General features: G+C 58.3%; 56 protein-coding genes (2 of these 56 cut by a window edge). 36 read left to right on the top strand and 20 right to left on the bottom strand.

The window, feature by feature from the left end; genetic code table 11:
- The 6 genes from ubiT to IEX44_RS06660 form a co-directional block, all read right to left on the bottom strand.
- Positions 1–392 carry the 5' portion of a ubiquinone anaerobic biosynthesis accessory factor UbiT gene (ubiT, locus tag IEX44_RS06685; protein ID WP_188690779.1) on the bottom strand. Its footprint begins 49 nt before the window's first position, so only the first 392 of its 441 coding nucleotides appear in the window; the start codon lies at positions 390–392; the stop codon falls past the left edge of the window.
- On the bottom strand, positions 389–1,276 hold the full coding sequence (locus tag IEX44_RS06680) for a U32 family peptidase (protein ID WP_188690777.1): 888 nt from the start codon (positions 1,274–1,276) through the stop codon (positions 389–391). The genes ubiT and IEX44_RS06680 overlap by 4 nt, the downstream gene beginning before the upstream one ends.
- A 21-nt stretch (positions 1,277–1,297) precedes the next feature.
- Complete coding sequence (ubiU, locus tag IEX44_RS06675; protein ID WP_444544659.1) at positions 1,298–2,299, bottom strand: ubiquinone anaerobic biosynthesis protein UbiU; 1,002 nt, start codon at positions 2,297–2,299, stop codon at positions 1,298–1,300.
- A 149-nt stretch (positions 2,300–2,448) separates the two neighbouring features.
- Positions 2,449–3,390: a carbohydrate kinase family protein gene (locus IEX44_RS06670; protein WP_188690774.1), complete on the bottom strand. Its 942-nt coding sequence runs from the start codon at positions 3,388–3,390 to the stop codon at positions 2,449–2,451.
- Positions 3,391–3,510: 120 nt separating this feature from the next.
- Positions 3,511–4,572 (bottom strand): patatin-like phospholipase family protein, encoded by a 1,062-nt coding sequence (locus IEX44_RS06665; RefSeq protein WP_188690772.1) that lies wholly within the window; start codon positions 4,570–4,572, stop codon positions 3,511–3,513.
- Between the two features lie 3 nt (positions 4,573–4,575).
- Entirely contained in the window at positions 4,576–5,307 is a 732-nt protein-coding gene (locus IEX44_RS06660; RefSeq protein ID WP_188690770.1) for a pseudouridine synthase, read from the bottom strand.
- 81 nt (positions 5,308–5,388) lie between these two features.
- Between IEX44_RS06660 and IEX44_RS06655 the strand changes: the two genes are divergently transcribed.
- The 7 genes from IEX44_RS06655 to IEX44_RS06625 all read left to right on the top strand — a co-directional run bounded on the left by IEX44_RS06655 (position 5,389) and on the right by IEX44_RS06625 (position 12,342).
- Positions 5,389–6,006 (top strand): uracil-DNA glycosylase family protein, encoded by a 618-nt coding sequence (locus IEX44_RS06655; RefSeq protein ID WP_188690767.1) that lies wholly within the window; start codon positions 5,389–5,391, stop codon positions 6,004–6,006.
- A 22-nt stretch (positions 6,007–6,028) separates the two neighbouring features.
- Positions 6,029–6,544 carry a MarR family transcriptional regulator gene (locus tag IEX44_RS06650; protein ID WP_188690764.1) on the top strand — a complete coding sequence of 172 codons (516 nt, stop codon included), beginning with the start codon at positions 6,029–6,031 and terminating at the stop codon, positions 6,542–6,544.
- 91 nt (positions 6,545–6,635) lie between these two features.
- Positions 6,636–8,066 carry an efflux transporter outer membrane subunit gene (locus IEX44_RS06645; RefSeq protein WP_188690762.1) on the top strand — a complete coding sequence of 477 codons (1,431 nt, stop codon included), beginning with the start codon at positions 6,636–6,638 and terminating at the stop codon, positions 8,064–8,066.
- Positions 8,067–8,132: 66 nt separating this feature from the next.
- On the top strand, positions 8,133–9,299 hold the full coding sequence (locus IEX44_RS06640) for an HlyD family secretion protein (protein WP_188690759.1): 1,167 nt from the start codon (positions 8,133–8,135) through the stop codon (positions 9,297–9,299).
- 234 nt (positions 9,300–9,533) lie between these two features.
- The gene (locus tag IEX44_RS06635) at positions 9,534–11,096 is read left to right on the top strand and encodes a DHA2 family efflux MFS transporter permease subunit (protein WP_188690756.1); all 1,563 of its coding nucleotides are present in this window, start codon (positions 9,534–9,536) and stop codon (positions 11,094–11,096) included.
- Between the two features lie 195 nt (positions 11,097–11,291).
- A complete protein-coding gene (locus IEX44_RS06630; protein WP_188690753.1) occupies positions 11,292–11,669 on the top strand; it encodes an antitoxin Xre/MbcA/ParS toxin-binding domain-containing protein in 378 nt (125 codons plus the stop codon).
- Positions 11,644–12,342, top strand: coding sequence for an RES family NAD+ phosphorylase (locus tag IEX44_RS06625; RefSeq protein WP_188690750.1), 699 nt, complete (start codon positions 11,644–11,646; stop codon positions 12,340–12,342). The genes IEX44_RS06630 and IEX44_RS06625 overlap by 26 nt, the downstream gene beginning before the upstream one ends.
- A gap of 7 nt (positions 12,343–12,349) precedes the next feature.
- Here IEX44_RS06625 and IEX44_RS06620 read toward each other — a convergent pair whose 3' ends face one another.
- On the bottom strand, positions 12,350–13,255 hold the full coding sequence (locus IEX44_RS06620) for a LysR substrate-binding domain-containing protein (protein ID WP_188690748.1): 906 nt from the start codon (positions 13,253–13,255) through the stop codon (positions 12,350–12,352).
- A gap of 129 nt (positions 13,256–13,384) precedes the next feature.
- On the opposite strand from IEX44_RS06620, the gene IEX44_RS06615 reads away from it, so the two are divergent.
- The 11 genes from IEX44_RS06615 to IEX44_RS06565 all read left to right on the top strand — a co-directional run bounded on the left by IEX44_RS06615 (position 13,385) and on the right by IEX44_RS06565 (position 26,238).
- A complete protein-coding gene (locus IEX44_RS06615; RefSeq protein ID WP_188690745.1) occupies positions 13,385–13,963 on the top strand; it encodes a nuclear transport factor 2 family protein in 579 nt (192 codons plus the stop codon).
- Positions 13,964–14,151: 188 nt separating this feature from the next.
- Positions 14,152–15,165: a substrate-binding domain-containing protein gene (locus tag IEX44_RS06610; RefSeq protein ID WP_188690743.1), complete on the top strand. Its 1,014-nt coding sequence runs from the start codon at positions 14,152–14,154 to the stop codon at positions 15,163–15,165.
- Positions 15,166–15,542: 377 nt separating this feature from the next.
- Complete coding sequence (locus tag IEX44_RS06605) at positions 15,543–17,180, top strand: alpha-glucosidase family protein (RefSeq protein WP_188690741.1); 1,638 nt, start codon at positions 15,543–15,545, stop codon at positions 17,178–17,180.
- 82 nt (positions 17,181–17,262) lie between these two features.
- Positions 17,263–18,366 carry an ABC transporter ATP-binding protein gene (locus tag IEX44_RS06600; RefSeq protein ID WP_188690739.1) on the top strand — a complete coding sequence of 368 codons (1,104 nt, stop codon included), beginning with the start codon at positions 17,263–17,265 and terminating at the stop codon, positions 18,364–18,366.
- Positions 18,367–18,477: 111 nt separating this feature from the next.
- Positions 18,478–19,683: a maltose/maltodextrin ABC transporter substrate-binding protein MalE gene (malE, locus tag IEX44_RS06595; protein ID WP_188690737.1), complete on the top strand. Its 1,206-nt coding sequence runs from the start codon at positions 18,478–18,480 to the stop codon at positions 19,681–19,683.
- A gap of 246 nt (positions 19,684–19,929) precedes the next feature.
- Entirely contained in the window at positions 19,930–21,459 is a 1,530-nt protein-coding gene (gene malF, locus IEX44_RS06590) for a maltose ABC transporter permease MalF (RefSeq protein ID WP_188690735.1), read from the top strand.
- 28 nt (positions 21,460–21,487) lie between these two features.
- Positions 21,488–22,378, top strand: a complete 891-nt coding sequence (gene malG, locus IEX44_RS06585) for a maltose ABC transporter permease MalG (protein WP_188690732.1) — start codon at positions 21,488–21,490, stop codon at positions 22,376–22,378.
- Between the two features lie 542 nt (positions 22,379–22,920).
- Positions 22,921–23,385 carry a CreA family protein gene (locus tag IEX44_RS06580; RefSeq protein ID WP_188690729.1) on the top strand — a complete coding sequence of 155 codons (465 nt, stop codon included), beginning with the start codon at positions 22,921–22,923 and terminating at the stop codon, positions 23,383–23,385.
- A 22-nt stretch (positions 23,386–23,407) separates the two neighbouring features.
- On the top strand, positions 23,408–23,614 hold the full coding sequence (locus IEX44_RS06575) for a SlyX family protein (RefSeq protein ID WP_188690727.1): 207 nt from the start codon (positions 23,408–23,410) through the stop codon (positions 23,612–23,614).
- 165 nt (positions 23,615–23,779) lie between these two features.
- Positions 23,780–24,469 (top strand): 2,3-diphosphoglycerate-dependent phosphoglycerate mutase, encoded by a 690-nt coding sequence (gpmA, locus tag IEX44_RS06570; protein WP_188690724.1) that lies wholly within the window; start codon positions 23,780–23,782, stop codon positions 24,467–24,469.
- Between the two features lie 65 nt (positions 24,470–24,534).
- Complete coding sequence (locus IEX44_RS06565) at positions 24,535–26,238, top strand: bifunctional metallophosphatase/5'-nucleotidase (protein ID WP_188690721.1); 1,704 nt, start codon at positions 24,535–24,537, stop codon at positions 26,236–26,238.
- A 34-nt stretch (positions 26,239–26,272) separates the two neighbouring features.
- Here the strand turns inward: IEX44_RS06565 and IEX44_RS06560 are convergent, their stop codons facing one another.
- The 4 genes from IEX44_RS06560 to IEX44_RS06545 all read right to left on the bottom strand — a co-directional run bounded on the left by IEX44_RS06560 (position 26,273) and on the right by IEX44_RS06545 (position 31,142).
- Positions 26,273–27,220 (bottom strand): DegV family protein, encoded by a 948-nt coding sequence (locus IEX44_RS06560; RefSeq protein ID WP_188690717.1) that lies wholly within the window; start codon positions 27,218–27,220, stop codon positions 26,273–26,275.
- 400 nt (positions 27,221–27,620) lie between these two features.
- The gene (locus tag IEX44_RS06555) at positions 27,621–28,115 is read right to left on the bottom strand and encodes a gluconokinase (RefSeq protein ID WP_188690714.1); all 495 of its coding nucleotides are present in this window, start codon (positions 28,113–28,115) and stop codon (positions 27,621–27,623) included.
- Positions 28,116–28,185: 70 nt separating this feature from the next.
- Positions 28,186–29,526 (bottom strand): GntT/GntP/DsdX family permease, encoded by a 1,341-nt coding sequence (locus tag IEX44_RS06550; protein WP_188690709.1) that lies wholly within the window; start codon positions 29,524–29,526, stop codon positions 28,186–28,188.
- 344 nt (positions 29,527–29,870) lie between these two features.
- Positions 29,871–31,142, bottom strand: coding sequence for an amino acid deaminase (locus IEX44_RS06545; protein ID WP_188690691.1), 1,272 nt, complete (start codon positions 31,140–31,142; stop codon positions 29,871–29,873).
- Positions 31,143–31,264: 122 nt separating this feature from the next.
- On the opposite strand from IEX44_RS06545, the gene IEX44_RS06540 reads away from it, so the two are divergent.
- The 10 genes from IEX44_RS06540 to IEX44_RS06495 all read left to right on the top strand — a co-directional run bounded on the left by IEX44_RS06540 (position 31,265) and on the right by IEX44_RS06495 (position 40,586).
- Positions 31,265–32,134: a MurR/RpiR family transcriptional regulator gene (locus IEX44_RS06540; protein WP_188690687.1), complete on the top strand. Its 870-nt coding sequence runs from the start codon at positions 31,265–31,267 to the stop codon at positions 32,132–32,134.
- Positions 32,135–32,172: 38 nt separating this feature from the next.
- Positions 32,173–33,648: an N-acyl-D-amino-acid deacylase family protein gene (locus IEX44_RS06535; RefSeq protein ID WP_188690684.1), complete on the top strand. Its 1,476-nt coding sequence runs from the start codon at positions 32,173–32,175 to the stop codon at positions 33,646–33,648.
- A gap of 30 nt (positions 33,649–33,678) precedes the next feature.
- Positions 33,679–34,074, top strand: coding sequence for a RidA family protein (locus tag IEX44_RS06530; RefSeq protein WP_229678802.1), 396 nt, complete (start codon positions 33,679–33,681; stop codon positions 34,072–34,074).
- Positions 34,075–34,102: 28 nt separating this feature from the next.
- Positions 34,103–34,441, top strand: coding sequence for a 2Fe-2S iron-sulfur cluster-binding protein (locus tag IEX44_RS06525; RefSeq protein ID WP_188690681.1), 339 nt, complete (start codon positions 34,103–34,105; stop codon positions 34,439–34,441).
- A gap of 99 nt (positions 34,442–34,540) precedes the next feature.
- Positions 34,541–35,539, top strand: a complete 999-nt coding sequence (locus tag IEX44_RS06520; protein WP_188690678.1) for a sulfate ABC transporter substrate-binding protein — start codon at positions 34,541–34,543, stop codon at positions 35,537–35,539.
- A 126-nt stretch (positions 35,540–35,665) separates the two neighbouring features.
- Positions 35,666–36,304, top strand: a complete 639-nt coding sequence (locus IEX44_RS06515; protein ID WP_188690675.1) for a peroxiredoxin — start codon at positions 35,666–35,668, stop codon at positions 36,302–36,304.
- 120 nt (positions 36,305–36,424) lie between these two features.
- Positions 36,425–37,225: an EAL domain-containing protein gene (locus IEX44_RS06510; protein ID WP_188690672.1), complete on the top strand. Its 801-nt coding sequence runs from the start codon at positions 36,425–36,427 to the stop codon at positions 37,223–37,225.
- 5 nt (positions 37,226–37,230) lie between these two features.
- Positions 37,231–37,818 carry an RBBP9/YdeN family alpha/beta hydrolase gene (locus tag IEX44_RS06505; protein ID WP_188690669.1) on the top strand — a complete coding sequence of 196 codons (588 nt, stop codon included), beginning with the start codon at positions 37,231–37,233 and terminating at the stop codon, positions 37,816–37,818.
- A gap of 321 nt (positions 37,819–38,139) precedes the next feature.
- Entirely contained in the window at positions 38,140–39,189 is a 1,050-nt protein-coding gene (locus tag IEX44_RS06500) for an NADP(H)-dependent aldo-keto reductase (protein WP_188690664.1), read from the top strand.
- Between the two features lie 179 nt (positions 39,190–39,368).
- Positions 39,369–40,586 carry an MFS transporter gene (locus IEX44_RS06495; RefSeq protein WP_188690661.1) on the top strand — a complete coding sequence of 406 codons (1,218 nt, stop codon included), beginning with the start codon at positions 39,369–39,371 and terminating at the stop codon, positions 40,584–40,586.
- Positions 40,587–40,604: 18 nt separating this feature from the next.
- On the opposite strand, the gene IEX44_RS06490 is transcribed toward IEX44_RS06495, so the two are convergent.
- The 3 genes from IEX44_RS06490 to IEX44_RS06480 all read right to left on the bottom strand — a co-directional run bounded on the left by IEX44_RS06490 (position 40,605) and on the right by IEX44_RS06480 (position 44,622).
- Positions 40,605–41,924, bottom strand: a complete 1,320-nt coding sequence (locus tag IEX44_RS06490; protein WP_188690658.1) for a hemolysin family protein — start codon at positions 41,922–41,924, stop codon at positions 40,605–40,607.
- A 338-nt stretch (positions 41,925–42,262) separates the two neighbouring features.
- A complete protein-coding gene (hemB, locus tag IEX44_RS06485; protein ID WP_188690656.1) occupies positions 42,263–43,270 on the bottom strand; it encodes a porphobilinogen synthase in 1,008 nt (335 codons plus the stop codon).
- Between the two features lie 32 nt (positions 43,271–43,302).
- Complete coding sequence (locus IEX44_RS06480) at positions 43,303–44,622, bottom strand: D-amino acid dehydrogenase (protein WP_188690653.1); 1,320 nt, start codon at positions 44,620–44,622, stop codon at positions 43,303–43,305.
- Between the two features lie 125 nt (positions 44,623–44,747).
- Here IEX44_RS06480 and IEX44_RS06475 point away from each other — a divergent pair, with 125 nt between their 5' ends.
- Positions 44,748–45,236, top strand: a complete 489-nt coding sequence (locus tag IEX44_RS06475; protein ID WP_188690650.1) for an Lrp/AsnC ligand binding domain-containing protein — start codon at positions 44,748–44,750, stop codon at positions 45,234–45,236.
- A gap of 18 nt (positions 45,237–45,254) precedes the next feature.
- Here the strand turns inward: IEX44_RS06475 and IEX44_RS06470 are convergent, their stop codons facing one another.
- From IEX44_RS06470 to IEX44_RS06455, 4 genes are all read right to left on the bottom strand, one after another.
- Entirely contained in the window at positions 45,255–45,815 is a 561-nt protein-coding gene (locus tag IEX44_RS06470; RefSeq protein WP_188690647.1) for a hypothetical protein, read from the bottom strand.
- A 289-nt stretch (positions 45,816–46,104) separates the two neighbouring features.
- Complete coding sequence (locus IEX44_RS06465) at positions 46,105–46,773, bottom strand: NAD(P)H-dependent oxidoreductase (protein WP_229678801.1); 669 nt, start codon at positions 46,771–46,773, stop codon at positions 46,105–46,107.
- Positions 46,774–46,913: 140 nt separating this feature from the next.
- Entirely contained in the window at positions 46,914–48,116 is a 1,203-nt protein-coding gene (locus IEX44_RS06460; protein WP_229678800.1) for an ammonium transporter, read from the bottom strand.
- 216 nt (positions 48,117–48,332) lie between these two features.
- On the bottom strand, positions 48,333–49,298 hold the full coding sequence (locus tag IEX44_RS06455) for a 5'-nucleotidase (protein ID WP_188690644.1): 966 nt from the start codon (positions 49,296–49,298) through the stop codon (positions 48,333–48,335).
- A gap of 261 nt (positions 49,299–49,559) precedes the next feature.
- Between IEX44_RS06455 and IEX44_RS06450 the strand changes: the two genes are divergently transcribed.
- Entirely contained in the window at positions 49,560–50,240 is a 681-nt protein-coding gene (locus IEX44_RS06450) for a glycine zipper 2TM domain-containing protein (protein WP_188690641.1), read from the top strand.
- Between the two features lie 70 nt (positions 50,241–50,310).
- Here IEX44_RS06450 and grxD read toward each other — a convergent pair whose 3' ends face one another.
- Both grxD and prmC read right to left on the bottom strand, forming a co-directional pair.
- Complete coding sequence (gene grxD / locus IEX44_RS06445; RefSeq protein ID WP_188690638.1) at positions 50,311–50,619, bottom strand: Grx4 family monothiol glutaredoxin; 309 nt, start codon at positions 50,617–50,619, stop codon at positions 50,311–50,313.
- Between the two features lie 85 nt (positions 50,620–50,704).
- The gene (gene prmC / locus IEX44_RS06440) at positions 50,705–51,514 is read right to left on the bottom strand and encodes a peptide chain release factor N(5)-glutamine methyltransferase (RefSeq protein ID WP_188692427.1); all 810 of its coding nucleotides are present in this window, start codon (positions 51,512–51,514) and stop codon (positions 50,705–50,707) included.
- Positions 51,515–51,606: 92 nt separating this feature from the next.
- On the opposite strand from prmC, the gene corA reads away from it, so the two are divergent.
- The 6 genes from corA to IEX44_RS06410 form a co-directional block, all read left to right on the top strand.
- A complete protein-coding gene (corA, locus tag IEX44_RS06435) occupies positions 51,607–52,566 on the top strand; it encodes a magnesium/cobalt transporter CorA (protein ID WP_188690635.1) in 960 nt (319 codons plus the stop codon).
- Between the two features lie 116 nt (positions 52,567–52,682).
- Positions 52,683–53,981, top strand: a complete 1,299-nt coding sequence (gshA, locus tag IEX44_RS06430; RefSeq protein ID WP_188690632.1) for a glutamate--cysteine ligase — start codon at positions 52,683–52,685, stop codon at positions 53,979–53,981.
- Positions 53,982–54,075: 94 nt separating this feature from the next.
- Complete coding sequence (gene gshB / locus IEX44_RS06425) at positions 54,076–55,029, top strand: glutathione synthase (RefSeq protein WP_188690630.1); 954 nt, start codon at positions 54,076–54,078, stop codon at positions 55,027–55,029.
- Positions 55,029–56,075 carry an FAD:protein FMN transferase gene (locus IEX44_RS06420; RefSeq protein ID WP_188690628.1) on the top strand — a complete coding sequence of 349 codons (1,047 nt, stop codon included), beginning with the start codon at positions 55,029–55,031 and terminating at the stop codon, positions 56,073–56,075. Before gshB ends, IEX44_RS06420 begins: the two co-directional genes overlap by 1 nt.
- A 200-nt stretch (positions 56,076–56,275) precedes the next feature.
- Positions 56,276–56,677 (top strand): PTS sugar transporter subunit IIA, encoded by a 402-nt coding sequence (locus IEX44_RS06415; RefSeq protein WP_188690625.1) that lies wholly within the window; start codon positions 56,276–56,278, stop codon positions 56,675–56,677.
- A gap of 19 nt (positions 56,678–56,696) precedes the next feature.
- A protein-coding gene (locus IEX44_RS06410) for an HPr family phosphocarrier protein (protein ID WP_188690622.1) crosses the window boundary here: on the top strand, positions 56,697–56,900 show its 5' portion. Its footprint extends 66 nt past the window's final position; the window shows 204 of its 270 coding nt (coding positions 1–204); it begins with the start codon at positions 56,697–56,699; its stop codon lies beyond the right edge, outside the window.

The following is a 56,900-nucleotide window of genomic DNA, read 5'->3' as shown; positions in this document are numbered from 1 at the left end:
AACTGATCCCAGTCTGTCGCATCCAGCCGGTTTTTCAGATGTAAACCCAGTTCGGTGTCGCCATCAATCTGCAGGCGGCGCTGAAAGAACAAGGTGTCGGGGTCCGACTCTTGCCGCATCATGGCCAGGAAGTCCTGCCAGCCAGCGCGCAGCGTGACATCGCCTTCCCGGCGTAACGCCACAAAGCCCCGGCCATTGTGACCCAGCGTGATGCCGATGGCGGGCTCGGTCAGTGCAATGCGTATGGCGCGGCCAGAGAGCCAGGCAAAGTCCTCTTCTTGCCACAGGCGCGGCGCTAGCCGGTTAAGTACAAAGGCAGCGACCATTGCGGGTGGCGCTTCGGGCAAGTGTGGAAGCGCCTGGGCGGGGAGTGTGCTGAAAAAGCGGATCATGTCGTGCTTCCGGTGATGTGCGCCAGGCCGGCCTGGCCGTGCCAGTAACCATTGGAAACGCCTTCGGGTTGCCAGGTGGCAAAGTCTGGCGTTGTGGTGGTGCCGGCCAGCGCAGCGGACCAGGCGGCAATCCACTCTGCGGTGTATTGCGCTTGCGGGCTGATGCGTACCGCATCCACGCCACTGCTATTGAGATCTGGCAGATCGTGCCACAGACTTTGGCAGGTGGCAGACTGGGTCTGAATCCCGTTGATGCGCAAAAAAGGCTGGCCATCCCGCGTATGTACTGGCAGCCCGTCCGGGTGCTCGATACAACGGAACTCACAGGCGTCTTTGTTCAGATCAAAGTGTCTGGCTGTAAAGCAGCGTGCGCTAAACGCCAGTGGTGCGTGGCCGTGGGCAAATACTTCGGTCTGAATGGTGCAAGTCCGATCAGCCAGCAACTGGCGCAATGCAGGGCCGGACATTTCTAGCGCCGGCACCCAACCTGCCGCACCCATACTGGCGTACCAGTCCAGTGTCGCGCCGTTGTAGATGTTCAGGTGCGGGCCAGCAATGATGGGGGCGCCGGCTTCGCGGGCGATGCGCACTGCACCCATGTCGTTGGCTTCCAGTGCAAAACCGGCTTCGGCCAGTTTGCGCAGGCTGATCAGATCGCCCGCGGACTCCAGGAGCGCTTGCGAGGACAGCACCACATTTTTGCCGGCCGCCTTCAAGTCTTGCGCCAGCGCGATCCAGTCTGCGGTGCGCAGTTCGTGGCGCCGGGCGCAGACCACTTCTCCAAGGTAAATGGTATCAACCGGCCAATGGGCGGCTGCGGCATAGAAGTCCAGTACTTGCTGGCGTGGCCAGTAGTAGAGCAGCGGGCCAAGAGTGAGTTTCATGGTTGCCTCCTTGTATGCGGCTCAGCGCCACGGACGGTGATAGGCGCCCAGCGTCTGCTGATGGCCTTCGGAAATCGCGGTCAGTTCTCTTTGCCACTCCGGGCGCACGCTATAGCGCTCCTGGGTTGCGGCATCCAGGGCAGCGCGCAACACGCGGGTGACCTGGGCTGTGTAGGTGGGGCTGCGCTGGCGGCCCTCGACCTTGATCGCTGCGATGCCCATGCGGATCAGTTCAGGCAGGATCGAGAGTGTGTTGAGGCTGGTCGGTTCTTCCAGCGCGTAATACGTGTCGCCCGCGACATCGAAGCGCCCTTTGCACAGCGTCGGGTAACCGGCGGGTTCATCTTTGTCGAAACGGTCGATCAACATGCCGTTCAGCCGCGCGTGCAAGGTGTCGCCGTGCTGATCCCAGCGCACATGTGCGGCGGGCGAACACACACCGTGGGTGTTGGGCGATTCACCGGTGACCCAGGAAGACAACGCGCAGCGGCCTTCGGCCATGACGCACAAACTGCCAAAGCCAAACACTTCGATCTCAACGGGGGTATGCGCTGCGACGTATTCCACTTGCGGCAAGGTCAATACGCGGGGCAACACCACGCGGGAGATACCAAAGCATTCGTACGCGAGGTTGATGGCATCGGCATTGGTGGCCGAGCCCTGCACTGACAAATGACGCCGCAGCGCAGGCCAGGTACGGGCGGCGTAATCCAGCAAGCCGGGGTCGGCCATGATCACGGCATCTGCGCCTAGTTCTGCAGCGCGGTCCACCGCGCGATGCCAGTGCGCTGTTTTGCCGGCCAGGGGGTAGGTATTGATGGCGACCAACACCTCGCGCCCATGGCGATGGGCATAGGCCACGCCTTCGGCCAGTTGGGTGTCGGTGAAATTCAGCCCGGCAAAATTGCGGGCATTGGTGGGGTCTTTGAAACCGACATAAACCGCGTCGGCGCCGTGATCGACGGCTTTTTTCAGCGCCGGCAAACTGCCAGCCGGGCAAACGAGATGAGGAACACGCATGATGCGCTCCGCCGAAGGTGGCAAAGCGCAGGAGCTTAGGCGCGTTAGCGCTGGGGGCTTTTAATCCAGGTCAAACCGTATTCTTGTAATTCAGCGTTGGTTTGATGAGAAACAGCCCGACGATCCGCGCCGGGCTGTATTTACGCGTGTACTCAAGCAGGCCAGGACTGACCGAATTCACGCTCGAAACGCGCTTTGACATCAGCCAGAACCACGTCGTGGTTTTGTGCGCCGCGTCGGGCAATTTTCAGTGCACCCAGCAGTGACGCCAGACGGCCTGTGCTGGGCCAGTCCCAACCATGGCTGATGCCATACAACAGGCCGGCGCGGAATGCATCACCGCAACCGGTCGGATCAACCACCGCTTCAGCCTGAACCACCGGAATACGATGGACTTCGCCGTCTGCGTAGATTTCCGAACCTTCGCTGCCGTAGGTCACGATCAGCGCTTTCACTTTTTTGGCCAGATCCGGAATCGACACACCGCAACGGCGGGACATAACCTCGGCTTCATAGTCGTTCAGCGTCAGGTAGTCGGCCTGTTCAGTCATTTCCAGCAGTTCTTCACCTGAGAACAGCGGCATGCCCTGGCCCGGATCGAAGATGAACGGCACGCCACCGGCGGCCAACTGACGGCAGCGGGCTTGCATGCCCAGTTTGCCGTCCGGGCCCACAATACCCAGTTCGACCGGGACACCGATGTCTTTGCTGTCGATAAAATGCGAAAAATTCATCGCGCCTGGGTGAAAGGCCGCGATCTGGTTGTCATCGAGGTCCGTTGTCACAAAGCACTGCGCGGTGAAGTGTTCCGGCAATTCTTTGATCCCGGCGCGAGAGATACCTTGTTGGTCCAGACGTGCCGCATACGGGCCGAAGTCACTACCGACGGTGCCGACCATCAGCGGGTCGCCACCCAGGCCTTTGAGCGAGTAGGCGATATTGCCCGCGCAGCCGCCCAGTTCGCGGCGCATTTCCGGCACCAGGAAAGAAATGGAAATGATATGCAGCTGGTCAGGCAGCAGGTGGTTCTTGAACTGGTCCTGGAACACCATGATGGTGTCGTAGGCAATGGAACCGCTGATCAGAATGGCCATGGCGCGCTCAAATAGAAAATAGATGTAAACGATGGCGGCATTATGCCACCGCCGTATCTGCAACAGGCTGAGCGTTACTGCAGGTGTGTATGAAAATCGCGAATCTGGCTGCAGGCGGCGTCAGGCCGTCATGGGTCGTACAAACTGCAGTGGCTCGTTGCTGTGCATGAAGGTTGCAAAGTCATCGGCCAGATGTTGACCAAGATCGATGGCTTTTTTCCAGTCACGTTCGCGTTCGGCATCGCGGCCGGCATAACGACCGAAGTCTTTGCGGCTGGGCACCCGCCCGTTGGGCAACAATTGCAGGAATTCGGCGGTGGGCGTCATCAGCAAGGTGCGTTGCAGATAACGCGGTTTGCGCCAGGGCAAGAATTGATCGAGCCAGCCCGTCGTTACCCGGTGCGAGAAATGCGGTAACAGCAGCAAACCTTCGGGCTGGTTCAGTGCCAGATCCATGTGATAGTCGATCAATCCGCCATCCAGATAAGCGCCCGCCGGCGCGCCGGGGATGTCGCGGACGGTTTCCAGTACGCCAGGAATGGTGCCGCTGGCCAGCAAGGCCGGGGTAAAGTTGGCTTGATCGAGTGCGATGGCGGTGTCACCAAAGCCGTCATCCATAAACCGTGCGGGCGACTGTCCGGTGTGAAAGACCACGCGCTGGAAATACCCGGCCATATTGCGCCGACCACGGGCATTGGCCAGTACAGCACGGCCCAATGCCAGTTTGTCACGGCCACTGCCAGTGCCATCTATGCCATTCATGCCGCGTGCGGTCAGGATGGAGAGATGGATGCGCGGATTGGCCAGAATCTGGGCGACGCCCTCGGCACCGAGCATGGCGTCCATGATTTCTCTGGCCACCTGGGTGACCTCGGCTGGAGTGGGTTTGAGGCTGTAGCGCTGTGCCAGGTAAGCCGCTTCAAAGCGATCCAGCCCGGCCAGCGGATCTTGCACGGCAGCCGCCGCTAACCGCCACGCACCAATGGATGCGCCCACTGCCTGCAGCGGACGCGTGCGCTGCGGCAACCAGTCGCCAAACAGCACGCGATCCAGTCGGGCCAGCACCTGCCACTTGGGGCCACCCGCAGCCGCACCCAAATGGGAGAACAGATCAGCCTTGAAACCGTCGGCCTGAAGTTGGCGATAGGCCTCCGGGCCGGCGGTGATCTCCAGATATTTCATGTTTTATGCGCCGGTATCCGGTTCGCTGTTCAGGGCCACGATCTGGGCTTCTGTGAGGTAACACCACTCACCTTCGGCCAGGTTAAGTGAAGAGAGCGTCAAACCGCCAATGGCTACGCGAGTCAGTGCGGCGCAGTGATTCCCGGCTGCGGCCAGCATGCGTTTGACCTGATGATATTTACCCTGATCGAGCACGATTTCGATATGCGTCGGGTCTAACAGTTTCGCCGACAACGCAGCGATCGGCGCGGGTTCGTCATGCAGTTGCACGCCGCTTTCCAGTTCCTGCGCCAGTGCTTCTGTCGCAGGTTCAGCCAGCGTTGCCATATACGTCTTGGGCTGGTGATGACGCGGGTGCGACTGCGCATGAATGAACGCACCGTCATCTGACAGCAAGATCAAGCCGGTGGTGTCGTGATCCAGGCGGCCTACGGGCTGTACATCCCGCCAGCGCAGCGGCTCTGGCAGCAGGGTCAGAATGCCCGGGTGATGGCTGGGTTTGCGTGAGCACTCGTAGTTGGGCGGCTTGTTCAATGCCGCGTAGACGTGCTCCCGGTAGGGCCAGTCTTCCTCGCCAAACAGGGTGATAACAAGGCCGTCCGTTTCTACCACGGCACGCCAGTCATCCATGACCTCGCCGTTAATAGAGACGTCGCCGTCGGTAACCAGCTCGCGGCAGCCTTTGCGGGTGCCGAAGCCTTGGGATTGGAGAATGCGATCGATTGCCAGTTTCATATCCGCAACTTTAACGCGCCCACGCGCGGATCGAAAGCGCCGTTACACTACGCTTTGTGCGTCGCCCGAATGGTTACCGCCATGATTTCCCTGCAAAACCTGCTCACTGACATCCGCGCCTGCCGTGAATGCACTGATTTGCCGCTTGGCCCGCGCCCGGTACTGGTGGCCGATGCGCGAGCCCGCATTCTGGTGATCGGGCAGGCCCCGGGGACCAAAGTCCACGCCAGTGGTGTGCCCTGGTCTGATGCTTCTGGCCTGCGACTGCGGCAATGGTTGGGCGTGGACGACGCCACTTTTTACGATCCCGCGCAGTTTGCCATCGTCCCCATGGGGTTTTGTTATCCAGGCAAGGGCAAGTCAGGCGACTTGCCCCCTCGTGCAGCGTGTAGCGCCTTGTGGCACCCACAGTTGCTACCGCTACTACCCAATATCGAGTTAGTCCTTGCGATTGGTCAGTACGCCCAAGCGTTTTATCTGGGCAATGCCCGTCAAGCTGACCTGACTACCACAGTGCGCGCCTGGCGCGACTATGCGCCGCGCACGTTTGTCCTGCCGCACCCGAGCCCGCGGAACCAGTTGTGGTTAAAGAGAAATCCATGGTTTGAGGAGGAAGTTGTTCCTGCCTTGCAAGGGCGGGTTGCGCACGTGCTGACCAATGGATGCTTGGTGGGTTCAAATATTTCTTGCCAAAAATAGTACAACTATTTACTATTTATTCATGAATGAAATCCATGATCAGACCGAAATCCCGAGTTTCGCGGATATCGAGAACCGAATTGACCGTGTGTGCTCCCGTGTTCCCGGCAGCAACCGTCAGGCGGTATTGCTCAAAATGCTGCTGCAGCATGTGGCGGGTGGTTTTAACTCGCGCATGAATCAGGTGCTGCGTGAATACGGCCTGAACCGCATCAGCTTTCTGGCGCTGATCATGCTGGTGAGTTCGCAAGGCAAGCCGCTCAATCCTTCTGATCTGGCCGAGGCCACCGGGGAGTCCCGTGCCAACGTCACGCGGATTTGTGATGAGCTGGTAGCCAAGGAATTACTGTCGCGCGAGCCCAACCCCGAAGACCGCCGTCGCATTGACCTCTACCTGGCCCCGCACGGAGATGAACTGGTCAAGGAACTCCTGCCCAAGATTCAGGATTACGCTTTTGTCGCCTTCCAGGTGCTGAGCGAGGGCGAACGTGACCAGCTTGAGTCCATCCTCAAAAAACTACTGGCTGTCTTCGCCTGATCCATTGTTTGTAAACAGAATCCATAAAAGTGGTTGGTTGATTTCGGCCACTTTTTTTTGCTCAAATAATTTAACTTTTGATTATAACGCCATGAAACAAAAGCTTGCATTTGGCATATTGGTCTTGCTGGCGGGTTGTGCCAGCATCCCTGATGACCACCCCACGGTACAGATGCGCGATGCGGCTGCTGCGCAACTTTCTACCCAGCTCAAGCTGGCTCAGGAAGGCTGGCCTGCGGCCCGGTGGTGGACCCGCTATCACGATGATCAATTGAACGCCCTGGTCGATGCAGCCTTGAAAGGCTCGCCGTCGCTGGCGGTGGCGCAAAGCCGCGTGGCACTGGCGCAAACCACCGTCAGTCAGGCCCGCGCTGCTGATGGCGTGAACATTGATGCCAGCATCCGTTCCACGCGTGAGTTGACCTCCAAGTACGGGATCTACCCGCCACCACTGGCCGGTACATGGATTACCGACACCGAGCCCATGATCAACGCGTCGTACGACTTTGACTGGTGGGGCAAACACAAGGCAGAGATCTCTGCCGCGTTGGGCGAAACCGCAGCCGCTCAGGCTGACTATGCCGCCGCAGAACAACAACTGACCGCAGCCGTGGCCCAAGCCTATTTTGACTGGCAAGCCGACCAGGCTCGCATTCAAGTGGTAGAGCAACAGCGTGACGTGCAGGATCGCCTGCATCAGATTGCTGCCCGCCGCGTGCAAAGCGGCCTGGATACAGATGCCGTGCAGCGCAGTGCGCGTGGTGATGTCGCCAATCAGGACAGCGTGATTGCGCAACTGCGCACCAGCGAGCGCAAAGACCGTGAAGCCTTGCGCGCACTGGTCGGCGCCACCGGTGATGTGACCAGCATCGATCAACTGAAAGCTGTGCCGCTGCCGATGACCGCTGGTGGCGTGCCGACCGATCTGGGCCTGAATCTGTTGTCCCGTCGCCCGGACCTGCAAGCGGCTCGCTGGCGCGTTGAAGCCAGCGTGAAGCGTACGGAAGCCGACAAGGCCGCGTTCTATCCGGACATCAACATTTCGGCATTCATCGGTTTCTCGAGTATCAGTCTGGATGACTTCCTCAAGCGCGGTACCCGCACTATGGGCATCACGCCAGGGATCAGTTTCCCGATCTTTGATAACGGTCGGTTGTCAGCCGGTTTGCAAGGCGATCGCGCCCAACGTGACGTGATCATCGCCCAGTACAACCAGGCACTGGTGAACGCGGTGCAGGATGTGGCCAATCAGGGTATCGCCCTGCAAGGTCTGGCTGATCAGGAAAAAGCCATGACGGCTTACCTGCGGGCGACTGAAGCCGTACGCGACAACCAGCAACGCCGCATGCAGAACGGCCTGACCGATCAGGGTTCGGTGCTGCGCGCGCAATTGCCGGTGCTGTTGATCCAGGAACAATTGTTGATCCTGAAAAACCGTCAACTCGCCGCTGAAGTCAGCCTGACCCACGCGTTGGGTGGTGGCTATGAAGCGCCTGCTGACACGGTAGCCCAAGCCAAATGATGACAGGGCCGGCCTGAGCGCCGGCCTGGTAAACCGAAAAGAATTCGAATCCGGAGATATTTGCAAATGACCACCGAAACCAACGCAGCCCAACCGGCAGAGCAGCAAAAACGCCGCAAGCCGGTGATGGCGATCCTGACTACCGTATTTGTGCTGGCAGGCATTGGCTATGGCATCTATTACGCGACCGTGCTGTCGCAACGTGAAGAAACCGACAACGCCTACGTCGGCGGCAATCTGGTCACGCTGACCAGCCAGGTCACGGGCACTGTGACTGAAATCCGCGCCGACGAAACCCAGTTTGTGAAAGCGGGTGAAGAACTGGTGAAGCTGGACCCGGTTGACGCCAAGGTGGCGCTGGCCCAGGCCGAAGCGGCCCTGGGCGACTCTGTGCGCCAGTTGCGCCAGCAATATGCCAACGCCGCGCAATATGACGCAGCGCTGGCCCAACGCAAGATTGACCTTGCCCGGGCGCAAGATGACCTGAATCGCCGTGCACCGCTGGCGGCAGATCATACGGTGTCGAGCGAAGAAGTCTCTCACGCCAAAGACTCGGTCGAGAACGCCAAGGCCGCGCTGGATGTGGCCGAGAAACAAGCTGCCGCCGCACATGCAGCTATTGATGGCGTAGATATCCCCAACAACCCGACCGTGCTGCGCGCCCGTGCCAACTTTGAACAGGCCTGGCTCTCTGTACAACGCAATGCGATCGTCGCGCCGGCTTCCGGTTATGTGGCCAAGCGTGGCGTGCAAGTCGGCGCTCGCATCACCCCGGGGCAATCGCTGTTGTCCATCGTGCCGCTGGATCAAGTGTGGGTCGATGCCAACTTCAAGGAATCCGAACTGCGCAATATCCGCATTGGTCAGCCGGCTAAACTGACTGCCGATATCTACGGCGGCAAGGTGGAATACAGCGGCAAGGTAGTCGGTCTGGGCGCTGGTACGGGTAGTGCATTCAGCCTGCTGCCGGCACAAAACGCCACCGGTAACTGGATCAAAGTGGTCCAGCGCGTACCGGTACGTATTGAACTGGACAAGAAAGACCTGGCAGAACACCCACTGCGCGTCGGTTTGTCGATGGTGGTAGATGTGGATACCCACAACCGTGACGGTGCCGTGCTGTCTGCTGCGCCGGAAAACAAGCCATTGTTCAGCACAGAAGCCTTTACCCAACCGATGCAGGAAGCCGACAAGCTGGCTGACAGCATTGTGCACAAGAACCTGGGCAAGTGATTTGCAACGCTGACCACCACGCGGCCACTTCCCTGAACGGGAAGCAGGTCGGATCGTGGACCGGGCTGGCAGTGCTGATGGCACTGTGCGCGCTTGTGCCCGAGCCACTGCGCTGGCCATTTGTGCGCCGTGTTGTCAGCCGCGAAAACAGGTGGATTCTCACCGTTATCCAATAGCACATCATGGCCGCCGTGTGTGCGGCCATGAGGGGCAAACTCCGTCTGGAGGGTAATCATGACTGCCAGTACTCAGGCGGTTGCACCCAGCCCGGCGCCCTTGCACGGCGGCAAACTGGGCATGATGACCGTGGCGTTGTCTTTCGCCACGTTCATGGAAATTCTGGACACGACCATTGTGAACGTGTCCGTGCCGCACATTGCCGGTGATCTGGCGGTGGCGGCTAACCAGGGGACCTGGGCGATCAGCTCTTACGGTCTGGCAGCGGCGATTGCCGTGCCACTGACCGGCTGGCTGGCCGGGCGCTTTGGGCAGGTCAAATGCTTTTCGATGTCGGTGTTGCTGTTCACGCTGATGTCCATCATGTGTGGTCTGGCCAACAGCCTGCCCATGCTGGTGGCGTTCCGCTTTCTGCAAGGTCTGGTCTCCGGTCCGATGGTGCCGCTGTCGCAAACGCTGTTGCTGAACAACTACCCGCCTGAGAAAAAAGGCGTTGCGCTGGCGCTGTGGTCCATGACCGTGATTGTGGCGCCGATCTTTGGCCCGCTACTGGGTGGTTTCATCACTGACCAGTACAGCTGGCCGTGGATTTTCTACATCAACGTACCGATCGGCATTGTTGCTGGCATTGCGTCCTGGCAGTTGCTCAAGCATCGCGAAACCCCGACCGTCAAAAAGCCGATCGACGTGGTCGGCCTGATCTTGCTGGTGCTGGGTGTAGGTAGCCTGCAAATGATGCTGGATAACGGTAACGATCTGGACTGGTTCAACTCCACGTTCATCGTCACCTTGGCCGTGATTGCCACGCTGGCAATCAGCTACTTTGTGGCGTGGGAGCTGACGGATGAGCACCCCATTGTGGATCTGACGCTCTTGAAGCGGCACAACTTCCGTATCGGTGTGATTGTGTTGTCGCTGGGCATGTTCTGCTTCTTTGGCTCGACCGTGTTGTTCCCGCTGTGGTTGCAAACCGTGATGGGTTACAACGCCACGTGGGCCGGTATTGCCACTGCGCCGGGTGGGGTGCTGGCGCTGTTCTTGTCGCCAATCATTGGCAAGAACATCACCAAACTGAACCTGCGGATGGTGTCGTCGGTCGCCTTTGCGACGTTTGCTGCGACCATGTTCTGGTACTCGGGCTTCACGCTGGAAACCAACTTTGGCTATATCGCGCTGGCGCGGTTTGCCCAGGGTATCGCCATTGCGTGTTTCTTTATCCCGATCAACCAGATCATTCTGGCTGGCCTCACGGGTGGGCAGATGGCGTCCGCATCCGGGTTGTCGAATTTCTTCCGGACCATTTCCGGTAGCTTCGCGACGGCGATTGCCGTGTTCTTGTGGGACCGTCGGCAGACCTTTAGCCACGCCCGTCTCACTGAGAACATCACCAGCGCCAGCCCGGCGACGACGGATTACCTGAACAAGCTGCAAGACCTGGGTATTGCTGGTCAGACAGCCTATGCGCAGATTGATCAAGTGATCAGCCAGCAGGCGTTCATGATCGCGACCAAAGAAGTGTTCTGGTTGTTGGGGGTGATTTTCCTGTCGCTGGTCGTCGTGGTGTGGTTCGCCAAGCCGCCGTTTACCAACAGTGCCGGTTCAGGCGGTGGTGGCCACTGATTGCGCCTGGCGCCGTGGCAATGTTGGTTTGCACGAGATATAAGCCGACTCAGGGCAGACCCCGGTCTGCCCCATTCGCACCATGTGCTGTGCCAAGCCTTGGCGTGATGATGAAAACCCTTGCCGCTCAACCGGCAGGATTTTTCTTTGGAAAATAAATCGTGGTATATTTTCAGTAGAAAAAGGAGATCCGCCATGACCGCTCTGCAAAAACCGACACCGCAAGAAGAAGCCGTGGTGACGCGGGCCGTGGTGCGCACGGCTGAGAAGCTGGATTTCCGCCAATCTGACCTGGGCCGTTTGCTGGGTTTGTCGGGCGCCAGTGTCAGCCGTATGGTGCACGGCCAGTACGAACTCAACATTCACCGCCCGGAATGGGATGTCGCGCTGGCGCTGATCCGCGTGTATCGCTCGCTGTCGAGCATTCTGGGCGGACAGGAAGACCTGATTCGTCGCTGGATGCATTCGCCCAACACCGATCTGGGCGGTGTGCCGTCCGACATCTTGCGCCGTGGCGCGGCGGGTCTGTTCCAGGTAGGGATTTATCTTGATTCCATGCGCGGCCGCATTTAACGCAGAAGTCACCCTCAAGCCCTGGCGTTCGGTCGAAACCCAACGGGAAGTCGCCACGCTGGCGCTAGTCGATAACGACCCGGACGAGCAAGCGTTGCTGGAGTCCATTCTGGACGACAACAAGCCACCGTTACCGGCCGAGGCCAGCAAGTTGCATTATTTGCTGGCAACGCCATTCCGTTATCCGGCGCATCCGCCCAATGGCAGCCGCTTTGTGCGGCCAGGTGCGCTAGGCATGTTGTACGCAGCCAATAACAAGGTGACGGCCATGGCTGAATCCGGCTACTGGCAACACCGCTTCAACCGCGCCTCCGAAGGCTTGCGCGATACCCACGTCACGCTGGCCCGCACGCTATTTCAGATCAGCGTGGCCGGTAAAGCCATTGACCTGCTTAAGCCGCCGTTCAGTGATCACGCCGAATTGTGGAACCAACCCGACAACTACGCTCCCACGCATGAACTGGGTAGCGCTGCGCGTGAAGCGGGCAATGTCGATCTGATCTTGTATGAATCCGTGCGCGACCCGGACCATGGCATCAACGTGGCGGTGGTGAATGTGCGCGCCTTTAAACGGCGCAAACCGCTGGCCAGCGAGGAATGGCATTTGACGCTGCAGGGCCCTAATGTCCTGTTCCGGCGTGGTGAAGAGACCATCGCGTTTCGGTTCGACTAAGTATTGTTCAGTCCTCTTCCCACGCCGATTCATTGGGCGGCGTGTCCGCCAGTGCCAGATAGGCCAGCACGGCGCCGGTGGTTTCATCACGACGGCTGATTCGCACCAGCCGTGCTGACAATTCCGGGTGCATCACGTGGCGATAAGTGATGCCGGGCATGGCAATGTCTGCCAATGAGGCCGGCACCAAAGCCACGCCCAATCCGGCCGCAGCCAGCGCCACCACGCTGAGCGTGTTGCTGGCGCGATGGGCGATAACGGGTTCGCGTCCGAACTCCGCCCGCAGTACGTTGAGCATGTCGTTGCTTTCATCTGCGCTGTAGACAATGAGCGGTTCGGCGGCAATGTCAGACAAACCGATATGTACGCGACTGGTCAGGGGGTGATCTGTCGCCATGGCCGCCAGCAAGGGCCACTCGCCAATCTGCGCGACATTCAGCGCCGGCGAGATCAGTCCGCCGCCGTGATCCGGGCAATAGGCGACATCAATACGCCCGGCCAGCAAGGACTCGACCTGTGCTTGCGGGGGTACTTCCACGACCTCAAGTTGTGCCGTGGGGTGTGCGCGATGAAACCGGTGCAGATCAGCGGTGAGTTGCCCGCTGAACACAGCATTGCCGGCAAAGCCAATGCGTACCGAGCCCAGATCGCCCCGAAGTGATTTCGTCACCGTCGCACGTGCCCGTTCGGCCTGTTCCAGAGTGCGGCGCGCTTCAATCAACAATGCCGATCCGGCCGCTGTGAGCGTAACCATCCGGCTGGTGCGCACGAACAAGGGTCCGCCCAGTTCTTCTTCCAGTGCCTTGATCTGCATGCTGAGTGCCGGTTGCACAATATGCAGCCGCTCTGCCGCGCGACCGAAATGGCCTTCTTCTGCCACTGCTACAAAGTAACGCAGGTGCCGTAGTTCCATGAAGAGCGTCGATCAGAAAATATGATTGATGGATCATATCAATCTATTTTTATTTCGTGCAAACCTGGTCCATGCTAAGTGCATGAAGTGATGCCAGAAAGGCGTTGCAAAGCACACAAGGAGTTCACCATGGATACAGCACGTTTGGCCGACCGGCAGGCCATCGCAGACTTGATGACCGGCTGGATGTTCCGCGACCTGGGTCAGTGGGACAAACTGCGCGGCTTGTTTCACGCCGATGGCCGCATTGAAATCACCTGGTTTGATGGCCTGGCCAGCGACTTTGTCGACGCTTCAGCCCGCATGGGCAAGTCTGATCTGCGCACCAAACACGTGGTCGCCGCGCCCACGGTCACCTTTCATGGCAACCGGGCCATCGTTGAAACCAATGCACTGATCTTGGGTGAAAACGTCAAACTGGGGCTGGGTTGCACCTGCTATTCACGCTTTTACGATCAGGTAGAGCAGCGCGACGGCGTGTGGGGGATTGTCCAGCGCCATGCCATTTATGACCTGGGGACATTCAACTTTCCGCGCGGCGTGGTTGAGATTGACCTGGCCACGCTGGACCGTTACCCACGGGAGTACGCGGCGCTGGCGTATTTGCTGGACAAGAGCGGGTTTCCGGTCGAGAACATCATGGCGACGCATGGCAGCGACAAGGAAAAAGAACTCAAAGACAAAGCCGGGGCATGGTTACGCGGCTAAGTGCTTCAGTTGAGGTCAAGGCCAGCCCGGTGCTGGCCTTTTTCATTCGGCGTTTACCTGATTACCGGGTCATGGCATGTCACGCACAATCGCATTTTGAAATCGTTCTCAAAAAGCGCCCAGGCGGCTTTCACCAAAACACTGCCGCCTGAACTAGAATCTGCTGACACGCCAACCCAGACCCGCTCATGAACCTTAGAGAACTTGCTGCTCACCTCCAGTTATCGCCCACCACAGTCAGCCGCGCGCTGAACGGGTTCCCGGAGGTCAATGCTGAAACGCGTGAACGTGTGGTTGAAGCGGCAGCACGGTTGGGGTATCGCGCCAACACTGTCGCCCGCCGGCTGGCCACGGGCAAGACAGACAGCATTGGCATCATCTACCCGTTTGAGCCCTCTGATCTGGGTGATCCGGTATTTCTGGACATCATCGCCGGGATTACCGAACGCCTGGGTGAAGCGGCCATGGATCTGGTGATTGTCTCTGCCGCGCAGGAAAACGAGCTGGAAACCTATCAGCGCGTGGTGTCTGGCGGGCGGGTGGATGGTTTGATTGTCGCGCGTACGCAGGTGGATGATCCGCGTCTGAAGTACCTGCAAGAACGTAACTTCCCTTTTGTCGCGCACGGGCGCAGTGAACTCGCCAAGCCATATGCCTGGTTCGATTACGACAACGAATATGGCATGCGCCTGGCGGTAGACCGGTTAACAGAACTGGGCCATCAGCACATTGCGCTGATCAGCGCGCCGCTCTCGCTCAACTTCGCCGCGCAACGACGCATGGGTTATCTCGTTGGTTTGAACGCAGGTGGTGTCGCGGTCGAACCGGAATTCATGATTTCTTGCGGGCTTTCACCCGCCGAAGGCGCTGCAGCCATGAATCGCCTGCTGGCCATGCCGCAGCGGCCCACCGCCGTCGTTGTGGATAACAACGTCTCTGCGGTTGGGGTGATGAGCGCGCTGCGTCAGAGCGGCTTGCATCCGGGCGAAGACATCTCCGTGATTGTCTTTGGTGGCTTGCCCACCTTGCTGGCCGACAGCATGACAGTCAGCGCGGTGATGCAACCGCGTGCCCGCCAGGCTGGCCGTACGCTGGCGGATCTGATGCTGGGCAGTCTGGCTGGCCATGATCCGCAGGCGCTCACGGCGTTGTGGAAGCCGGAACTGGTCAGCGGTAACACTGACCTGCCGCCACGCAGTTGATGCATTTCAGCGACATCCACACCACCGTTTGACGCTTTTTTCAGCAATAACCAGGTAGTGCCGATCGTCGTCACTACGGCTTGATTGTTGGGTTTGTCGTTTCAAACCGGTTTGAATTTTGACTATAGTAAGTGATTTACCGGAGTTTCGATCCACCCGCGTGCGGGATTAAGATGCGTTCCAATGGTTTTCAAACCGGTTTGAATGGGGTTGCAAAACGGGGTCAGGCTCAGCAAACGGGCAGGGCGGGGTTTATAACATAGCCAGCAATCCGGGTGATCCACGCTGTAGTGGATTCAATCAACGCAACACAAGTGCCATTGACCCAAACATCTGGCAGGACGTTTTGGTCAGTGACCCTGCAAGAAGATCGAAAAATGAGCACTCAACCCATCGCACAAGCCCAACAATCCGCGTCCTGGTGGCGTGGCGCTGTCATTTATCAGGTTTATCCGCGCAGCTTTGCCGATAGCAACGGCGACGGCGTGGGCGACCTGAATGGCATTACCGCTCACCTGGACTACATCGCCAGTCTGGGCGTTGATGCGGTCTGGATCAGCCCGTTCTTCAAGTCCCCGATGAAGGACTTTGGCTATGACGTGTCTGATTACCGCGATGTGGACCCGCTGTTCGGCAATCTGGAGGACTTTGACCGCCTGCTGGCCAAAGCGCATTCGCTGGGTCTGAAGATCATCATCGATCAGGTTTTGTCGCATACCTCTGACCAGCACGCCTGGTTCAAGGCCAGCCGCCAGGATCGCACCAACGACCATGCCGACTGGTACATCTGGGCTGACCCTCAAGCTGATGGCACCCCGCCGAACAACTGGTTGTCGATCTTCGGTGGCCCGTCCTGGCGCTGGGATACCCGCCGCCTGCAGTATTACATGCACAATTTCCTGTCCAGCCAGCCGGATCTGAATTTCCATAACCCCAAGGTGCAAGACGCCATCCTGGGCGAGATCGAGTTCTGGCTGAAGCGCGGCGTAGATGGTTTCCGTTTCGACGCGTGCAACTACCACTTTCACGACCAGCAGTTGCGCAGCAACCCGCCGGCCACCGTGCGCGATACCGCGTCGGTCAGCGTAGAGAACCCGTACGGTTATCAGGCGCATTTGCACGACAAGACCCAGCCGGAAAACGTTGCCTTCCTGCAGCGCATCCGCAAGTTGCTGGATCAATATGGTGCAATGAGCGTTGGCGAAGTCGGTGACGATAACAGCATCGATATCATGGCGCAGTACACCAACGGCGGCGACAAGCTGAATATGGCCTACAGCTTCAATCTGTTGACCGCCGATTTCAGTGCCGCGCATATCCGCAAGCAGGTCGAAGATCTGGAAGCGCAGATCAAGGATGGCTGGGGCTGCTGGACGACTGGCAACCATGACTCTGTACGCGTGGTCACGCGCTGGGGCAAAGACACATCGCATCCGCGCTTTGCGCCGATGATCGTCGCCATGGAAACCGCATTGCGTGGTTCGTCCTGCCTGTATCAGGGTGAAGAACTGGGCCTGCCGGAAGCGCAACTGACGTTTGAACAATTGCAAGACCCGTACGGCATCACCATGTGGCCAGAGTTCAAGGGCCGCGACGGTTGCCGTACTCCGATGCCATGGCAACACAATGCGCCGCACGCGGGTTTCAGCAAGGCTGAGACCTGGTTGCCGGTCGTGGCGCCGCATGTGCCGTTGGCCGTAGATACGCAAGAGCCGAACAGTGATTCCACGCTCAATGCCTACCGCCGTATCCTGCACTGGCGTAAAACCCAACCCGCGCTGATCACGGGCGACATCACGTTCCTGAAAAGTGCAGAACCGATACTCGCCTTCACGCGTAGCCAGGACGGCCAGACCATCGTCGCCGTATTCAACCTGAGCGCTACCGATACCACGTTTGAACTGCCGAAGGCCGCGACAGAACTGGCCGGCCACGGCCTGACCGGCGCGACCCTGAACGGCAACACGCTGACCTTGGGCGCCTGGGGCGGCTGGTTCGGTTCGGTCAAGGTTTGATGGATTGCGATCAAGCAACAAACAGCTAGAAGAAGCCTCAGCGGCCGGGCGCCGATGGGGCTTCGAATAACAGAGAGACAGCATGGCAACAGTCAGTCTGAAAAACATCGTAAAGCGTTTCGGTGATGTCACCACGCTGCATGGCATTGACCTGGAAATCCGCGATGGCGAGTTCATCGTGTTTGTCGGCCCGTCGGGCTGCGGCAAGACTACCTTGCTGCGTACGATTTCCGGTCTGGAAGACATCTCTGAGGGCGAGCTGCAAATTGGCGGCGTGCGCATGAACGAGTTGCCACCGGTGAAGCGCGGCATTGCCATGGTGTTCCAGAGCTACGCGCTGTATCCGCATATGAGCGTGTTCGAGAACATGGCGTTTGGTTTGCGTCTGGCGAACATGAAAAAGGCCGAGTACACGCCGATCGTGCAAGACGTGGCCAAGGTGCTGCAGCTGGATCACCTGCTGGAGCGCAAACCCAAAGAACTCTCAGGCGGTCAGCGCCAACGTGTGGCCATTGGCCGCGCCATTGTGCAAAAGCCGGAAGTCTTCCTGTTCGACGAGCCGCTCTCCAACCTGGATGCCGCGTTGCGTGTGCAGATGCGCATCTACATTGCCCAACTGCACCGCAAGCTGGGCGCCACCATGATCTACGTGACACACGATCAGGTGGAAGCCATGACTCTGGCTGACCGCATTGTCGTGTTCCAGGCAGGCCGCCTGGAACAAGTGGGCACGCCGACTGAGCTTTACTACGAACCCGCCAACCTTTTCGTGGCGGGCTTCCTGGGCTCGCCGGGCATGAATTTCATGACCGGCAGCATCAGCCAGATCACGCCAGACGAAATTACCGTGGCACTGGCTGATGGCCAGAACGTACGCGTCGCCGTGGATGGTTCGACCGCCAAGGCAGGCGACGCGGTGACCGTGGGCGTGCGCCCGGAACACCTCACGGCGGGCACGCAAGACAACTGCGTCAGCGGCAAGGTGGTGGTGCTGGAGCGGCTGGGTGATTCATCGGTGCTGTATGTCGAGCATCCGGGCAGTGCGCAACCGCTGGCGGTACGTATTCCGGCGCTCAAGCACGTCGCCGTGGGCGAAACCGTGAACCTGGGTTTCAAGCCCAAGCATGGGTATCTGTTTAATGCGCAGGGCATTGCCTTGCGCCGGCTGGACCCCCTGGCAGAATAAATGCCCGGGGCTGGGGCAACTTTAAACCCGCCTGGTATGACTCTGTAATCCGGGGCGGATTTACGGTTTTCTCACTCTCAAAACTCTGAAAATACATTGATGGAGAGTCACATGGATATGTCGAGCAGTCGTTTGGGTCGGGTTGTCGTATCGTCGGTTGCCGCCGCTGTAATGGGCTTGGGCGCCATGTCTGCATTTGCCGGCGAGCCGGGCAAGCTGCTGATCTGGACCAACGGCGACAAGTCGTACAAAGGCCTGATGGCCATTGGTGCTGAATTTACCAAGGCCACGGGCGTGCAAGTCGTGGTGGAGCGTCCGGAAGACGCCCCCAACAAGTTCCAGCAAGCTGCTGCTGCTGGCAAAGGCCCGGATATTTTCATTTGGCCGCATGACCGTATGGGCGAATGGGCGACCGCTGGTTTGCTGAGCCCGATCAATCCGTCCGCCAAGGTCAAGGGCGAGATCGACCAACTGGGCTGGAAGGCCTGGACGTCCGGTGGCAAGACCTGGGGTTACCCGATCGCCATCGAAGCCGTGGCCCTTGTGTACAACAAGGATCTGGTACCGACCCCGCCCAAGTCGTTTGATGACGTGATCGCACTGGACAAGAAACTGTCCGGCCAGGGCAAGAAGGCCATTCTGTGGGACTACACCAACACCTACTTCACCTGGCCGCTGCTGGCTGCCGGTGGTGGCTACCCGTTCAAGCTCAAGGCTGACGGCACTTACGATGCAAACGACGTCGGCGTGAACAATGCCGGTGCTGTGGCCGGCATGAACACCCTGATGAAGCTGATCAGCACCGGTGCCATGCCCAAGAGCGCTTCCTACGCTGAAATGGAAGCCGGCGTGAACCAGGGCAAGATCGGCATGATGATCACCGGCCCGTGGGCATGGGAAAACCTGAAGAAGAGCAAGATCAACTTCGGCGTAGCCCCGATCCCGACCGTGAACGGCAAGGCTTCGGCACCGTTCGTTGGCGTGCTGGGTGCCATGGTTGTGCAATCGAGCCCGAACAAGGATCTGGCTGTTGAGTTCCTGGAAAACTACATGCTGTCCGTCAAGGGCCTGAAGACCATGAACGACGACGTGCCGCTGGGTGTACCGGCCAACAAGGCGTTCTACAACGAGCTGAAGTCTGATCCGAACATTGCCGCCACCATGAAGAGCGCGCAAGCCGGCAACCCGATGCCGAACAACCCGGAAATGGGCAAGTTCTGGTCGACCATGGCCACCACGCTGCAAAACATCACTCAAGGTCGTCAAGGCGTGAAGGATGGTCTGGATGCAGCGGCTGCCAAGATCAAGGCCAAATAATCAGGTCTGGGTCTGATTTGTAATACCCGCGCCGGATCTAGCGTCTGGCGCGGATTACCGCAGGGATTTGCGGCGCTGCCACGCCATCAATGCATGCGGTAAATCATCAAACTGACGGCGCCGGTGGGGCTTGCTCCACTGGTACTGGCAGACGTAGTTCTGCGCTGACACCGACCGGTGCGGCGTTCTGTTCATCTCTGGGAAGTTCCGGGACTAGCCAGGCGGCTACCGGCAAGGATTACGGGAATGCAAAGCAAACTGGCCCGCTGGGCCGGCTCCGTGCTGGGGCTAGTGCTGATTCTGGCATCAATCTGGTTGATCACAGCGGTGTTCCGCTCGGGTCACACCTGGGTTGCGCTCACTTTTACTGTCATTCTGGCGGGCTCGATCTGGCTGCTGGCTTCGCCACGCTTGTATCCGTGGCGCTATCTGTATCCGGGTGTTTTTGCCGCGCTGGTGTTTGTAGTATTCCCCGCGCTCTATACCGTGAGCATTGGTTTTACCAATTACAGCTCTACCAATTTGCTGACGTTTGATCGCGCCACGCAGTATTTCCTCGATCAAACCTACTCTGCCGGCGGCGATGCGCTGGACATGGCCATCTACCCGGCTGGCAATGATGCGCGCGTGTTCCTGACCGCGGCCGATGGCCATAGCTGGGTCTCGGATACCCTCAATCTGGATAAGCCCACGGGCAAGCCGGTTGATCTGAAGGTGATACCGGCCACGGCCGCCCCCGCAGGTGAAAAGATTGCCCTGCGTGGTGTGATTGCCCTGCAACCGGCGCTGAAAGAATTGCGCATCAGCGTGCCTGATCATGTTTCGAAGTACCAGATTTCCGGGTTCTCCAAAGTCTCGCCCTCTGCGCCGCTGTTCCAGCAGAACGCCGATGGCTCGCTGAAGAACCTGCAAACGGGCGATGTCCTCAAACCCAATATCAAAACCGGTTTCTATGAAACGGCCGCGGGTGAGAAAGTCGCGCCAGGCTTCACCGTGAAAGTGGGTCTGGCCAACTTCACGCAACTCTTCACCAGCGCCCAGTTCCGTGGCCCGCTGCTGAAAATCTTTGTGTGGACGGTCTGCTTTGCGGCCGGCACCGTGTTGTTGACCTTTGTGGTGGGCTTCTTGCTGGCCGTCGCGCTGTCCTGGGAGTCCCTCAAGTTCCGCGGCATTTACCGCGTGGCGCTGTTCTTGCCCTACGCCGTGCCTGGGTTTATCTCCATCCTGATCTTCCGTGGTCTCTTTAACGAGAACTTTGGTGAGATCAATTACGTGCTGCACACACTGTTCGGGATCAAACCAGAGTGGTTCTCCAACCCATGGCTGGCGCGCACCATGCTGCTGATTGTGAATACCTGGCTGGGCTATCCGTACATCATGTTGCTGGTGATGGGCCTGATCAAATCGATCCCGTCTGACTTGTACGAAGCCTCGGCCATTCATGGTGGCGGTGCGTGGACCAACCTGACCCGCATTACCCTGCCGCTGATTGCCAAGCCGATCATGCCGCTGTTGCTGGCCAGCTTTGCTTTCAACTTCAACAACTTCGTGCTGATTTCGTTGTTGACCGCCGGCGGCCCGGACTTCGCCGACAGCCTGACCCCGGCTGGTTCTACCGACATTCTGGTTAGCTACACCTACCGCATCGCCTTCCAGGATTCCGGCCAGAACTTCGGTCTTGCCGCAGCGATCTCGACCGTAATTTTTGTGCTGGTTGGCGCGCTGTCGCTGTTGAACCTGAAGCTGACCCGCGTGAATGCGCCGGATCGCAAGTAAGCAGTAAGAGATTTAAAGGAAAACCATCATGGCCATGGTGCTGGATAAAAGTCATACAGGGCGGGTGTTTGCCACCCACCTGGCGCTGATCGTGTTCATTGCGCTTTCGTTGTTCCCGTTTTTGATGATCATCTCGATCTCGCTGCGGGCGGGTAACTTTGCAGCGGGCGGTATCATTCCCGACCATATCAGCCTGGAACACTGGAAGCTCGCGCTGGGCTTTTCATACATTGACCAGTTCGGCCATCAGGTGGACCCGCCGTTCCCGGTGCTGCACTGGCTGTGGAACTCCTGCAAGGTGGCGTTGATGACCGCCGTGGTCGTGCTGACGCTGTCTACCACGTGTGCGTACGCCTTTGCCCGGCTTAAGTTTGTTGGACGCAAGTTTGGCCTCAATGCGCTGTTTCTGATGCAGATGTTCCCGTCGGTGCTGTCGCTGATCGCCATCTACGCCATTTTTGACCAGATCGGCAACTACGCACCCTGGCTGGGCATTGATAGTCACGGCAGTCTGGTACTGGCCTACGCCGGTGGCGTGGCATTGCATATCTGGACCATCAAGGGGTATTTCGAGACCATTCCGGTCGAAATCGAAGAAGCTGCGCTGGTGGATGGGGCCAGCCATTTCCAGACGTTCCGTCTTGTTTTGCTGCCCATGGCGGTGCCGATTTTGATTGTTGTTTTCCTTCTGTCGTTCATTGGCGCGATCATCGAGTATCCGGTGGCATCAGTTTTGCTTCACCAAGAACAAAACCTCACGCTCGCCGTGGGATCGAAGTTATATCTATACACGCAGAATTATCTGTGGGGGGACTTCGCCGCCGCTGCAATCTTGTCAGGGCTGCCAATCACCGTGCTGTTTTTGCTTTCGCAAAAATGGATGGTCAACGGCCTGACTTCGGGCGGGGTGAAGGGTTAAGCGGGCGCTGCTGTGGCAAGGGGCCGCGCGGTAGCCAGCGCAAGGGGAAGGAAAAGAAATACATTGCAGTAGCTTTATCTTTGCACGCGCCTTCGACCGGCTCCTCCATGGGTGGGAGCCGGTTTTTTTATGTCTGGTGCGCAAAGACTGCTTACCGCTGTAGTAGTTTCAGAACTGCCTGATTGCGTCACTATCAACAATCTGCGTCAGTAAAGTGACGCAGATTGTCACGTCTCATGCCACCTGCTTGATTTTCTTACATTAATTGCCAGCGATAAACGCCTTCGAAACCCTGCCGTCTGGCGGTTTATCAGCATTTGCGCATGCAGCCAATGCCGCTGGTTCAGGGGGCTTTCTGTCAGCTTCTCAAGAGTGCACGCCTGATTTGCCCCGCCTGCTTTCCCGCCATCGACTCATAAAGTACTGGTCAGGCATCGCCGCTTTTCTTATGCTGCAGCCCGTCGTTGCCAGGCACCGGCTGTAATCCATTCATGTGATGGCAATGGCGGCATGCCTATGCTGGCAAAAAAGGAGCCTTGCCCATGAAAACTGCTTGCCTGTCTCTTGCTGTGTTGCTGGCCGGTTTGGTCCATGCCGAAGAAATCGGCTCGGTCGACACGGCGTTTCAGTTGATTGGTCCGGACCACAAGATTGTGGTGGAGGCGTTTGATGATCCAGCGGTCAACGGCGTAGCCTGTTATGTGTCCAGAGCCAAAACCGGCGGGCTGAGTGGCGCAGTGGGGCTTGCCAAAGACCCGTCACGGTTTTCTGTTGCCTGTCGGCAGATTGGCCCGATCAAATTCGTCAAACCCCTGCCTAAACAGGAAGAAGTCTTCAAGGAAGGGGCGTCATTTGTCTTCAAGCACGTCCGCGTAGTGCGTATTGTCGACGTCAAACGCAATGCGCTCACGTATCTGGGCTACTCAGACAAACTGGTGGATGGCAGCCCGGATAATGCCATCACCGCCGTGCCGGTTTCCGGCCAGACTATTCCGCTTAAACCCTGACCGGCACCGGATGGAGGTACCTATGGAATCCCGCATTACTGAACTGGAAATCAAGGTTGCGCTGCAGGACGACCTGCTCGATACCTTGAACCGCGTTGTGGCCGAGCAATCACAGCAGATCTCACGCTTGCAGCAAGAGTTAATGGTCCTGGCGGGCAATGTGCGCGTGCTGGAAGCCGACAGCGGCCGCACGACCTCGCTGCGTGACGATATCCCGCCCCATTATTGATCCGCCGGCGCTGCTTTTTGACCTCTGAAATGGCTGCCGGTGACGCCCATGCCAATACGCACGGTGCGCGGCACCCCTTGTGCCTGCTATCCTTGATAGTCTTCTGATAATTGCAGCCCCTTGGACAGGAAATCCGGGCTGTCACACCTGATAACGGAGAAATTCATGGCCAAACTGGTACTCGTGCGCCACGGCGAATCGCAATGGAATCTGGAAAACCGCTTCACCGGTTGGGTGGATGTGGATATTACTGAGAAGGGCGCTGCCGAAGCCCGTAGCGCTGGTGAACGCCTGAAGGCGGCCGGTTACACATTTGATGTCGCCTATACCTCGGTGCTCAAGCGCGCCATCCGTACCCTGTGGCACGTCCAGGACGCCATGGATCTGATGTGGATTCCGGTGAAGATCAACTGGCGCCTGAACGAACGCCACTACGGCGCGCTGTCTGGTTTGAACAAGGCTGAAACCGCCGCCCAGCATGGCGACGAGCAAGTGCGCATCTGGCGTCGCAGCTACGATGTGCGCCCGCCGGCCCTGGACGCAGGCGACGCCCGTGATGTTTTCGGCAACCCGCGTTACGCCGGCGCCAGCCGCGCCGAAGTGCCGCTGACTGAATGTCTGAAAGACACCGTTGAGCGCGTGCTGCCGTACTGGGAGTCTGACATTGCCCCGTCGCTGCGCGAAGGCAAGAACGTCCTGATCGCTGCACACGGCAACTCGCTGCGCGCACTGGTGAAGTACCTGGAAAATGTCTCTGACGCCGACATCATGGGCGTTGAGATTCCCAATGGTGCACCGTTGATCTATGACTTTGACGAGAACATGAAGCCGACCCGCATCGGCTACCTCGCTTAAGTCGTGACCCATAGCCGGGCGGTGCAAACCGCCCGGTTTTGTTTTTGTAGCACTCCATCGTCTTTATGCGTCTGTCTCTACTGGTCTTCCTGTTGTTGGGTCTGTTTGCACCGTGGTCGGTGAATGCGGCTGAACTGCCGGTGGCCAACCGCACGGTCGAGGTCGAAATCCTCGCGCTCAATGATTTTCACGGCAACCTGCTGCCGACGCCGTTTTATGCGCCACAAGCCGATGGTGGCTGGCGCATGCAACCTGCTGGCGGGATCGAAGCGTTGGCCAGCCTTGTGCGCCAGGAGCGCGCACGTAATCCACAGCTGATCTTCGTCGGTGGGGGTGACCTGATCGGTGCCAGCCCGTTGAACTCTGCATTGCTGCGTGACGAGCCCACCATTGCGGCGCTCAACCAGTTAGGACTGGAGTTCTCCGCGCTGGGTAACCATGAGCTTGATCGGGGCCGCGATGAACTGTTGCGCATGCAAAAAGGCGGGTGTGAGTCCCAGGACCCGCAACGCGCCTGCAAATACGCGCCGACGTACGACGGTGCCCGATTCAGCTGGATTGCCGCCAATGTGCTCGATACCACGACGCACCAGACGTTCCTGCCGTCCTATGCCGTGCGGGAGGTCAACGGCGTACGGGTGGCGTTTATTGGCGCCGTGCTCAAATCCACACCGCTGATTGTCGATGCTGATGGTGTCGCCGGGTTGAGCTTTGAAGATGAAGCGACATCAATCAACCGTGTGGTTTATCAACTGCGCAAACAAGGTATCCGCGTGTTTGTCGCGCTGATCCATCAAGGGGGGGACAGCCGCCAGCACTATGACGTACAAGACTGCGACACCCTGACGGGTGAGATCGTTGGCATCGTCAAACGGCTGGACCCGGATGTACATACCGTAATTTCTGGCCACACGCATCGTGGCTATCAGTGCCGGGTGGATCACAAGCTGGTGACCCAGGCCGATGACTACGGCCACCTGCTGACCCGCATCACGCTCACCGTCGATGCCACCACCGGACGCGAGTTGCGCCAGCGCTCGGTTAACTTGCTGGTAGACCCCGCGAAACTGCCGCCAGATCCGACCATGCACGCTATCGTTGCGCGCGCCCAATCGTTAACCGACCCAACTGCCGCACATGTGGTTGGCAAGCTGGCGGTTACCCAACTGGTCCGCGCCGGCAAAATGCACCCGGATACAGGCGAGGCACCGTTGGGTGATCTTGTGGCCGATGCGTTTCTCTCCGCTACGCGGCAATGGAATACCCAGATCGCTTTCGTAAACCGCAGTAGTTTGCGGGCGGATCTGCCTGCAACACCCGCCATGACGCAGAGCATTACCTGGGGGGATGCGTTTGCCACGCTGCCGTTTAACAACAAACTGGTCGTGATGACACTCACCGGTGCGCAGATCAAGACGGCGCTGGAGCAACAATGGGTGTTGACCGCATCGACAGCGCACGTCATGCAGATTTCAACCGGATTTGCCTATGCGTGGGACGGTGCTGCGCCGATCAAGGAGCGCATTGAGGCCGCGTCCATGGTACTCAATGGTCATCCACTGGAGCCTGAGCAGACCTACCGGGTGGTGATGAGTGATTTTCTGGCAGAAGGCGGCGATGGCGTGTCGGTGTTCCGCGAAGGGACCGACCGCGTGGTCACCTCCCTGACCGACTTGCAGGCGCTGACCACGCATGTACAACGGCGAACTGCTGCCAACAATCCGCCCGGCCATTCGCTGGCCGGGGACCGCATCGTACGGCGTAACTAAGGTGGTAGCGTGCCGCAGAGGCACGCCAGGTACCTTAGTCCAGCGTGGCTTCCCGCGGCGAAGCAAAAGCCACAGAGACCCCGCCAGTCCCGATATTCACACCCGCGGTCAGGCTCATCTCTGACACGATCACCGCAACGCCATGTTGTTGCGCTGCCTTTTGCAGGCGATCAAAGCCGGGCAGGGCCGCGACACGCGCCGGGTCGCCACCGTAACTGACCGTCACGATCGGGGCATCCAGACCGGTTTCGATGTGGGATACCGCGACATCAAACAGTTTTTGTACGCCGGTTTCAAAACCACGGATGCGTGCAACGGGCTCGGTATCGCCCTGAAAGCCGCGGATCACGGGTTTGATGTCGAGTGCAGAACCCATCATGTACGACATCAACCCCACGCTCTTGTCGCCCTTGCGACGGGCTTGTGTGCGTAACTGGCCCAGGTTCTCCGGGATCAGGAAGGCTTGCGTGGTTTTTTGCAGACGCTCGATCTGGCGAATGATTTCCAGCGTCGACTTGCCCGCTGCAGCCATGCGTGCCACTTCACCCACAATCAGCCCTTGGCCGGTAAACAGGTTGTTGGTATCGAACACGCGCAGAGAGAACGGCCCGGTGACATTGGCGTTTTCGCGAATCGGTTTGTAACTGTTAAGAATGCCGAGCGCCGCCTGGCTGGCGTTTTCGTGGATTTTGCTGCGGCTGGACATCACCGTCAGGCAGAACACGTAATCGAACTCCACCACCAGCTTGTCCAGGAACAGCTTGCGGATTTCCTCGATCGTGTAGGGCGCAGATTCATAACCCGCGTTACCGCTCTCCAGCCGCTCTTTGTAGAACTTGAGCGTGGCTGCGGTATCACGGTTGTCGATAAACGTCTGGCCTTCGGAATCCTGAATGGTGATGGGCAGGATGACGATGCCATGCTCATCCAGATATGAGCGCGGCAGATCGCAGCAGGAATCGGTGACGATGCCGATACGCATGCGCATTTCCTCCAGAGTGGTACCACGTGGCGGGTTGTTTTGTTTTGTTTGATACGGCGTTTAGTCTGACGCCATGCATGCCACCGGCATGACAGACAATGATGCCAGTTACATTACAGATAGCAAAACGATGGGCGGTAGCACAACAGGGGTAACCGGCAGGGCGCGTGTTTCAAACCATACTTGTGTTGCACAAGTGTGGCAATGTCGGGGCAAAGCGGGTGGTGGCGTGCAAGGAAGGGAAGTGCAAAGTCGCGAATTTAAAGGCTTTACTGCTTGTCTGGCATGGTGCTTACCGGCGATTGGAACACCATCCGTCTGTCTGGCTTGCCATGACATGAATACAACAAACCCGGCGTGCAGCCGGGTTTGTTGATGGTGCTAGCTAGCGGATTCGGGATCAGCCTGCGGGGTTCAACTGGCGCAGAACTTCATCGGCGATCTCTTCAGGCGGCGGGGCAATATCGACCACGATGGCGTGGTCTGGCATTTCCAGAATATCAATCTGGCTTTGCAGCAGATGCGGGTCAAAGAAGTGCCCTTTGCGTTGTGCCAGGCGCTGCTGCAGTAAGTCTGCCGTGCCGTTCAACAGCACGAAATGGATGTCACCCTCGCCTGGGTAGGCCAGCTTCTCGCGGTAGATTTCCTTGAGAGCGGAGCAGGTGAACACGTGGGTAACTCCACGCTGGCGGTAGTCTTCAATCGCCGCGCGGATGGATGCCAGCCATGGCCAGCGATCGTCGTCGGTCAACGGAATGCCGTTGTGCATTTTTTCGATATTGGACTTGCTATGAAACACGTCCGCATCTGAAAAACCACAGCCCAGTTTTTTGGCCAGCAACTGCCCCACCGTGGTTTTGCCGCTGCCCGATACACCCATCAAAATCAGAATCATGCCACGTACTCCGCGAAAATACGCGACCCGCCAGCATGGGCGGCGGGCCGTTTACTGCAAAAAATAACCGTCAGGCTACCACTGTGGAAAGCGCCAGCGTCAGCAACAGCGCCACGACCGAGATAATCGTTTCACAGACCGACCAGGTCTTGAGCGTTTGGGGCACGGTCATGTTGAAGTATTCCTTCACCAGCCAGAAGCCACCGTCGTTGACGTGAGAGAAAATCAGCGAGCCCGCACCTGTCGTCAGCACCATCAGTTCGGCATGTGCTCCGGCCGCCGCGGCAATCGGTGCCACGATCCCGCAGGCCGTCGTCATGGCGACGGTGGCAGAGCCCGTGGCAAGGCGGATCAGCACCGCGACCATCCAGCCCAGCAGCAGCGGGCTGATATGCGCGCTGGTGGCCATATCCACCACCACCTTTGACACGCCGCTATCCATCAGGATGCGACCAAAACCACCACCGGCACCCACCACCAGGGTAATGGTCGCGGTTGGCGCCAGACATTCGTTGCTGAACTTCAGGATGGTCTCGCGATTGAAGCCACGTGCCAGGCCTAGCGTCCAGAAACTGACCAGGGTGGCAATCAACAAGGCCATCACCGAGTTACCGATCAGCTTGAGGACGTTGTTACCGAGGCTGCCGCTGGCAAAGAACACATCCGCCCAGCTACCCAGCAGCATCAATACGACCGGCAGCAAAATGGTGCCCAGCGTCACGGCGAAGCTTGGCAGATCACGCTCTTTTTCTTGCGCGAACTGCTTCATCATCGGGTTTTCACCATCCAGTTTGACGAACTTGCTGATCTGTTTGGCAAACACCGGGCCAGCCAGCAGAGCAGTCGGGATGCCAACGATCAGCGCGTAGAGGATGGTCTTGCCAATGTCGGCGTGATACGCCGTCACCGCCAGCAATGCTGCCGGGTGGGGCGGGATCAGGCCATGGACGACCGACAAACCGGCCACCATCGAAATCCCCACCAGCACCATCGAGGTATTGGTGCGCTTGGCCACGTTGAACGCGATCGGGATCAACAATACAAAGCCGACTTCAAAGAACACGGGCAGGCCGACAATCAAACCAATGGTGACCATGGCCCAATGCACGTTTTTCTCGCCAAACCAGTCAATCAGCGTGCGTGCAATGCGTTCGGCCCCGCCTGATTCGGCCATCATTTTGCCGAGCATGGTACCCAGCGCAATTACAAGGGCAATGTGCCCTAGCGTGTTACCCACGCCGGTTTCAAACGATTTGACGATGGTCGTCATCGGCATGCCTGCCGAGACTGCCAATACAAATGACACCACCAGCAGCGTGATGAACGGGTTCATCTTGAAGCGCGCAATCAATACGATCAGCGCCACAATCGCCACCAGGGCGTAGATCAGCAGCATGCTACCCTGCACCATTTTCGAGTCGACTCCTGTTTCGCCTTATGGGGCGGCTGCCACTCCACTGGCGATAATGCCTGTGGTGGTGAGCCGCATTTAAAAGCTTTGTAGTTAGGTCCAGGCCGTTTTACCGGTGAATTTGTAGCGCACTCCAATGCGCTTTCACCGTCGGGCCTGTCGCCGCCCCGAAAAAGCGGGTGGGCGACTTGCTTATAACATCATGATTTACGACTTATGTTAACGTTAACATCGACAGTTTTTGTCGTGTATCAGGGAAGAACCGTAGTCGCCCTGATGAACGCTACATTCATCATCAGGGCAAGCGCCGGGTGATGACATGGGTCATCTGGCTGACAAGAAAATCAGAAAAAGGTCTGCACCACGTCGATGACGTTGAATTCGGCATCCAGTACCGGGATATGCCGCCACTTGTCGAAGGTCAGGCATGGGTGAGAGATATCAAACGCCACAAGGTCACCCACCTGGACATCATCGCCGGGCTGAATCTGTAGATAAGCGTGTTGATCCATCATGCCGGTCAATTGCCAGTGTGCGGGTACAGCAGCGGGCGCCTTGCTGCTGCCAGGGCGGAACAGTTGCGCAGGCGTGGGTAAGCCAGCATCAAATGCCGCGTCCCGTTTCCCCAGGGCAATGATGGCTTTGTCTGGTTCTGGAATGGACTGCACGCAGGCCCACAGTTGCAGTGCCGGTTTAAGGCTGGAGCGCAGCTTGCGGGCGATGGGATTGCGGGTCTGGATTTGCGCTTGCGCCGCTTTATAGATGCCGACATCGTGCGTGAGATAGCAGCCTGGGCGCAGCACCACATCCAAAGGCATGCCAATCTGCGCCTTGCTGAATTCTTCGGCGACCACGTCGTACCAGGCAGAGCCCGCGCCGGTGAGTACGGCGGGTGTGCGGCGGATCAAACCCGCTTGCGCCAGTTCATGCGTCACCGTCACCGCGCGCTGCAAAAAGCTGCGGATGTCGGTCTCTTCCTTGAGCACGCCTTCATACACCTCAACCCCGGCCAGCTTGATGGCATCAGGCCAGCGGGCAATGGCGGTGAGGACTTCCGCCTGCTGGGCAGCGTCACGCACGCCAGTGCGGCCGCCGTTCACGCCCAGTTCCAGCAAAACTTGCAGTGTCTGGCCGCGGCTGGCAAAGAACTCGCCCAGCAGATTGACGCCAGCAGCTGAATCGACCAGACAGAAATACTCGAATGCCGGATCACGCAGCAAATCGGCGATGATTTCCATATTGCGCCGGCCTACCAGCTGATTGGCCATCAGCACGCGGCGAATACCGTGTTCATACGCCACCCGGGTCTGGTGTGCGGTCGCAAGCGTTATGCCCCATGCCCCCGCTTCGATCTGCCGGGCAAACAGTTTGGGGGCCATGGTGGTTTTGCCATGCGGTGCCAGCCTGGCGCCGTACTCCGTCACAAATTGCTGCATCCACGTCAGGTTGTGCTGAATCAAGTCTTCGTACAGCACGGCTGCGGGTAGGCTGAGTTCTTCATCCAGCAAGTTCCAGCCCAATGTACCGGCTGCCATCGGGGCGACGGGTTCTGTCAGTGCGCCAATCCCTTTGTTCAGCGGGTCAACCATACCGGTCTGGTATTTTGTATCAGCCATTTAAATCACCATTTGTCTGGAGTTGTGGCGCCTGTTTGAGGCAAATCGTGTTACTTCTGAATTTGATCTGTTATAAAGTAACAGTCAAGCGCAAACTACAACGCACTGGATCAGCGGCAAACATGGAACCCTCGTTCGACATCGTCACGCGTATTGCAGAGCGTATCGACCAGCTGAGCTTGTCTGAGCAAAAAGTCGCGCGCTGGATCCTGGCGGATTTATCAGTGGCCGGCGCTGCCAGCATTGATACGCTGGCACAAGAGGCCGGTGTTTCCAAGGCCAGCGTGACCCGGTTTGCCAAAGCACTGGGTTGTACGGATGTGCGTGAACTGAAGCGCCGGCTGACTCAGGCCGCGGCGATCGGCTCGCGCTTTTTGCAGCCGCGACCGGATGCGCCGGCCGATAGTGCTGATGTGGTGTACCAGGACATCGTTGCCATGCTGCAGGCCAATCGGGCCCTGGTGAACCTGGACGTGGTCAAGCGCGCCGCGCTGGCCGTACGGCAGGCCGGCATGGTCTATGCCTTTGGTATGGGTGGCGGCTCGACGGTGGCGGCGGATGAAGCCCGCTTCCGCCTGGTGCGCTTTGGCATTCCAGTCAGCACGTATCAAGACGCAGTCTTGCAGCGCGTCGTAGCCGCGACCATGGATCAGCGCGCAGTGGTGCTGGCGTTTTCAGTGACCGGCCAGGTACCGGAGATGCTGACCAGCGTGCGGATTGCCCGCGAGTACGGCGCGCAGATCATTGCCATCACCGCGTTGGGCTCGCCCCTGGCCAAGTTGGCTGACCACTTGCTGCCCATCCAGATCATGGAAACCGACTTCGTCTTTAAACCGTCCAGCTCACGCTACGCCATGCTGATGATGCTGGACATCCTGGCCACGGAAGTGGCGATGCTCGAACACACGCAAGCGCAAGAGTTACTGCGCCGGATTAAATATGTGCTGGATACCGGCCGGGGCGGCGGCGATCGCCAACCGCTTGGCGACTGAACCGTATCAGCAGCACAAATGGATAGAGGAGCAACCTCATGTCGCAATGTGATCTGTTAATCCGTAATGCCCGCATCATTGATGGCAGTGGTGCACCCGCCCACAGTGGCGATGTCGCCGTCACGCGTGGCCGCATTGCCGCGATAGGTGATTTGCAAGCCTGGACGGCTGTTGAAGTCATCGACGCCAATGGCAAAGTGCTCAGCCCAGGCTTTATCGATGTCCACACCCACGACGACACCAATGTCATTCGTCAGCCGCAAATGTGGCCCAAGCTCTCTCAGGGCATTACGACCGTGATTGTGGGTAATTGCGGCATCAGCGCCTCGCCGGTCACGCTCAAGGGTGATCCCCCTGACCCCATGAACCTGCTGGGTACGGCAGAGGCATTCCAGTACCCCACCTTTGGTGCGTATGCCGATGCCGTGAATACCGCCAGCCCGTCTGTCAATGTTGCTGCGTTGATTGGCCACACCGCATTGCGACAGAACCAGATGGATACGCTGGACCGCGCTGCCACAGCCAAAGAAATTGCCGCCATGCGCGCGCAACTGGCTGAAGCGCTGGACTACGGTGCGCTGGGCCTTTCCACCGGGCTGGCGTATGCCAATGCTTTTTCTGCCAGCACACAAGAAGTGCTGGCGCTGGCTGAGCCCCTCGCTGAGGCCGGCGGTATTTACACCACGCACCTGCGCAGTGAATTCGCCGGCATTCTGGATGCCATGGACGAAGCCTTTCAGACTGGCAAACACGCTCGTGTGCCGGTGGTGATCTCTCACCTGAAATGTGCTGGCGTCGAGAACTGGGGCCGTACGGTGGATGTACTCAAAGCACTGGATGCCGCCCGCAAAGAACAAGTTGTCGGTTGCGATTGCTACCCCTACACCGCCAGCTCATCCACGCTGGATCTCAAACAAGTGACGGAAGAGATCGACATTCTGGTCACCTGGTCCGAACCGCATCCGGCCATGGGTGGCAAGCTCCTGGCAGAGATCGCCGCTGAATGGCGTGTGCCGCAGCTTGAGGCCGCAAAACGTCTGCAGCCGGCGGGTGCGGTTTACCACTGCATGAGCGAAGCCGACGTGCGCAATGTCCTCAAACACCCGGCGACTGCCGTGGGTTCTGACGGTTTGCCCAACGACCCCATGCCGCACCCGCGCCTGTGGGGCGCGTTTCCGCGCGTGCTGGGCTATTACTGCCGCGAACAACAGTTGTTTGAGCTGCCCGAAGCCGTGCACAAAATGACGGGCCTGTCTGCCGAGCGGTTTGGCTTGGCTGAGCGCGGTTTTATCCGTGAAGGTTACTGGGCCGACCTCGTCCTGTTTGACCCGGAAACCGTGCGTGACCTGGCGACCTTTACTGACCCGCAACAAGCTGCAGAAGGCATTGCGGCAGTGTGGGTCAACGGCGTGCTGTCCGCGACCGACAAACAACCCACCGGCCGCCGCGCCGGTCGTTTTCTGCGTCGTGGCCGCGTCGGCAACAAACTACCTGCGGCCGCGTCTGCAGTTTGAACTGATCCCAACTGACAAGGAGTATTTTTCATGAGCGACATCACCCGTTACGGCGTGGGCGGTGGCACCGGTACCGGCGGTCAGCACCTGCCTTTTGCCCGTGCAGCCGGTGCGGATGGCTGGTTGTTTGTATCTGGCCAGACGCCGATGGAAAACGGTGAAGTGATTGAAGGCGGCATCGTCGCGCAATCGCACAAGACGATCCAGAACTTGATCGCCATCTTGCACGAAGCCGGTTACGGCACGGAACACGTGGTGCGCTGTGGTGTGTGGCTGGACGACCCGCGTGACTTTCAGTCTTTCAACAAGGTCTTCAAAGAATACTTTGGCGAGAACCCGCCAGCGCGCGCATGTGTCGTGTCGAGCATGGTGATCGACTGCAAGGTGGAAGTCGATTGCGTGGCGTACAAAAAGCCTGCGGCCTGAGGTTGCGAGGCTTGCACCGGTGCCCGACATGCCCAGCGTGACGTTTGTCTCTGAAAAACTGGCTAACCCGCTCACCGTGCAAGGGGAGCCAGGCCAGCGGTTGATTGATGTCGTGCGGGATCAGGTCAGCGCTGGCAAGCTGCCGATGAACTGGCGCTGCGGGCAGGGTACCTGCGGCGCCTGCCTGGTGCGTTTGCTGCATGAGGGCCAGCCGCGCCCGGTGCAGTTATCGGGTATGGAGCGCAATGTCTTGATCCGTATTGGGCTGATGGCGCCATCGGCGGCAAAAGAGCAGCCAGATAGCCCCGAACTGCCCCGGTTGGCGTGTCATGTGATGCTGGAGCGGGAGCTTTTCGTATATTTCTGAAAGGTATTAGAAATTAGTTTAATAGTCTTTGATGTTAAATAGCTAAATGGCATGATCTGGCTTGTTCTGATAAATAACAAGCCTAAGGGATCCGCCGCCATGCGCTTCAAGCCGTTGTTGACCTCGCTCGTATTTGCCTTCGCCGCTACTTCTTCGCTGGCCGCCAGCTTTGAATTGCTCAACGTGTCCTATGACCCGACGCGTGAGCTCTACCAGGATTACAACAAGGCGTTTGCCAAGTACTACAAAGCCAAGACCGGTGACGACGTCACCATCCGCCAATCGCACGGCGGCTCTGGCGCACAGTCCCGTTCGGTGCTGGATGGCTTGCAGGCTGACGTCGTGACGCTGGCGCTGGCTTATGACATTGATGTGCTGGCCGACAAGGGCAAGCTCTTGAACGCAGACTGGCAAAAGAAACTGCCGGACAACGCGACCCCGTATACCTCCACCATCGTATTTCTGGTCCGCAAGGGTAACCCCAAGCACATCAAGGACTGGACTGATCTGGTCCGTTCTGACGTGAAGGTGATTACCGCCAACCCGAAAACCAGCGGCGGCGCGCGTTGGGCTTATCTCGCAGCCTACGGTTGGGCCAAGAAGACCTACGGTTCGGATGACAAAGCCAGGGATTACATCCAGAAGGTTTACAAGAACGTACCGGTGCTGGATACCGGCGCACGTGGCTCGACCATCTCTTTCACCCAGCGCGGTCTGGGTGATGTCCTCCTGGCTTGGGAAAACGAAGCCGTGCTCTCGCAAAAAGAGTTTGGTGCCGACAAGTTTGACATCGTGACGCCGTCGATCTCGATCAAGGCAGAACCGCCGGTGGCCGTGGTGGACAAGGTGGTCGACAAGAAGGGCACCCGCAAGGTGGCTGAGGAATACCTCAAGTACCTGTACAGCAAGGAAGGTCAGGAAATTGCAGCCCGCAATTTCTACCGCCCGATCGACAAAGAGGTGTACGCCAAGTACGCCGGTCAGTTCCCTAAAGTGCAACTGTTTGATATTGACGACGTGTTTGGTGGCTGGACCAAGGCCCAGCAAACGCACTTCGCTGATGGCGGCGTGTTCGACCAGATTTATAACGCACGCTGAACCGGAAGAGGCTATAAGCAGGGTACGGATGCCGTTCGCATGACCGGCATTCGTACAGGCGGGCTGCCATGCCGGGGCCCTGTCACCCACACTGATGCTGAACAGATTTGAAGCAGGAGTAACACGATGACGTTGCGCCTGGGCGATGTAGCCCCCGATTTCACCCAAGACTCTTCCGAAGGTCAGATCCATTTTCATGAATGGGCCGGCGACAAATGGATTGTCCTGTTCTCTCACCCCGCTGATTTCACCCCGGTTTGCACCACCGAACTGGGTTACACGGCCAAGCTGGCAGACGAGTTCAAGAAACGAAGCGTCAAACCGCTGGCAGTGAGTGTCGACCCGGTGGACTCCCACGCAAAGTGGATTGAAGACATCAACGAAACCCAGAACACGCGGGTAAATTTCCCCATCATTGCTGATGCGGATAAAAAGGTCGCCACGCTGTACGACATGATTCACCCCAACTCGCTGGCCAATGCCACCGTGCGGACGGTGTTCATCATTGATCCGGCCAAGAAGATCCGGACCACGTTGACCTATCCGGCCAGCACGGGTCGCAATTTCAACGAAATTTTGCGCGTGATTGATTCGCTGCAACTCACCGACAACTACAAGGTGGCCACGCCGGCCAACTGGCAGGACGGTGATGACGTCGTGATTGTGCCTTCCTTGCAGGATGAGGCCGAGATCAAACAACGCTTCCCCAAAGGTTATCGCGCTGTGCGCCCGTATTTGCGCCTGACACCGCAACCGAACAAGTAATCACGGATCACGGTTTTACACCACGGTCTGACCGCCAGGTCCCAGGGCCTGGCATTTTTTTTGCCGCAAACTGCGTAAACCGGCCTTTTGCCACGGTTTGCGGACCTGACAGCCAGAGCCATGACGCACCCGGAAACCCATCCTCCCGTTTTGCCGCTGCCGGACTTTATCCGGCAAGACTGGCCCGAAGCCGGCTTTTCGATTGACGGCTCCCGGGGCATGGGCGTGCGGGCACTGGGGCTGGCGCTGACCAGCGTGTTCCAGCCGCTGTTTGATGCGGCGGGTGCCGTCCATGGTCACGAAGCATTGCTGCGGGCCTCCGCTCGCGGCAAGCCGCTTTCACCCGCTGGCGCATTTCAGGCCGCTGCCGCGCACGGGCGTCTGATCAGCTTTGACCGGCTGGCCCGCACGCTGCACTTGTATAACTACGCCACCTTTCATAGCGACCAGAAATGCCTGTTTTTGAATGTGCATCCTGGCTTGCTGACCGGTGTGGAGCGGCACGGCGTGGTGTTTGAACGCGTGCTGCAAAGCGTGAACTGGCAGCCTGCGCAGATTGTGCTGGAAATCGTGGAAGACGAAATCGCACCCGGCGAGTTGAACCGCGTGCGTGATGCGGTGAACAACTATCGCAAGCTGGGCTACCGCATTGCCATTGATGACTTTGGTAGTCGCCACGCCAATCTGGACCGCCTGTGGCAGCTCGAACCTCATGTGGTCAAGCTGGACCGGGTGTTGATTGCCGAGGCTGCCTCCTCACAACGCCTGCAACGGGCCCTGCCGCGCCTTGTCGCGCTACTGCATGAACTGGACGCCACCGTCGTGGTGGAAGGTATTGAAACTGAAACCCAGCACAGTATTGCGCGTGATGCCGGCGCTGATCTGCTGCAAGGGTTTTACCTGGGTGAACCACGGGGATAAACACAATGATGATCGACCCGATTGAGCGCTGGCTGGATGCCGGCAACAGCATTGTGGTGGCGCCAGGCTGGCGTGGCTCTGGTGACGAGCACTGGCAGACGCGCTGGTGCGAGCAATATCCAGAGCTGATCCGCGTTGAACAACGTGATTGGGACAACCCGCGCGCGGCCGAATGGGTAGCCGGCCTTGAAAAAACACTGGACCACGCGCCAGGGCGCACCGTGCTGGTCGCCCATAGCCTGGGGTGCGTGACAGTAGGCCATTGGTCGGCGTTGACGCGCCGGGCGCATCAGATCAGTGGTGCATTACTGGTGGCGCCCGCCGATGTCACGCGTGATGAAGCGCCGGACAGCTTTCAGGGTTTCATGCCGCTACCGGCAAGGCCGCTGCCGTTTCCCAGCGTCGTGGTTGCCAGTGATAACGACCCAACATGCACGCTGGACCGGGCCACCGCGTTGGCGGCGACCTGGGGCAGTGAATTGGTACCGCTCTCTGGCGTGGGGCATATCAACGTGGATTCAGGACATGGCGACTGGCCGGTGGGCGTGAAGTTGTTGCGGCAACTGGTGCGCAAACTGGGGCGAATGAATTGATTGCCGTGGGGCGAGGCGCAAACCGGGGCACTGCATCAAATCAACCGCAACCCGCGAAGCGGGAGAGTGGTTCTGGCCGTCGCTGAACCCCGCACACTGCGGGCTCTCATCTTGCCCGTCCGGGTTTCGCCCTAACCCGTTCAGCATAGGCTGGCGTTTGAAACAGGTTAATATACGACCGGTCGGGTCAACGGCAAACGACATTGATCGTTACATATGAAACCATAAATCGGTATCATGGCCCGCCGCCGCACGCATGCAAGGTTCAAGCCGGTAGAGCAACGCAGCGCTTTATCGTCACCGAGATAACCAGGAGACACAATGGAATACCGCAAGCTTGGTCGTACCGATCTGGAAGTCAGCCTGATCGGCCTTGGCACCATGACCTGGGGCGAGCAGAACACAGAGCAAGAAGCGCACGAGCAAATTGATTACGCGCTCTCCGAAGGCGTGAATTTCCTGGACGTGGCGGAGATGTACCCCGTCCCGCCCAAACCAGAAACACAGGGTCGTACCGAAGAATATATTGGTACCTGGCTGGCAAAGACGGGTCGTCGCAAAGAGGTTGTGATCGCCACCAAGGCCGCGGGCCCGGTGCGTCAGCCACATCAACCCAACCATATTCGTGGCGGTGAAACCAACCACAACCGCGCCAGCCTGTTTGCGGCAGTGGATGGCAGCCTCAAACGCCTGCAGACGGATTACATCGATCTGTACCAGCTGCACTGGCCAGATCGCAGCACCAACACGTTTGGTCGCCTGGCTTACCCGTGGATCGACGGTGAAGAAACCGTGGCCATCGACGAAACCCTCTCGGCGCTGGCTGAGCTGGTGAAGAGCGGCAAGATTCGCCACATCGGCGTTTCCAACGAAACCCCCTGGGGCGTGGCGCAGTTTCTGGCCGCGGCTGAAAAGCACAACCTGCCGCGCATTGTGTCGATCCAGAACCCGTACTCACTGGTGAACCGCACCTTCGAGATTGGTTTGTCTGAGTTCAGCCACCGCGAGCACGTGGGTTTGCTGGCTTATTCGCCGATGGCCTTCGGTACGTTGTCGGGCAAGTATCTGAATGGTCAGCGCCCGGCGGATGGCCGCATCACGCTGTACCAGCGTTTTACCCGTTATACCAAGCCAGAAGTGGAAACCGCCGTGACTGGCTATGTCGAGATCGCCCGCAAGCACGGTTTGTCGCCGGCGCAGATGTCACTGGCGTTTGTGAACAGCCGCCCGTTTGTGACCAGCAACCTGATTGGCGCCACCACCCTGGCGCAGTTGAAAGAGAACATCGAAAGCGTGAACGTGACACTCGGTGCAGAGATCCTCGCCGAGATTGAAGCCGTGCACGTACGGCAGCCGAACCCGGCGCCTTGATTGCGCGGAGCCCAGCGCCTCATTCGCTGCGTTACGCTCGCGTGCCTTGCTACTGAGGCGCTGAACATCTGCGCTTGATGTTGGCCGCAGTCATGAAAATGGCTGCGGCACACACAAAGTTTGTACTAACGGAACAGCCAACTCGCCTGTTCCGTTTTCTATTCCCGGGAACCGCCTGTATGGCCTCATCGCTTCTGTCACTGAAAACCTACCGACATTTTCTGGCGAGCCGCCTGGGCTCGTTTCTGGCCTACCAGATGCTGGCTGTGGCCGTGGGCTGGCAGATGTATGACCTCACCCACAGTGCGCTCAACCTTGGGTTTATCGGCATCGCCCAGTTTCTGCCGCAGTTGTTGCTGACACTGGTCGTGGGCCATGTTGCAGACCGTTATGATCGCCGCCGTATCGTGACGTTGTGCCAGGGGCTGGAAGGGAGCGTGGCGCTGCTGCTGGCGCTGGGTAGTTTCTTTCATTTACTGACGCCCACGCTGCTGTATGTGGGTGCGTTCTGTATTGGCGCAGGCCGGGCGTTTGAATCACCGAGCTTGCAAGCATTGGTCCCCAGTCTGGTCCCTGAAGAGGACTTGCCGCGCGCGCTGGCGTTGAACTCCAGCGTGATGCAGATCGGGATTATCTCTGGTCCGGCACTGGGCGGTTTCATTTACGCGGTGGGCCCGGATGCGGTGTACGCCACTTGCGCCGTGGCGTGGCTGGTGGCGACTGTTGCCATCGGGACCATGCCACTCTTGCGCAAGGTCGAGAACAAACAGCCGCCGGCTTCACTGGAGTTTCTGTTTGCCGGTATCCGGTATATCCGCGAGAAACGTGTGATCCTGGGGGCGATCTCTCTGGACTTGTTTGCGGTGCTGCTGGGGGGCGCGACTGCGCTGTTGCCGATTTACGCCAAAGACATCCTGCATACCGGCCCGTGGGGCATGGGCATGCTGCGATCTGCACCCGCAGTGGGGGCGTTGTTGATGTCGGTTTATCTGGCGCACAACCCGCTGCAGCGGCGGGTAGGCAAGATCATGTTTGGTGCGGTTGCGCTGTTCGGGTTGGCGACGATTGTGTTCGGGATCTCCAGCAACTTTTTTGTGTCGCTGGGCGCGCTCGCCGTGCTGGGCGCATCGGACATGATCAGCGTCGTGGTGCGCTCGTCACTGGTGCAGCTTGAAACGCCTGATGCCATGCGCGGTCGGGTCAGCGCGGTGAGTTCGATCTTCATTGGCGCGTCCAACCAGTTGGGCGAGTTTGAATCAGGCGTTACCGCCGCTTTGCTGGGGCCGATTCCGGCAGTGGTGATTGGTGGCGTGGGTACGCTGGTCGTGGTGGGGTTGTGGATGCGCTGGTTCCCGCAACTGACGCAGCGGGAATCCCTCGTGAACAAACCGGCCTGACAGGGGCGGGCGGCGGGTTTATTCCGCCGCGACGGCCTCGATCTTGGGGTAAATGCGCACCAGCACAATCCGCGGGCCGCGCATTTTCTTGATCACCACATTAAAGCGCTCGAACTCGATGCGCTCGCCTTCTTCCGGTACGCGGCCGGTCTTCAGTTGTACGAGGCCGCCTACCGTATCTGCGCCATCCACATCAATATCGATGCCCAGGGCACGTTCCAGCGTTACCACCGGCAGGGTGCCCTTGCCGATCAATGAGCCATCGTCCATCTGCGTCCAGTCATCCTGATTCTGGCGGAATTCATCGCGAATTTCGCCGACCATGGCGCTCAAGAGGTTATCCATGGTGATAAAGCCAACCGGATCACCCTCGCCATCTGCCCAGGCCACGACGGCAAAGTGCGGCGAACCGCTCCGCATGCGTTCCAGCAGCGTACGGGCGGGCAGGGTCGGTAGAACGATTTCGGCATTGCGTACCAGACTGTCGAGCGAGTCTTCCAGGCGGCCATGACGGTTGGCGAGGAAAATATCCTTCAGGTGAATCACGCCGATGACGTTGCCTTCTTCATCCAGATACGGATACCGGCTGAAGCGGTTACGGGTGATGATTTCCAGGTTTTCTTCCAGGCTGTTGCGCGCATCCAGCACCACGGCATCGGTGAATGGATGCATCAGGTCGGCCACATCGAGTGAGGGGAAATCCAGTGATTGCGCCAGCGTGCGCCATGCTTTGCGGGAGAAACCGGCCTCCGGCTTGCTACTACGCATGATCAGTTTGATTTCGTCGGCGGAGTAATCGCCTTCGTGATCGTGTGCCACAGAGAGGCCCACCCACTTCAACACCAGCGACGCGCTGGCGTTGAGCATCCAGATGGCCGGGTACATCAACCAGTAGAACGCGTACAGCGGCGGCGCAGTCCACAGGCCAATCGTGGCGGATTTACGGATCGCCATGGATTTAGGCGCGAGTTCACCCACCACAATGTGCAGAAAAGAAATGGTGAAAAAGGCCACGGCGAATGAGACGCCGCTGATGACTTCCGCATTGGTCACGCCCACCCAACCCATCAGGGGCTCGATCAAATGGGCGAAAGCGGGTTCGCCGACCCAGCCCAGGCCCAGTGAAGCCAGCGTAATACCCAACTGGCAGGCCGAGAGATATGCATCCAGATCGGCGTGGGTTTTTTCCAGAATGCGCCCGCGCAGGCCGTACATGCGGGCCATGGCCTTGACCTGAGTTTGCCGCAGTTTGACCAGACCAAACTCGGCGGCCACAAAAAAGCCGTTCAACAAAACCAGTGCCACGGCCAGCACAACCAGCATCAAGCTGCTACTCATTGAGTGGGATAACAAATACAAGTGATGTTCACCACTTTAACTGACGCAGCGCGTTTGTGCCGCCCCTTTATTTGCAAGGGCTGGCGGCGCCCGGTGATTATTTACAGGCAATGAACCGGACTGGGCGGCAAAGAATCTGATGTAGATCAGTTCTGTGCAGAAGAAGGAAAAGCATGAAAGCCGCCCATTTTGTCGTATTGCTCGTCCTGTGCGGCAGTGCCATCGCATGGTCAACCTTTTCAGATCGTATCCCGGAGCGGGTTTATCGCGTCGCCGGGAACCCCTAACAAAAAACCCGCTGGCAAGCGGGTTTTTTATCAGAGGTTCAGCCGGATGAATCAGACTTGGCCTTTGAGCCAGCGTGCTGCATCCAGCGCGTAGTAAGTCAGGATCGCATCTGCGCCTGCGCGCTTGAACGCGAGCAAAGACTCCAGCACCACTTTCTTTTCATCCAGCCAGCCGTTGCGAATGGCCGCCTGCAACATGGCGTATTCGCCGGATACCTGGTAGACGAACGTCGGTACGCCAAACTCTTCTTTAACCCGGCGGACGATATCCAGATACGGCATGCCTGGCTTGACCATGACCATGTCGGCGCCCTCGGTGAGATCCATGGCGACTTCATGCAGTGCTTCGTCCGAATTGGCCGGATCCATCTGGTACTGAAACTTGTTGCCCTTGCCCAGGGTGGCGGAAGAGCCGACTGCATCACGGAACGGGCCATAGAAGGCGGAAGCATACTTGGCCGAATACGCCAGAATGCGGGTCATTTCATGGCCTTTTTCATCCAGCGCGTCACGCACTGAGCCAATGCGGCCATCCATCATGTCGCTGGGGGCGACCATATCCACGCCTGCTGCGGCATGACACAGCGCTTGTTTGATCAGCGCTTCAACGGTTTCTTCGTTGAGCACATAACCCTCGCTATCAATCAGGCCATCCTGGCCGTGGCTGGTGTAGGGGTCGAGTGCAATATCCGTGATCACGCCCAGTTCTGGAAACGCCTGCTTGAGGGCATGCACGGTGCGCGGGATCAACCCGGCCGGGTTCCAGGCTTCTTCCGCACCTTCGGTCTTGAGCGACGGGTCAATGGACGGGAACAACGCCAGTGCCGGCACGCCCAGTTCCACCGCCTCTTTGGCCGTCTTGAGCAAAAGGTCGATGGACTGACGTTTCACGCCAGGCATGGACGCGACGATTTCCTCCCGGTTTTCGCCCTCATGCACAAAGACCGGCAAAATCAGGTCGCTGGGCATGAGTACGTTTTCACGCATCAGGCGGCGGGAGAAATCGTCACGACGCATGCGGCGCATGCGTGTTGCAGGAAACTGGCGGAGATAACTCATGGCAGGTTGGATCGCAGGTTGATTGATGAAGATCAATCAGCCCATTTTATCTGACCCTGCGCACCATTGCCGCTGTGAATACGGGCATTGCGTTTGTCATAACGTGCCATGCCCAGTTCACGCGCGTCGATCTCTGATCTGCGGCCCAGTACGGCATCTGCAATCACGCGCGCGCTACCGCAAGACATGGTCCAGCCCAGCGTACCATGGCCCGTGTTGGTGAACAGGTTCTCATACGGTGTTGCACCCACAATCGGCGTGCCATCCGGAGTCATCGGGCGCAGCCCGGTCCATTGCGAAGCCTGGCGCACATCACCGGCATGCGGGAACAAGTCATTGGTGACCATATTGAGGGTTGCAACGCGGGTCGGGTCGATGCGTTTGTCGAAACCGGCTACTTCTGCCATGCCGCCCACACGCAGGCGGTTATCAAAACGGGTCAGGGCGATCTTGTAGGTTTCATCCAGCACGGTAGAGCGTGGCGCGCCATCCGGGTTGGTCAGTGGCACGGTAATTGAGTAACCCTTGACCGGATATACCGGCAAATCCAGCCCCAGTGGCAACGCCAGCGCGCGGGAGGCGCAACCGGCAGCCAGGACTACGGCATCGGCGACAACGGATTCGCCGCCGGCCAATTCCACGGCGTCGATCCGGCCCTTGTTGGCCACCAGCGCATCGACAGTGACGCCAAAGCGGAACTTCACGCCCATTTCCAGGCAAATGGCCGTCAGACGCTCGGTAAAGAGTTTGCAGTCGCCAGTTTCATCATTGGGCAGTTGCAGCGCGCCGGTCAGCTTGTGAGCGACTGCTTTGAGGGCGGGTTCGACCTCCAGCAAGCTGGCTTGATCCAGCACGCGGTTGGCAACGTTCATCTGATCCAGCAGACCGGCATCACGCTTGCCGGCGGCCAGTTGTTTGTCATTACGGAAGATTTGCAGGGTCCCCAGCGAGCGCTCTTCATAGTGCAGCCCCAGGTCTTTGCGCAGACCACGCAGGCAATCGCGGCTGTATTCAGCCAGCGGCACCATGCGGTTCTTGTTACGGGCATAGGCGGCTTCAGTACAGTTGGCCACCATGCGGGCCATCCAGGCCAACTGGAAGAACGAACCATCCGGGCGGATGCGCAGCGGTGCGTGTTCCGGGTGCAGCAGCCATTTCACAGCCTTCCACGGAATACCGGGCGCTGCCCACGGCGCGGCATAGCCAGGCGACACCTGGCCTGCGTTACCGAAACTGGTTTCATCTGCCGGGCCGGACAGCCGTTCCAGCACCGTTACGTCGCAACCCGCTGCCTTGAGGTAGTAGGCGGTGGTGACACCGACTACACCCGCACCAATCACAATTGCTTTCATCGCTCGACCCAGTGGTTTTTTGACACACTGTTGTATGTCATATAGTTGGAGAATAAGCCGAGTATATGAAGCCTTATGGAGTGATATTCTCCATATTTGAAGCTAAAAACAGGGACTACATTGGTATGCGCACGCGTTATCAGGCTGGGCGGTCTCTGGACCGTGTCGATTACAAGATTTTGCGGTTATTACAGGCCAATGCCCGCATACCGATTACCGAGCTGGCCGAGCGCGTCGGCCTGACCGCGACGCCCTGCGCGGAGCGTGTGAAACGGCTGGAAGAAACCAACGTCATCACCGGCTACCACGCCCGGTTGAACCCGCAATTGCTGGAGGCACCGCTGCTGGTGTTTGTGGAGCTGAAGCTGGGCCGCAAATCCGGCGAGGTGTTTGATGACTTTCGCCGCTCTGTCGCCAGCATTCCCGAAGTCCTGGAATGCCATTTGATCTCGGGTGACTTTGACTACCTGCTCAAAGCCCGCCTGCCCGACATGAGCCACTACCGGCGTTTGCTGGGCGATATCCTCTTGCGCCTGCCCAGCGCGGCGGAGTCACGCAGTTATGTGGTGATGGAAGAGGTGAAAGAGACGCTGGCGCTGCCTTTGCCGGATTGATCGAACCGTACAGTGCGGTTACTTGCAAGTGCCCAGTTCTTGATGCGTGGCAATTTCAACCATATGGCATGCCCTGTCCTGGTATGCCTGCCCATCATATTGCCATGTCGAGAGCCAGCAACGGCCGCCCATACAATCCTGTTCTTCGATATCAGGCAGTCCGTGAGAATGCCCGGCTAGTACGCGGATCGCATCGTCACTGCGAGATAACACAATCTTGTTTTGCCATATCAGCCAGTGCATGAACGCGTGCGCGCCGTAAAAGTCGCGGGCATCAGGATTCAAAACCGGACGAACAAAATACACTGGCGGCTGGCCGTGCCCGACCGGCAGCGCATGCCAAACCAGGGATCGGCGTAATTGACCTTCGATATCGGCGTCACCGGTCCACTCTGAACGATTCTCCCCCTGCCACTGCTGCGCCAGCACTGTCGCCATGTTGGGTGAGATATGTGGCCAGCCATGGGTGGAGTCTTCTGTGCGATTGGCGAATCCCGTCTCGTTTGCAGTCGCAAACGCGGTGGTGCTTGCCAGCATGATCATGGGCAAAAGACGTAACAAGGCGGCGAAGCGGGACAAAAGTAGATTCTCTCTGCGTGCAAAAGGCCGGTAACCGGGCTTGAGGTGCCATTATGCCCGGGCGCCACCCGCCGTGGCGGCTTGCTCATGGCATCTCTGCTGAGTACGCCCTGCGGGCCTTTTCCGTCTGGATTTGTCAGATGCCACCATCAGCCCGGCGGCATCAGCCCAAAAAAGGTGGTGTACCCGTTGCCACACTGAGGTTTGCCAAAAAAAAACGCCGTCTTGGGCTGACGGCGCTTCCTTTGGCGTGCTTGCGGGTCAAACCGTGACCTGCAGCGTGGGTGTATTAATCCACCTGGGTCACAAACGCCTCGCGGGCGCGGCGCACTTTGGGCAGGTTGACCAGCCAGTCGCCTGTTGTATCGCGGTAACCCAGCGGCAGCAGCGCGACACTGCGCAGACCACGGGCTTTCAGACCCAGAATCTCATCAAGCGCGGCCGGGTCGAAGCCTTCCATCGGAGTGCTGTCGACTTCTTCTTGCGCGGCGGCAATCAGCGCGACAGACAAACCAATGTAGGCCTGGCGTGCGGCGTGCTGGAAATTGACCTCGGCACTACGCTGCGGGTAGGTATTGAGCAGCATCTGACGGTAGTTCTCCCAACCTTCATTGGTAAAGCCACGTACGTCGTTCACCAGATCAAACATCGTATTGATGCGTTCGGTGGTGTAGTTATCCCAGGCCGCAAAAACCAGCAACGTACTGGCATCGGTCACCTGGCCCTGATTCCAGGCAATCGCCTTGATCTTCTCCCGGATTTCCTTGTTGTTGATTACCAGTACTTCGTAGGGCTGCAAACCGCTGGAGGTCGGCGCCAGGCGTGTGGCTTCAAGGATGCGTTCCAGCTTGTCAGCGGGTAGCGCACGGGTAGGGTCCATCTTTTTGGTGGCGTAGCGCCATTGCAGGTGCGAAATGAGGTCTTTGGCGTTCTGGGTATTTGTCGGGGTGTTGGACACAGCGGTGTTCCTGGAAATTGGAAATCAACAGATGCAGTCGATTGCCAATATTTCAAATGAAATAATAGGTGAATTGATGCTACCCAAAACAGAAAAGGAGCCCTGAGGCTCCTTTTCTGTTGGCAACATGCGTTCGCCGTTTACCAGTGACTTTCTCTTTCCGGTGTCGCCGAGATGTAGTGAATGGAGAGGTCGGCGCCGTTGTATTCCTCTTCCTCAGTCAGCCGCAAGCCCACCAGCTTTTTCAACACGCCGTACACCGCAAAACCACCAGCAAAAGCGATGACGATACCCATCAATGTGCCCAGTACCTGGCTGACAAAACTCACACCACCCGCGCCACCTAGCCAGGTCTGACCGAAAATGCCTGCAGCGATGCCACCCCACGTGCCGCACAGGCCGTGCAAGGGCCATACACCCAGCACGTCGTCGATCTTCCAGCGGTTTTGCGTCACGGTGAACAGGTAAACAAACATACCCCCCGCGATCGCGCCGACAATCAGGCTACCCAGCGGGTGCATGACATCACTGCCCGCACAGACCGCAACAAGGCCAGCCAATGGGCCGTTGTGGATAAAGCCGGGGTCGTTCTTGCCGACAAACATCGCGGCCAGCGTACCGCCTACCATGGCCATGAGCGAGTTCAACGCCACAAGGCCGGAAATGCCGCCGATGCGCTGTGCGCTCATGACGTTAAAACCAAACCAGCCGATGATCAGAATCCATGCGCCCAGCGCCAGGAAGGGGATGGAAGAAGGCGGGTGCGCGCTGACGCCGCCATCTTTGCGATAACGCCCTTTTCGTGCACCCAGCAAGAGCACTGCCGGCAGGGCGATCCAGCCGCCGACAGCGTGGACGACCACAGAGCCGGCAAAATCATGGAACTGTGCACCAAAATGGGATTGCAGCCAGTTCTGCACCCCGTAATTGCCGTTCCACATCATCCCTTCAAAAAACGGGTAGACAAACCCGACCAACAGGAATGTGGCGGCCGATTGCGGGTGAAACCGTGCGCGTTCGGCAATGCCACCAGAGATGATGGCCGGAATTGCGGCGGCAAAGGTCAACAGAAAGAAGAAGCGTACCAGGCCGTAGCCTTGACCAACGTTGAGATCGTGCACCGGCACCATAAAATGCACGCCATAGGCAATACCGTAGCCGATGAAGAAATACGCAATGGCAGAGACCGCAAAATCGGTCAGGATTTTCACCAGGGCATTGACCTGGTTTTTTTGGCGCACAGTGCCGAGTTCCAGAAAAGCGAAGCCGGCATGCATGGCCAGAATCATGATGGCGCCGAGCAGAATGAACAGCACGTCGCTACTGGCAGGAAGTTGGTTCACAAAAAGCTCCCCAGAGTCGGGCAAGTGTGCGCCTCAATGTGGCGCACTTTTGTTGGTGTGCACCAAAAGCAATCTGTGTGCCAGTTATTCAATGCTTTGATTTATATGTGTTTAATCCGTGTATTGATGGGTTGCGGTGCGTTTTTTGAACCAAAATGGTTCATTTTGTGTTTGCCTCAGGCAAATAACGCACCGATTTAATGCGCATTGAATAAATCATGTCCGGTTTGCGGGCATTTGTATCTCACCTGCAATTGTATCGCCCTGATTTTGTGCGATATCCTGGCGCGGTTCATTGGCTACACCGGCCATGACCTGGCCTGTCGGCACGGCCAGGGCGCCAGATACACAATGACCCGTTTGGTCATCAAAGAAAAAGTCCGGTTCAAATTCCCGCAGAAACGGGCCTTTTTCCAGGCCACCCAGGAACATGGCCTCATCGACCTCGATCTGCCAGTCCATCAAGGTCCGAATGGCACGTTCGTGTGCGGGCGCACTGCGTGCTGTGACCAGCGCTGTGCGTAAACGCACGGGGGCCTCGGCGCGTTGTAAACGGTGGAGGGCCTCCAGCAGCGGCTTGAACGGGCCGGGGGGCAGCGGGCGGGTGACATGATCGCGCTCGTGTCGGTAAAAGGCAGACAAGCCACCTTGCTGGTAGATGCGTTCGGCTTCATCTGAAAACAGGACCGCATCGCCATCAAAGGCAATGCGGATTTCATCCGGGTGGCGGCCCGCTGCGTGGACCGATTGCGGATAAACGCGCGCAGCGGGAAAGCCGGCTGCCAGCGCATCGCGGACGTCGGCTTCGTTCATCGATAAAAACAGATTGGCGTGCAGTGCGTTCAGATATTTGAAGGGTGGCCGGCCTTGGGTGAATACGCCGCGCTCCAGCGTAAGGCCGTGGTATTCGGCAGACCGAAAGGCCCGCAAGCCGCTGACCGGATCATTGCGGGAGAGAATCACTACTTCTACGCGATGCGTGTCACCCTCGTTGAGGGCCAGCAGTTTTTGCACCAGTGCATAGGCCACGCCAGGTGCCGCGGGCTTATCCAGCAACTTTAGCTGAAGTGCCTTGTAGGCCGTGGCATCGCCTGATTCGAACAGCGTGTTTTCTGATTCAAAATCGAACAGTGCACGTGACGAAATGGCGACGACGAGTTGATTGGCCAGAGAGTAAGGCATGCGGACCCCGAAAGTGGCTAGCGATGGTGTTTGCATCATAACCGGTAGGGCAGTTTTGTATCTGCCGGTTTTCGTTTGTAAAGAATGCGAAAAACCCTGAACCGGACATCATGTTTATTGCTCCAAGTGTTTGTAAACAGCGTAGATTCGGGGTGTGAGCTACGCCCTGGTGCGTTTCGCGCGCCGGGCACAAAATAGACATACCGGCGCCAGGGGCGCACGGGAACAACACGCAGCCCGGTGCTGCAAGTGAGTGGGAAAATGAAAAAAGTCGTTCTGCTGATGAGTCTTGCCGGGGTTGCCGGTCTGGCACAAGCCGCAGAGTACGGTCGCGTGATCAATACCGTGCCGGTGGTGCAGCAGGTGTCGGTACCGCAACAGTCATGCTGGGATGAACAAGTCCAGGTGCAACAGCCGCATACCTATGGCGGCGCACTGCTGGGCGGTATTTTCGGCGGTTTGCTGGGCAATACCGTGGGTCATGGCAACGGCAATGTCGCCGCGACGGCGGCGGGTGCCGTGGTCGGGGCGCTGGCGGGCGACAATATCGCTAACCAGAATGCGGGTGTATCCACGCAGACTGTGCGCCGTTGTTCCACAACACAGACCCAGCAGCAGCGCACCGTCGGTTACGACGTGACTTACGAATATGCGGGTCAGCGCTACACCACGCGTATGGCCTACGATCCTGGCCGCCAGGTCCCCGTGTCGATTGGTGTGGATGGTGGGTCCCCGCCGCCGGCTCAGGCTGCACCAGCAACGACGACGACCTACGTGGATCAGCCGCAAACTGTGGTGGTGCAACAGCCGCAGGTGGTTTACCAGACTGCGCCCGACGTGGTGGCTGCGCCCTTGATTTACCCGGCGGTATCGATTAACTACGGTTACTACCGCGGTTGGGGCGGTGGCTGGGGCTGGCATGGTGGCTACTGGCACCACTAAGCATGGGCCTGCCAGGCAATAAAAAACCCCGCGTTTGCGGGGTTTTTTATTCATTGCATGCTATGGCCAATCAGCCCTGTTGCAACATTTGTTGCAACTCGCCGGAGCTGAACAGTTCACGCATGATGTCCGAACCACCGACAAACTCACCCTTGACATAGAGTTGCGGAATGGTCGGCCAGTTAGAGTATTCCTTGATGCCCTGGCGCACGTCGTTATCGGCCAGCACGTTGACGGCGACAAAATCAGCGCCACAGGACTTCAGAATGCTCACCGCCGCAGACGAAAAACCGCACTGCGGGAAGGTAGGCGTGCCTTTCATGAAGAGCACAACCTGGTTTTCGGTGACGGTCTGACGGATGGATTCCTGAATGCTCATAGGGTAACTCGCTGTATGTTGCGGCACCGCGATGATGGCAGCGCCCTTAACTGATTAATTTACTCGGGTATTTTACGCTTTCCGGTCAAGCCGGGGCAAGCCCACCACTCACCCGATCCATACCGGCGATATCCTGCCAGGTTTGGACTGCGCCAAAACCCGCCGCATCCAGAAGGTCGCGAGAAGCCAGCCCTTGATCGAAGCCGTGTTCAAACAACAGCCAGCCGCCGGGCAACAAGCGTGTACGGGCGCCATCAATGATCGTGCGGATATGGGCCAGCCCATCGGCTTCATCGGTCAGGGCTGAGCGAGGCTCAAAACGCAAGTCGCCCTTCTCCAGATGGGGATCATCCTGCTCGATATAAGGGGGGTTAGAAACAATGACCGCAAATTGCCCGTCGCCCAGCGCGGCATACCAGTCGCTTTGCAAAACACGTACCTGCGGTGCCAACCGGGCGGCATTACCACGCGCGATATCCAGCGCTGCGTCTGAAATATCCAGCGCCGTCACCACGGCGTCCGGGCGTTCATGAGCAATGGTGATGGCGATAATGCCGCTGCCTGTACCCAGGTCGACGAGGGCGCCCCCTTGCGGCAGGCGCTCGAGCGCCAGATCCACCAGTAGTTCTGTGTCCGGACGCGGGATCAGCACGCCAGGACCGACATTGAAGGTCAGGCTGTAAAACTCTTTTTCGCCCAGCAAATAGGCGACCGGCTCGCCGGCACGGCGGCGGGCGGCGAGACGGGTGAAGTGTTCGGCAAAGGCCGGCTCGGCCATTTCATCACCGTGGGTGATCAGAAATGCGCGGTTGTATCCACCCAAATGATGAAACAAGGCATGGATATCGGGGCGCTCAAGGCCGCTATCGCGGGCCAGTTCTTGATACGTAGGCATGTAGGGAGTGTAGAGCATTTAGACGGGAGCCAGCCAGGCGCACTGCGCAGGCTTCTCTTATAATGCGCGCGGTAACCTTGCAGGACGATCCCATGCTGACCGCTTATGGTTTTGTAGACAAACGGCTGCGGCCGGTGCCCGTTGAGTCGGCCGAAGACCTGATCCGCCCGGATGTGGTGTGGGTTGATTCGGTCGAGCCGAACGAGCATGAACGCGCGCTGCTTCGCGAAGTATTCCGCCTCAAGCTTGATGACGAGGAAATAGAGGACATTGAGGATTCTGCACGGTGTTTTGTCGATGAGGCGGGTATCCATCTCAATTCATTCTTCCTGCATCATCATCACGATGGTGCAGAGGTAGTTACCGTGTCGTTCTTGCTCAATGAAGGGCGCTTGCTGTCGATCCGCACTGAAGAACTGGCCGCATTTCGCCTTTTTCGCATGCGGGCCCGCATGCAGGTCGATTTTGTGCGAACGGCCGAAGACGTTCTCTTGTCTATTTACGATGTGGCCGTGGAATATGCCGCTGATGTGCTGGAGGGCGTATACGCTGATCTGGATAAAGTCAGCCGCCGTGTCCTGAACCGCAACACGGACATGACCGATTCGGCCATGGCCGATACCGTAGCCGATATCGCTGCCCAGGAAGACTTGAACGGCAAAGTGCGGCTGGACCTGATGGATACCCGCCGTTCGCTTTCTTTCTTGCTGCGTTGCCGGGTGTTACAACAAACCCAGGAAGAAGATCTGCGTGAGGTACTGCGTGATCTGGAGTCACTCAATAGCCACACGGCGTTCTTGTTCGACAAGATCAACTTCCTGATGGATGCAGTGATGGGCTTGATCAACCTGCAGCAGAACAAGATCATCAAGATCTTTTCAATTGCTGCAGTGGTGTTCCTGCCGCCCACCGTGATCGCCAGTATATACGGCATGAATTTTGGCGAGATGCCAGAACTCCAGTGGCATCTGGGCTATCCGTTTGCATTGGTGTTAATGGTGCTCTCGGGCATTGCACCTTATTGGTTCTTCAAGAGAAAAGGCTGGTTATGATCCGGTGACTGCCTGTCACCTCTTGACGTGATGAACGTGAAACATGCTCATGCGGGTTGTATTATCTGGGTGCCGCCCGCATTTTTGGCTGACGCTGTTTTTGATGAGTGTTCCCCATGACCGTTCCGCATCTCACCACCGCGCTGTCTGGCCCTTTGCTGGATCTGGAGCGCCGCATTCTCTCGGCCCAGCCGGAAATTGAACACTGGTTCCGTAATCAGTGGCAGGAATCGACGCCGCCATTTTATGGCTCGGTGGATCTGCGTAATGCTGGCTACAAGCTGGCCCCGGTGGATATGAACCTGTTTCCGGGCGGTTTCAACAACCTCAATCCAGAATTCCACCCGCTGGGCGTCCAGGCGGTGATGACGGCGCTGGAAAACATGTGTCCGGATGCACGTCGTGTGTTGTTGATTCCGGAAAATCACACCCGCAATACCTTCTACTTGCAAAACGTCGCTGCGCTGACCCGCATCATGAAAATGGCCGGTCTTGTCGTGCGCCTGGGTACGTTCAACCCGGAAATCACCGAGCCGACCACGTTTGACCTGCCGGATGGCCAGAAGCTGACGCTGGAACCGCTGGTACGCAACGGCAACCGTGTGGGTCTGACCGGGTTCGATCCGTGTGCAGTGCTGCTGAACAACGATCTTTCCGCCGGCATTCCTGACATTCTGGATGGCGTAGAGCAGATCGTCGTACCGCCTCCGCACGCTGGCTGGGCGGTACGCCGCAAGACCACGCATTTTGCCGCCTATGACAACGTTGCAGCGGATTTCGCCAAACTGATTGGCATTGATCCGTGGACCATCAACCCTTACTTTGCCCACGTCGATGGCCTGGACTTCCATGCCCGCGCTGGTGAAGAGCAACTGGCCGATGCCGTGAACAGCACGCTGGCCAAAATTCGCGTCAAGTACAAGGAACACGGCATCGATCACGAACCATTCGTGATCGTTAAAGCCAACGCCGGTACGTACGGCATGGGCATCATGAGTGTGAAGTCTGCGGATGAAGTGATTGGCCTCAATCGCAAGCAGCGCAACAAGATGTCCGTGATCAAGGAAGGCCTGGAAGTGCACGACGTGATCGTGCAAGAAGGCGTGCCGACCTTTGAAAGCATCAATGACGCCGTGGCCGAACCCGTCGTATACATGATTGATCGCTTTGTCGTCGGCGGCTTCTACCGCGTGCATACCGGTCGTGGCCCGGAAGAAAACCTGAACGCCCCTGGCATGCATTTCGAACCGCTGGCGTTTGCTTCGCCGTGTACGACGCCGGATTGCGATGGCGCACCGGATAGCGCACCCAACCGGTTCTACTCGTATGGTGTGGTTGCACGGCTGGCGTTGCTGGCCGCCTCGCACGAAATCGAAGCTACCGCGCCAGAGCCTCTGCTCTCGTTCGCAGCCTGATTGAAGATGTGACGATGAGGCGGGCGACCGCCTCATTGCGTATCTGACCGTCGCTGGTTATCACTCACTGTTCTGTTTGTCTGGAATGCCGGATATGTCTACACGCCTGCTTGTCATTGCCGATCCCGTTGCCGGTTTCAAAATCCACAAGGACTCCACCTACGCCATGCTGCGCGAAGCCAACAAGCGCGGCTGGGAATTGTGGGTCACGCTGGCCGATGACATGCGTGTACAAAACGGCACGGTACAAACCGCCGCACAACGACTGACCTTCACAACGACCCAGGAATACAAACACTGGTTTGAACTCTCGGCGCCACAACACGAAGCGCTCAAGGACTTTGATGTCGTACTGATGCGCAAAGACCCGCCGTTTGATCAACAGTATCTGTATGCCACTCACTTGCTGACGCTGGCCGAAGCACAAGGTGCCCGCGTATTCAATCCAGGCCAGACGTTGCGCGACTACAACGAAAAGCTGGCCATCCTCAAGCACCCGCAATTCACCGCGCCGACACTGGTCACGCAACGTGCCGCCGATATTCGTGCCTTCCTGGATGAACACGGTGACGTGATTCTCAAACCGCTGGATGGCATGGGTGGCATGGGTATTTTCCGCATCCGGCCTGACGACGCCAATATTGGTTCGATCATCGAAATGCTGACCGCCAACGAAACCGCCACCATCATGGCGCAGCGCTATTTGCCGGCGATCAAGGATGGCGACAAGCGCGTGCTGATCATTGACGGTACGCCCGTGGACTGGTGCCTGGCCCGTATCCCGAAAGCGGGTGAAACCCGTGGCAATCTGGCGGCAGGCGGTACCGGTGTCGCCCGCCCACTCACGGCCAAAGACCGAGAGATTGCCGAAACCCTCGGCCCGGAGCTGGCCGCCAAGGGGTTGTTCCTGGTCGGTCTGGATGTGATTGGCGAAAACGTCACTGAAATCAATGTGACCAGCCCGACGTGCTTTCAGGAGATCACCGATCAATCCGGCATCGATGTCGCTGCGCTGTTTATTGATGCGCTTGAGCGCAAACTGTCTTGATGCGTCCGGATTCGTGGCGCGCACTGCGCCTGCTGGTGTTGCTGTGTTCATGCCTGCTGGCGGCATGTAGTAAACCGCCGGTCTACCAGCAAGAAAGCTTTGTCTTTGGCACCAGTGTCCAGATCACCATTTATGGCACGCCTGAAGATCAGGCCAAAGCGGCTACCGCCAGCATTCTGGCCGATCTGGACCGTCTGCATGCGCGCCTGCATGCATGGCATCCTTCCGACATTACCCGGCTGAATCAGGCATTTGCCGCTGGCCAGAGCGCCGAAGCAGATCCAGAAATGATCAGCATCCTGCAGCAGGCTAAAGGCTATGCCGAGCGCGCTGACCAATTGTTCGATCCAGCAATTGGTGACCTGGTTGCGGCCTGGGGATTCCATAACGACACCTTTGCACCGGTGCTACCTGACCCGGACAAGATCAAGGCGCTGGTGGCCGCGCACCCCACACTGGATGACCTGCACTTTGACGGACCCAATGTATCCAGCAGCAATCCGGACGTGAACATTGACCTGGGCGGCTTCAAGGGTTTCGCGCTGGATCGTGCCGCCGCGTATCTGCGCAAGCATCACATTTACAACGCACTGATCAATATTGGCGGCAATGTGCTGGCCCTGGGCAAAAAGGGGGATACCCCCTGGAAAGTGGGCCTGCAACACCCACGCAAACCGGGCGCGATGGCGGCGATTACGCTGGCGGATGGCGAGTCCATTGGGACTTCCGGGGATTACGAACGCTACTTTGAAGTCAACGGCAAACGTTATTGCCACCTGATCGATCCGCGCACCGGCTGGCCAGCGCAAACCATGCAAGCGGCGACGGTGATTGCCCCGGCATCGCGTGAAGCCGGTGCGATTTCAGATGCGTTGACCAAGCCGGTATTCATTGGCGGGGTTGATCATGCCGTGGGCTACGCCACCCGGTTCGGCGTCAAGGATGTACTGATTGTTGCCAATGATGGCAGCGTGTACCTGACACCGTCCATGCAAGCTCGGGTAGAGTGGTTGATTAACCCGCCGCATGTTTACCGTTTGCGCTGAAAAGCCTGCGCTGCAATCGGGGGGCGCTGTAATGCCCGGGGGAATTCGGTTAAATTTGCTTATAAAGTCAAAAAAAAGAACGGCAGACCTGATTCGGTGCCTGCATCACAGGTGAACGATGGCTGACGTTTGAATGCGCCCCGGAACCGGCCGGTACAGGCAGCCAGGTTCGTTGTGGCCATGCACAAGGAATGCTCCGAATGGTTGGGATTATCATCGTCACGCACGTGTCGCTTGGGGAAGCGTTGATCTCGTGTGCCGAGCACATCATGGGTCGGCCGCTGACCAATGTTGGCCAGTTGTCAGTCAGCAAGACAGAAGACCCGGATGACGTCGTGCTCAAGGCGCACGACTTGATCGACATGCTGGATGATGGCTCAGGGATTTTGCTGCTCACCGATATTTACGGGGGCACGCCGTCCAATGTCTCTAACCGGTTGATCCAGCCGGGGCGGGTAGAGGCCGTTGCAGGGGTGAATCTGCCTATGCTGGTTCGTGCCTTGACATACTGTCAGCAGCCGCTGGAAGTGGTGGTCAGCAAGGCCATTACCGGCGGACTCGAAGGTGTTTTGTATATGTTGCCCAATACGGCGCAGGGTTGAAATCAGGGGATCTGTGGTCATGCCGGTAAAAGAGCTCGAAATCGTAAACAAGCTGGGTCTGCATGCGCGGGCATCCAGCAAGCTGACCCAACTGGCCAGTCAGTTTCAAAGTGAAGTATGGATTAGCCGTAACCAGAAGCGTGTCAACGCAAAGTCCATCATGGGCGTCATGATGTTGGCGGCGGGCAAGGGTAGCCTCGTGACCATTGAAACCAGTGGCCCG

The organism is Silvimonas amylolytica, assembly GCF_014645555.1.
Taxonomy (GTDB): domain Bacteria; phylum Pseudomonadota; class Gammaproteobacteria; order Burkholderiales; family Chitinibacteraceae; genus Silvimonas; species Silvimonas amylolytica.
This window is presented reverse-complemented; position numbering and strand designations above follow the sequence as displayed.

What these genes read in the sequence shown, in the direction of transcription:
- IEX44_RS06670 (WP_188690774.1), bottom strand. Translation starts at nt 3,390, where the DNA reads ATGGCCATTCTGATCAGCGGTTCCATTGCCTACGACACCATCATGGTG.
- IEX44_RS06580 (WP_188690729.1), top strand. Translation starts at nt 22,921, where the DNA reads ATGAAAACTGCTTGCCTGTCTCTTGCTGTGTTGCTGGCCGGTTTGGTC.
- IEX44_RS06520 (WP_188690678.1), top strand. Translation starts at nt 34,541, where the DNA reads ATGCGCTTCAAGCCGTTGTTGACCTCGCTCGTATTTGCCTTCGCCGCT.
- IEX44_RS06505 (WP_188690669.1), top strand. Translation starts at nt 37,231, where the DNA reads ATGATGATCGACCCGATTGAGCGCTGGCTGGATGCCGGCAACAGCATT.
- IEX44_RS06610 (WP_188690743.1), top strand. Translation starts at nt 14,152, where the DNA reads ATGAACCTTAGAGAACTTGCTGCTCACCTCCAGTTATCGCCCACCACA.
- IEX44_RS06640 (WP_188690759.1), top strand. Translation starts at nt 8,133, where the DNA reads ATGACCACCGAAACCAACGCAGCCCAACCGGCAGAGCAGCAAAAACGC.
- IEX44_RS06480 (WP_188690653.1), bottom strand. Translation starts at nt 44,622, where the DNA reads ATGAAAGCAATTGTGATTGGTGCGGGTGTAGTCGGTGTCACCACCGCC.
- IEX44_RS06455 (WP_188690644.1), bottom strand. Translation starts at nt 49,298, where the DNA reads ATGCCTTACTCTCTGGCCAATCAACTCGTCGTCGCCATTTCGTCACGT.
- IEX44_RS06605 (WP_188690741.1), top strand. Translation starts at nt 15,543, where the DNA reads ATGAGCACTCAACCCATCGCACAAGCCCAACAATCCGCGTCCTGGTGG.
- IEX44_RS06665 (WP_188690772.1), bottom strand. Translation starts at nt 4,572, where the DNA reads ATGAAATATCTGGAGATCACCGCCGGCCCGGAGGCCTATCGCCAACTT.
- gshB (WP_188690630.1), top strand. Translation starts at nt 54,076, where the DNA reads ATGTCTACACGCCTGCTTGTCATTGCCGATCCCGTTGCCGGTTTCAAA.
- IEX44_RS06620 (WP_188690748.1), bottom strand. Translation starts at nt 13,255, where the DNA reads ATGGAACTACGGCACCTGCGTTACTTTGTAGCAGTGGCAGAAGAAGGC.
- IEX44_RS06650 (WP_188690764.1), top strand. Translation starts at nt 6,029, where the DNA reads ATGAATGAAATCCATGATCAGACCGAAATCCCGAGTTTCGCGGATATC.
- IEX44_RS06490 (WP_188690658.1), bottom strand. Translation starts at nt 41,924, where the DNA reads ATGAGTAGCAGCTTGATGCTGGTTGTGCTGGCCGTGGCACTGGTTTTG.
- IEX44_RS06645 (WP_188690762.1), top strand. Translation starts at nt 6,636, where the DNA reads ATGAAACAAAAGCTTGCATTTGGCATATTGGTCTTGCTGGCGGGTTGT.
- IEX44_RS06600 (WP_188690739.1), top strand. Translation starts at nt 17,263, where the DNA reads ATGGCAACAGTCAGTCTGAAAAACATCGTAAAGCGTTTCGGTGATGTC.
- IEX44_RS06630 (WP_188690753.1), top strand. Translation starts at nt 11,292, where the DNA reads ATGACCGCTCTGCAAAAACCGACACCGCAAGAAGAAGCCGTGGTGACG.
- IEX44_RS06530 (WP_229678802.1), top strand. Translation starts at nt 33,679, where the DNA reads ATGAGCGACATCACCCGTTACGGCGTGGGCGGTGGCACCGGTACCGGC.
- IEX44_RS06415 (WP_188690625.1), top strand. Translation starts at nt 56,276, where the DNA reads ATGGTTGGGATTATCATCGTCACGCACGTGTCGCTTGGGGAAGCGTTG.
- IEX44_RS06565 (WP_188690721.1), top strand. Translation starts at nt 24,535, where the DNA reads ATGCGTCTGTCTCTACTGGTCTTCCTGTTGTTGGGTCTGTTTGCACCG.
- malG (WP_188690732.1), top strand. Translation starts at nt 21,488, where the DNA reads ATGGCCATGGTGCTGGATAAAAGTCATACAGGGCGGGTGTTTGCCACC.
- gpmA (WP_188690724.1), top strand. Translation starts at nt 23,780, where the DNA reads ATGGCCAAACTGGTACTCGTGCGCCACGGCGAATCGCAATGGAATCTG.
- corA (WP_188690635.1), top strand. Translation starts at nt 51,607, where the DNA reads ATGCTGACCGCTTATGGTTTTGTAGACAAACGGCTGCGGCCGGTGCCC.
- IEX44_RS06525 (WP_188690681.1), top strand. Translation starts at nt 34,103, where the DNA reads ATGCCCAGCGTGACGTTTGTCTCTGAAAAACTGGCTAACCCGCTCACC.
- IEX44_RS06450 (WP_188690641.1), top strand. Translation starts at nt 49,560, where the DNA reads ATGAAAAAAGTCGTTCTGCTGATGAGTCTTGCCGGGGTTGCCGGTCTG.
- IEX44_RS06515 (WP_188690675.1), top strand. Translation starts at nt 35,666, where the DNA reads ATGACGTTGCGCCTGGGCGATGTAGCCCCCGATTTCACCCAAGACTCT.
- IEX44_RS06420 (WP_188690628.1), top strand. Translation starts at nt 55,029, where the DNA reads ATGCGTCCGGATTCGTGGCGCGCACTGCGCCTGCTGGTGTTGCTGTGT.
- IEX44_RS06680 (WP_188690777.1), bottom strand. Translation starts at nt 1,276, where the DNA reads ATGAAACTCACTCTTGGCCCGCTGCTCTACTACTGGCCACGCCAGCAA.
- IEX44_RS06510 (WP_188690672.1), top strand. Translation starts at nt 36,425, where the DNA reads ATGACGCACCCGGAAACCCATCCTCCCGTTTTGCCGCTGCCGGACTTT.
- IEX44_RS06540 (WP_188690687.1), top strand. Translation starts at nt 31,265, where the DNA reads ATGGAACCCTCGTTCGACATCGTCACGCGTATTGCAGAGCGTATCGAC.
- IEX44_RS06475 (WP_188690650.1), top strand. Translation starts at nt 44,748, where the DNA reads ATGCGCACGCGTTATCAGGCTGGGCGGTCTCTGGACCGTGTCGATTAC.
- IEX44_RS06560 (WP_188690717.1), bottom strand. Translation starts at nt 27,220, where the DNA reads ATGCGTATCGGCATCGTCACCGATTCCTGCTGCGATCTGCCGCGCTCA.
- IEX44_RS06660 (WP_188690770.1), bottom strand. Translation starts at nt 5,307, where the DNA reads ATGAAACTGGCAATCGATCGCATTCTCCAATCCCAAGGCTTCGGCACC.
- IEX44_RS06500 (WP_188690664.1), top strand. Translation starts at nt 38,140, where the DNA reads ATGGAATACCGCAAGCTTGGTCGTACCGATCTGGAAGTCAGCCTGATC.
- grxD (WP_188690638.1), bottom strand. Translation starts at nt 50,619, where the DNA reads ATGAGCATTCAGGAATCCATCCGTCAGACCGTCACCGAAAACCAGGTT.
- IEX44_RS06535 (WP_188690684.1), top strand. Translation starts at nt 32,173, where the DNA reads ATGTCGCAATGTGATCTGTTAATCCGTAATGCCCGCATCATTGATGGC.
- IEX44_RS06550 (WP_188690709.1), bottom strand. Translation starts at nt 29,526, where the DNA reads ATGGTGCAGGGTAGCATGCTGCTGATCTACGCCCTGGTGGCGATTGTG.
- IEX44_RS06655 (WP_188690767.1), top strand. Translation starts at nt 5,389, where the DNA reads ATGATTTCCCTGCAAAACCTGCTCACTGACATCCGCGCCTGCCGTGAA.
- IEX44_RS06545 (WP_188690691.1), bottom strand. Translation starts at nt 31,142, where the DNA reads ATGGCTGATACAAAATACCAGACCGGTATGGTTGACCCGCTGAACAAA.
- IEX44_RS06495 (WP_188690661.1), top strand. Translation starts at nt 39,369, where the DNA reads ATGGCCTCATCGCTTCTGTCACTGAAAACCTACCGACATTTTCTGGCG.
- malF (WP_188690735.1), top strand. Translation starts at nt 19,930, where the DNA reads ATGCAAAGCAAACTGGCCCGCTGGGCCGGCTCCGTGCTGGGGCTAGTG.
- IEX44_RS06635 (WP_188690756.1), top strand. Translation starts at nt 9,534, where the DNA reads ATGACTGCCAGTACTCAGGCGGTTGCACCCAGCCCGGCGCCCTTGCAC.
- IEX44_RS06615 (WP_188690745.1), top strand. Translation starts at nt 13,385, where the DNA reads ATGGATACAGCACGTTTGGCCGACCGGCAGGCCATCGCAGACTTGATG.
- gshA (WP_188690632.1), top strand. Translation starts at nt 52,683, where the DNA reads ATGACCGTTCCGCATCTCACCACCGCGCTGTCTGGCCCTTTGCTGGAT.
- malE (WP_188690737.1), top strand. Translation starts at nt 18,478, where the DNA reads ATGGATATGTCGAGCAGTCGTTTGGGTCGGGTTGTCGTATCGTCGGTT.
- IEX44_RS06555 (WP_188690714.1), bottom strand. Translation starts at nt 28,115, where the DNA reads ATGATTCTGATTTTGATGGGTGTATCGGGCAGCGGCAAAACCACGGTG.
- hemB (WP_188690656.1), bottom strand. Translation starts at nt 43,270, where the DNA reads ATGAGTTATCTCCGCCAGTTTCCTGCAACACGCATGCGCCGCATGCGT.
- IEX44_RS06575 (WP_188690727.1), top strand. Translation starts at nt 23,408, where the DNA reads ATGGAATCCCGCATTACTGAACTGGAAATCAAGGTTGCGCTGCAGGAC.
- prmC (WP_188692427.1), bottom strand. Translation starts at nt 51,514, where the DNA reads ATGCCTACGTATCAAGAACTGGCCCGCGATAGCGGCCTTGAGCGCCCC.